Origin of the sequence: Saccharothrix mutabilis subsp. mutabilis, from assembly GCF_039521145.1 — a bacterium.
Classification (GTDB): Bacteria; Actinomycetota; Actinomycetes; order Mycobacteriales; family Pseudonocardiaceae; genus Actinosynnema; species Actinosynnema mutabilis.
In genome coordinates, this window is sequence record NZ_BAAABU010000022.1 from 55,860 (window position 1) to 112,979 (window position 57,120).

At 70.9% G+C, this 57,120-nt stretch carries 54 protein-coding genes, 3 tRNA genes and 1 other RNA gene (1 of these 58 cut by a window edge); 22 read left to right on the forward strand and 36 right to left on the reverse strand.

Annotation, left to right across the window (positions count from 1 at the left end; translation table 11 throughout):
• On the reverse strand, positions 1–43 hold the 5' portion of the coding sequence (locus ABD126_RS31640) for an XRE family transcriptional regulator (protein ID WP_343937921.1). 1,046 nt of this gene lie to the left of the window's left edge; the window shows 43 of its 1,089 coding nt (coding positions 1–43); its start codon is at positions 41–43; its stop codon lies beyond the left edge, outside the window.
• A gap of 222 nt (positions 44–265) precedes the next feature.
• On the opposite strand from ABD126_RS31640, the gene ABD126_RS31645 reads away from it, so the two are divergent.
• Positions 266–502 (forward strand): hypothetical protein, encoded by a 237-nt coding sequence (locus tag ABD126_RS31645; protein WP_343937923.1) that lies wholly within the window; start codon positions 266–268, stop codon positions 500–502.
• 67 nt (positions 503–569) lie between these two features.
• Positions 570–1,385 carry a hypothetical protein gene (locus tag ABD126_RS31650; RefSeq protein ID WP_343937925.1) on the forward strand — a complete coding sequence of 272 codons (816 nt, stop codon included), beginning with the start codon at positions 570–572 and terminating at the stop codon, positions 1,383–1,385.
• Here ABD126_RS31650 and ABD126_RS31655 read toward each other — a convergent pair.
• Genes ABD126_RS31655 through ABD126_RS31670 form a run of 4 tightly spaced genes read right to left on the reverse strand, consistent with a single transcriptional unit; the run spans position 1,340 to position 5,288 of the window.
• Positions 1,340–2,749 (reverse strand): nitrilase-related carbon-nitrogen hydrolase, encoded by a 1,410-nt coding sequence (locus ABD126_RS31655; protein WP_343937927.1) that lies wholly within the window; start codon positions 2,747–2,749, stop codon positions 1,340–1,342. The two genes, ABD126_RS31650 and ABD126_RS31655, sit on opposite strands and share 46 nt — an antisense overlap.
• Positions 2,733–3,002 (reverse strand): hypothetical protein, encoded by a 270-nt coding sequence (locus ABD126_RS31660; RefSeq protein WP_343937929.1) that lies wholly within the window; start codon positions 3,000–3,002, stop codon positions 2,733–2,735. The genes ABD126_RS31655 and ABD126_RS31660 overlap by 17 nt, the downstream gene beginning before the upstream one ends.
• Positions 3,003–3,025: 23 nt before the next feature.
• Positions 3,026–4,363, reverse strand: coding sequence for an RICIN domain-containing protein (locus tag ABD126_RS31665; RefSeq protein WP_343937931.1), 1,338 nt, complete (start codon positions 4,361–4,363; stop codon positions 3,026–3,028).
• A gap of 28 nt (positions 4,364–4,391) precedes the next feature.
• Positions 4,392–5,288, reverse strand: a complete 897-nt coding sequence (locus ABD126_RS31670) for a LysR family transcriptional regulator (protein ID WP_343937933.1) — start codon at positions 5,286–5,288, stop codon at positions 4,392–4,394.
• Positions 5,289–5,379: 91 nt separating this feature from the next.
• Between ABD126_RS31670 and ABD126_RS31675 the strand changes: the two genes are divergently transcribed.
• A complete protein-coding gene (locus ABD126_RS31675) occupies positions 5,380–5,826 on the forward strand; it encodes a nuclear transport factor 2 family protein (RefSeq protein WP_343937935.1) in 447 nt (148 codons plus the stop codon).
• A 10-nt stretch (positions 5,827–5,836) separates the two neighbouring features.
• On the opposite strand, the gene ABD126_RS31680 is transcribed toward ABD126_RS31675, so the two are convergent.
• Complete coding sequence (locus ABD126_RS31680) at positions 5,837–6,643, reverse strand: GNAT family N-acetyltransferase (RefSeq protein WP_343937937.1); 807 nt, start codon at positions 6,641–6,643, stop codon at positions 5,837–5,839.
• 310 nt (positions 6,644–6,953) lie between these two features.
• Between ABD126_RS31680 and ABD126_RS31685 the strand changes: the two genes are divergently transcribed.
• Both ABD126_RS31685 and ABD126_RS31690 read left to right on the forward strand, forming a co-directional pair.
• Entirely contained in the window at positions 6,954–9,584 is a 2,631-nt protein-coding gene (locus tag ABD126_RS31685; protein ID WP_343937939.1) for a M4 family metallopeptidase, read from the forward strand.
• 102 nt (positions 9,585–9,686) lie between these two features.
• Entirely contained in the window at positions 9,687–10,247 is a 561-nt protein-coding gene (locus ABD126_RS31690) for a 3'-5' exonuclease (RefSeq protein WP_343937941.1), read from the forward strand.
• On the opposite strand, the gene ABD126_RS31695 is transcribed toward ABD126_RS31690, so the two are convergent.
• The 8 genes from ABD126_RS31695 to queC form a co-directional block, all read right to left on the reverse strand.
• Positions 10,228–11,694 carry a serine hydrolase gene (locus ABD126_RS31695; protein ID WP_343937943.1) on the reverse strand — a complete coding sequence of 489 codons (1,467 nt, stop codon included), beginning with the start codon at positions 11,692–11,694 and terminating at the stop codon, positions 10,228–10,230. The genes ABD126_RS31690 and ABD126_RS31695 overlap by 20 nt on opposite strands.
• A 66-nt stretch (positions 11,695–11,760) precedes the next feature.
• Positions 11,761–12,843: a family 2 encapsulin nanocompartment cargo protein terpene cyclase gene (locus ABD126_RS31700; protein WP_343937945.1), complete on the reverse strand. Its 1,083-nt coding sequence runs from the start codon at positions 12,841–12,843 to the stop codon at positions 11,761–11,763.
• 62 nt (positions 12,844–12,905) lie between these two features.
• Positions 12,906–13,778 carry a geranyl diphosphate 2-C-methyltransferase gene (locus tag ABD126_RS31705; RefSeq protein WP_343937947.1) on the reverse strand — a complete coding sequence of 291 codons (873 nt, stop codon included), beginning with the start codon at positions 13,776–13,778 and terminating at the stop codon, positions 12,906–12,908.
• A gap of 973 nt (positions 13,779–14,751) precedes the next feature.
• Entirely contained in the window at positions 14,752–15,300 is a 549-nt protein-coding gene (locus ABD126_RS31710; RefSeq protein ID WP_343937949.1) for a VUT family protein, read from the reverse strand.
• The gene (locus tag ABD126_RS31715) at positions 15,300–16,166 is read right to left on the reverse strand and encodes a GTP cyclohydrolase I FolE2 (protein WP_343937951.1); all 867 of its coding nucleotides are present in this window, start codon (positions 16,164–16,166) and stop codon (positions 15,300–15,302) included. Before ABD126_RS31715 ends, ABD126_RS31710 begins: the two co-directional genes overlap by 1 nt.
• Entirely contained in the window at positions 16,070–16,426 is a 357-nt protein-coding gene (gene queD / locus ABD126_RS31720; RefSeq protein ID WP_343937954.1) for a 6-carboxytetrahydropterin synthase QueD, read from the reverse strand. The genes ABD126_RS31715 and queD overlap by 97 nt, the downstream gene beginning before the upstream one ends.
• A complete protein-coding gene (gene queE / locus ABD126_RS31725; protein WP_343937956.1) occupies positions 16,426–17,061 on the reverse strand; it encodes a 7-carboxy-7-deazaguanine synthase in 636 nt (211 codons plus the stop codon). The genes queD and queE overlap by 1 nt, the downstream gene beginning before the upstream one ends.
• A complete protein-coding gene (gene queC, locus ABD126_RS31730) occupies positions 17,058–17,759 on the reverse strand; it encodes a 7-cyano-7-deazaguanine synthase QueC (RefSeq protein ID WP_343937958.1) in 702 nt (233 codons plus the stop codon). Before queC ends, queE begins: the two co-directional genes overlap by 4 nt.
• Before the next feature lie 152 nt (positions 17,760–17,911).
• On the opposite strand from queC, the gene ABD126_RS31735 reads away from it, so the two are divergent.
• Genes ABD126_RS31735 through dbpB (ABD126_RS31750) form a run of 4 tightly spaced genes read left to right on the forward strand, consistent with a single transcriptional unit; the run spans position 17,912 to position 22,263 of the window.
• Positions 17,912–18,769, forward strand: a complete 858-nt coding sequence (locus tag ABD126_RS31735; protein WP_343937960.1) for a hypothetical protein — start codon at positions 17,912–17,914, stop codon at positions 18,767–18,769.
• Entirely contained in the window at positions 18,766–19,887 is a 1,122-nt protein-coding gene (gene dbpB, locus ABD126_RS31740; protein ID WP_343937962.1) for a DGQHR domain-containing protein DpdB, read from the forward strand. Before ABD126_RS31735 ends, dbpB (ABD126_RS31740) begins: the two co-directional genes overlap by 4 nt.
• Entirely contained in the window at positions 19,884–21,107 is a 1,224-nt protein-coding gene (gene dpdA, locus ABD126_RS31745) for a tRNA-guanine transglycosylase DpdA (protein WP_343937964.1), read from the forward strand. Before dbpB (ABD126_RS31740) ends, dpdA begins: the two co-directional genes overlap by 4 nt.
• Positions 21,108–21,147: 40 nt before the next feature.
• Complete coding sequence (dbpB, locus tag ABD126_RS31750) at positions 21,148–22,263, forward strand: DGQHR domain-containing protein DpdB (protein WP_343937966.1); 1,116 nt, start codon at positions 21,148–21,150, stop codon at positions 22,261–22,263.
• A gap of 529 nt (positions 22,264–22,792) precedes the next feature.
• Here dbpB (ABD126_RS31750) and ABD126_RS31755 read toward each other — a convergent pair.
• A tRNA-Ala gene (locus tag ABD126_RS31755) sits at positions 22,793–22,865 on the reverse strand.
• 382 nt (positions 22,866–23,247) lie between these two features.
• Here ABD126_RS31755 and ABD126_RS31760 point away from each other — a divergent pair.
• A complete protein-coding gene (locus ABD126_RS31760; protein ID WP_343938073.1) occupies positions 23,248–24,288 on the forward strand; it encodes a phenylacetate--CoA ligase family protein in 1,041 nt (346 codons plus the stop codon).
• On the opposite strand, the gene ABD126_RS31765 is transcribed toward ABD126_RS31760, so the two are convergent.
• From ABD126_RS31765 to ABD126_RS31780, 4 genes are all read right to left on the reverse strand, one after another.
• Positions 24,269–25,024 carry a DsbA family protein gene (locus tag ABD126_RS31765; protein WP_343937968.1) on the reverse strand — a complete coding sequence of 252 codons (756 nt, stop codon included), beginning with the start codon at positions 25,022–25,024 and terminating at the stop codon, positions 24,269–24,271. The genes ABD126_RS31760 and ABD126_RS31765 overlap by 20 nt on opposite strands.
• Positions 25,025–25,090: 66 nt before the next feature.
• A complete protein-coding gene (locus ABD126_RS31770) occupies positions 25,091–26,395 on the reverse strand; it encodes an MFS transporter (RefSeq protein ID WP_343937970.1) in 1,305 nt (434 codons plus the stop codon).
• A 60-nt stretch (positions 26,396–26,455) separates the two neighbouring features.
• Positions 26,456–27,268, reverse strand: a complete 813-nt coding sequence (locus ABD126_RS31775) for a GNAT family N-acetyltransferase (protein ID WP_343937972.1) — start codon at positions 27,266–27,268, stop codon at positions 26,456–26,458.
• Between the two features lie 24 nt (positions 27,269–27,292).
• Positions 27,293–28,387 carry a glycosyltransferase gene (locus ABD126_RS31780; protein WP_343937974.1) on the reverse strand — a complete coding sequence of 365 codons (1,095 nt, stop codon included), beginning with the start codon at positions 28,385–28,387 and terminating at the stop codon, positions 27,293–27,295.
• Positions 28,388–28,414: 27 nt separating this feature from the next.
• Between ABD126_RS31780 and hrpB the strand changes: the two genes are divergently transcribed.
• Together hrpB and ABD126_RS31790 are read left to right on the forward strand one after the other, a co-directional pair.
• Positions 28,415–30,757 carry an ATP-dependent helicase HrpB gene (hrpB, locus tag ABD126_RS31785; RefSeq protein WP_343937976.1) on the forward strand — a complete coding sequence of 781 codons (2,343 nt, stop codon included), beginning with the start codon at positions 28,415–28,417 and terminating at the stop codon, positions 30,755–30,757.
• A gap of 228 nt (positions 30,758–30,985) precedes the next feature.
• The gene (locus ABD126_RS31790; RefSeq protein WP_343937978.1) at positions 30,986–32,533 is read left to right on the forward strand and encodes a GMC oxidoreductase; all 1,548 of its coding nucleotides are present in this window, start codon (positions 30,986–30,988) and stop codon (positions 32,531–32,533) included.
• A 152-nt stretch (positions 32,534–32,685) separates the two neighbouring features.
• Here ABD126_RS31790 and ssrA read toward each other — a convergent pair.
• Positions 32,686–33,060: a transfer-messenger RNA gene (gene ssrA / locus ABD126_RS31795) on the reverse strand.
• Positions 33,061–33,228: 168 nt separating this feature from the next.
• Between ssrA and ABD126_RS31800 the strand changes: the two genes are divergently transcribed.
• Positions 33,229–34,476, forward strand: coding sequence for a sensor histidine kinase (locus tag ABD126_RS31800; protein ID WP_343937980.1), 1,248 nt, complete (start codon positions 33,229–33,231; stop codon positions 34,474–34,476).
• Positions 34,464–35,111, forward strand: a complete 648-nt coding sequence (locus ABD126_RS31805) for a response regulator transcription factor (protein ID WP_343937981.1) — start codon at positions 34,464–34,466, stop codon at positions 35,109–35,111. The genes ABD126_RS31800 and ABD126_RS31805 overlap by 13 nt, the downstream gene beginning before the upstream one ends.
• 133 nt (positions 35,112–35,244) lie before the next feature.
• On the opposite strand, the gene ABD126_RS31810 is transcribed toward ABD126_RS31805, so the two are convergent.
• The 6 genes from ABD126_RS31810 to ABD126_RS31835 form a co-directional block, all read right to left on the reverse strand.
• Positions 35,245–36,084 carry an amidohydrolase family protein gene (locus tag ABD126_RS31810; protein WP_343937982.1) on the reverse strand — a complete coding sequence of 280 codons (840 nt, stop codon included), beginning with the start codon at positions 36,082–36,084 and terminating at the stop codon, positions 35,245–35,247.
• The gene (gene smpB, locus ABD126_RS31815; protein WP_121222654.1) at positions 36,081–36,557 is read right to left on the reverse strand and encodes an SsrA-binding protein SmpB; all 477 of its coding nucleotides are present in this window, start codon (positions 36,555–36,557) and stop codon (positions 36,081–36,083) included. The genes ABD126_RS31810 and smpB overlap by 4 nt, the downstream gene beginning before the upstream one ends.
• Positions 36,558–36,586: 29 nt before the next feature.
• Positions 36,587–37,486: a permease-like cell division protein FtsX gene (gene ftsX / locus ABD126_RS31820; protein ID WP_343937983.1), complete on the reverse strand. Its 900-nt coding sequence runs from the start codon at positions 37,484–37,486 to the stop codon at positions 36,587–36,589.
• Between the two features lie 36 nt (positions 37,487–37,522).
• Positions 37,523–38,212, reverse strand: coding sequence for a cell division ATP-binding protein FtsE (ftsE, locus tag ABD126_RS31825; protein ID WP_121222658.1), 690 nt, complete (start codon positions 38,210–38,212; stop codon positions 37,523–37,525).
• Between the two features lie 107 nt (positions 38,213–38,319).
• Positions 38,320–39,423: a peptide chain release factor 2 gene (gene prfB, locus ABD126_RS31830; RefSeq protein ID WP_343937986.1), complete on the reverse strand. Its 1,104-nt coding sequence runs from the start codon at positions 39,421–39,423 to the stop codon at positions 38,320–38,322.
• 73 nt (positions 39,424–39,496) lie between these two features.
• Complete coding sequence (locus ABD126_RS31835; RefSeq protein ID WP_309116518.1) at positions 39,497–39,997, reverse strand: PadR family transcriptional regulator; 501 nt, start codon at positions 39,995–39,997, stop codon at positions 39,497–39,499.
• 380 nt (positions 39,998–40,377) lie between these two features.
• Between ABD126_RS31835 and ABD126_RS31840 the strand changes: the two genes are divergently transcribed.
• Positions 40,378–40,572 (forward strand): hypothetical protein, encoded by a 195-nt coding sequence (locus ABD126_RS31840; protein ID WP_121222664.1) that lies wholly within the window; start codon positions 40,378–40,380, stop codon positions 40,570–40,572.
• 61 nt (positions 40,573–40,633) lie between these two features.
• On the opposite strand, the gene ABD126_RS31845 is transcribed toward ABD126_RS31840, so the two are convergent.
• The 3 genes from ABD126_RS31845 to ABD126_RS31855 all read right to left on the reverse strand — a co-directional run bounded on the left by ABD126_RS31845 (position 40,634) and on the right by ABD126_RS31855 (position 43,976).
• Positions 40,634–40,707: transfer RNA gene (locus tag ABD126_RS31845), tRNA-Met, on the reverse strand.
• Between the two features lie 127 nt (positions 40,708–40,834).
• Positions 40,835–40,911: transfer RNA gene (locus tag ABD126_RS31850), tRNA-Met, on the reverse strand.
• A gap of 80 nt (positions 40,912–40,991) precedes the next feature.
• Positions 40,992–43,976, reverse strand: a complete 2,985-nt coding sequence (locus ABD126_RS31855; protein ID WP_343937989.1) for a UPF0182 family protein — start codon at positions 43,974–43,976, stop codon at positions 40,992–40,994.
• Between the two features lie 106 nt (positions 43,977–44,082).
• On the opposite strand from ABD126_RS31855, the gene ABD126_RS31860 reads away from it, so the two are divergent.
• Positions 44,083–44,625 (forward strand): PPA1309 family protein, encoded by a 543-nt coding sequence (locus tag ABD126_RS31860; protein WP_343937991.1) that lies wholly within the window; start codon positions 44,083–44,085, stop codon positions 44,623–44,625.
• A 1-nt stretch (position 44,626) separates the two neighbouring features.
• Here ABD126_RS31860 and ABD126_RS31865 read toward each other — a convergent pair whose 3' ends face one another.
• Complete coding sequence (locus ABD126_RS31865) at positions 44,627–45,712, reverse strand: YlbL family protein (RefSeq protein ID WP_343937993.1); 1,086 nt, start codon at positions 45,710–45,712, stop codon at positions 44,627–44,629.
• A gap of 82 nt (positions 45,713–45,794) precedes the next feature.
• On the opposite strand from ABD126_RS31865, the gene ABD126_RS31870 reads away from it, so the two are divergent.
• Entirely contained in the window at positions 45,795–47,153 is a 1,359-nt protein-coding gene (locus ABD126_RS31870; protein ID WP_343937995.1) for a zinc-dependent metalloprotease, read from the forward strand.
• A gap of 66 nt (positions 47,154–47,219) precedes the next feature.
• Here ABD126_RS31870 and ABD126_RS31875 read toward each other — a convergent pair whose 3' ends face one another.
• Positions 47,220–47,747: a M48 metallopeptidase family protein gene (locus tag ABD126_RS31875; protein ID WP_343937997.1), complete on the reverse strand. Its 528-nt coding sequence runs from the start codon at positions 47,745–47,747 to the stop codon at positions 47,220–47,222.
• 203 nt (positions 47,748–47,950) lie between these two features.
• On the opposite strand from ABD126_RS31875, the gene ABD126_RS31880 reads away from it, so the two are divergent.
• The 4 genes from ABD126_RS31880 (at position 47,951) to ABD126_RS31895 (ending at position 51,386) form a co-directional block, all read left to right on the forward strand.
• A complete protein-coding gene (locus ABD126_RS31880; RefSeq protein ID WP_015098458.1) occupies positions 47,951–48,106 on the forward strand; it encodes a DUF5679 domain-containing protein in 156 nt (51 codons plus the stop codon).
• A gap of 125 nt (positions 48,107–48,231) precedes the next feature.
• Positions 48,232–49,242, forward strand: a complete 1,011-nt coding sequence (locus ABD126_RS31885; RefSeq protein ID WP_343938000.1) for a thiamine biosynthesis protein ThiF — start codon at positions 48,232–48,234, stop codon at positions 49,240–49,242.
• Between the two features lie 84 nt (positions 49,243–49,326).
• A complete protein-coding gene (locus tag ABD126_RS31890) occupies positions 49,327–50,637 on the forward strand; it encodes an ABC1 kinase family protein (protein ID WP_343938002.1) in 1,311 nt (436 codons plus the stop codon).
• Positions 50,638–50,825: 188 nt separating this feature from the next.
• Positions 50,826–51,386 carry a hypothetical protein gene (locus ABD126_RS31895; protein ID WP_343938003.1) on the forward strand — a complete coding sequence of 187 codons (561 nt, stop codon included), beginning with the start codon at positions 50,826–50,828 and terminating at the stop codon, positions 51,384–51,386.
• A 20-nt stretch (positions 51,387–51,406) separates the two neighbouring features.
• Here the strand turns inward: ABD126_RS31895 and ABD126_RS31900 are convergent, their stop codons facing one another.
• The 5 genes from ABD126_RS31900 to ABD126_RS31920 form a co-directional block, all read right to left on the reverse strand.
• Positions 51,407–51,595: a hypothetical protein gene (locus ABD126_RS31900; protein ID WP_343938005.1), complete on the reverse strand. Its 189-nt coding sequence runs from the start codon at positions 51,593–51,595 to the stop codon at positions 51,407–51,409.
• The gene (locus ABD126_RS31905; RefSeq protein WP_343938007.1) at positions 51,592–52,485 is read right to left on the reverse strand and encodes a class I SAM-dependent methyltransferase; all 894 of its coding nucleotides are present in this window, start codon (positions 52,483–52,485) and stop codon (positions 51,592–51,594) included. The genes ABD126_RS31900 and ABD126_RS31905 overlap by 4 nt, the downstream gene beginning before the upstream one ends.
• A gap of 201 nt (positions 52,486–52,686) precedes the next feature.
• On the reverse strand, positions 52,687–52,911 hold the full coding sequence (locus tag ABD126_RS31910; RefSeq protein ID WP_343938009.1) for a hypothetical protein: 225 nt from the start codon (positions 52,909–52,911) through the stop codon (positions 52,687–52,689).
• Positions 52,908–53,306 carry a WhiB family transcriptional regulator gene (locus ABD126_RS31915; RefSeq protein ID WP_343938011.1) on the reverse strand — a complete coding sequence of 133 codons (399 nt, stop codon included), beginning with the start codon at positions 53,304–53,306 and terminating at the stop codon, positions 52,908–52,910. Before ABD126_RS31915 ends, ABD126_RS31910 begins: the two co-directional genes overlap by 4 nt.
• A gap of 498 nt (positions 53,307–53,804) precedes the next feature.
• A complete protein-coding gene (locus tag ABD126_RS31920) occupies positions 53,805–55,871 on the reverse strand; it encodes an ATP-dependent DNA helicase UvrD2 (RefSeq protein ID WP_425542909.1) in 2,067 nt (688 codons plus the stop codon).
• Between the two features lie 62 nt (positions 55,872–55,933).
• On the opposite strand from ABD126_RS31920, the gene ABD126_RS31925 reads away from it, so the two are divergent.
• Complete coding sequence (locus ABD126_RS31925; protein WP_343938016.1) at positions 55,934–56,659, forward strand: DUF4191 domain-containing protein; 726 nt, start codon at positions 55,934–55,936, stop codon at positions 56,657–56,659.
• Positions 56,660–57,120 lie beyond the last annotated feature (461 nt).

Genomic DNA, 57,120 nt, shown 5'->3' on the forward strand with positions numbered 1-57,120 from the left:
GGAGGCGGTGCGCCAGCGCCAAGGTGTCACCCGAACCGACCACGTCACCCGCGCCCTTCAGTTAACTTCAGCATACAAGCTGAAGAGCGCAACATACACGACGATCCACTCTTAGCTGAAGATGGAACACCCCTTGGTGAACCCCGGTACGCCCATTACGCCTCTTGCCAGGCACAAAGGCCACCCCTACCCTGAATCTCGCTGAGGTTCAGTCAACTTCAGTGAGCTAAGTGAAGTTCACCCAGGAAGCCATCCGGGGGTAGCCATGAACACGCTCACCGCTTTAGCTCAGTCGACCGAGACCACCGAGTGGACCCCGCTGGTCCTCATCCTCCTCATGGGCGCGATGACGCTGGTCCTGGGCCTGGCCCGGCTGCTGCGCCGCCTGCTCGGGATGCTCACCCGCGTGCTGCTGTCGGCCGGCGCGGCCATGACCGGGATCGCCACCATGCTCGTCATGTGCACCGCACTGACCACTCTCCTCCTGGTGTACGCCCGCTGAACCGACGGGTGCGGACCGATCCCTTCGACTACGGTGTGCGGGCCCGTATCGAAGGGGGAGTCGCACGATGGACCTGTCCCGCAGATCGTTCTCCGGGGCGACCGCCGTCGCGGTGGGTGTCACCGCGGCTCCGGGGACGAGCGCGCGCCGTGAGCCGCGTCCACACCGGACGTCCACACCGCACCTGCTGGAGGCCGAGCAGCTCGTCGGCTACCTGTCGCTGCCGACATGCCCGCTGTCCAACAACCGGTACAAGACCCCCGACCAGCCCAACATCGTCACCTGGGGCTCGCCCGGCGACGCGTCCAGCTGGGTCAACCAGAGCCAGTGCGCCTCCTTCCAGACCGCCGTCCTCAAGCGCACCTACAAGTGGGCCACCTCGAAGTTCTTCGCCAACCACTTCGGGCTGGCCAGCCCGTTCGCCCGCGACTACCAGGCCGCGTTCGCCCGCGACGACGTGCCGCACTTCCAGCGCGTCACCCGGGTCGCCGACCTGCGCCCCGGCGACCTGGTCGCCATCGACTACGCCAACGACCAGGACACCAACACCGGCCACATCGTCATGGTCCGCTCGCTGCGCGGCACCTACGTGGCCCCGTCCGGCGGGTTGAACTTCCCCGGCGAGACGCAGTACGCGGTCGAGGTCGTGGACTGCACCGCCGAACCGCACGGCCTGCACGGCGTGGGCGGCTACTTCGCGTTCCCGGACAGCCGCATCTTCAACGCCACGGCGGCCACGGACGGCGCGGGCTTCGGCCACATGATGTTCTACGCCTCCGACGAGACCGGCGAGTTCACCCGGTACCGGTGGAGCGTGAACACCAACTCGGCCGGCACCTACTCGCTGGCCGAACGCCCGGTCTCGGCCGCCCGCATCGTCTGACGGCCGAGGGGCAGCCGGCCCGCGAGCAGGCCGCCGAGGGTCAGGACCAGGCAGAGCCAGGCGAACCAGTCGCCCAGCCGCGTGTACGGCGTCGCGCCCGGCCCCACGGGCACGTCGGCCACGATCGTGGTGACCGGGCCAGGGCCGCCGGTGTTCGCGTCCGCCGTCACCCGGCCATGGCCGTCGGCGATCATCAACGTCCCGGTGCGCGCCGACCACACCGTGGCCTGGCCGTGCTCCACGCCCCGGATCAGCAGGGTCCGGCTGTGCTGCCACCCGTTCTCCGTCTCGTCGGACGCCGGGACCAGCAGCAGCGTCGTCCCGGCCGCCGCGTAGTCCCGGATCGGGTCGGGCTGGTTGACGTCCGCGCAGATCGCGACGCCGTCGGTGGCGCGGACGAGCAGGTCACGGCCGGGCGGGCTGGTGGAGTCGTGGTGCTTCAGGTAGGTCAGGGGTTGGCCGCCGTCGCTCGGGAAGACCAGGGCGTAGTTGTACTTCGCCCGCTCGGCGCGGTGGACGTAGCCGACCACGATGTCCAGCTCGCGCTCACCCGCGACCCGGCGCAGCGGTTCGACCAACGCGCTGGGGTTGGCTTCGGCGGAGCCCACGGTGCCCTCGGGCAGCACGACGGTGTCCACGCCGGCGGGCAGGCCCTCGATCTCCCGGACGTAGGTGGCCACCAGGTCCCGCGCCTCCGACGTCGCCACGTCGGGTGCCCAGTGCTTCTGGTTGGTGGCGATGGCCGCGACCTTCCGCACGGGCCCGTCGTCCCCCGACAACCGGACCACCCCGCCACCCAGCGCCACCCCCACGAGAACCAACGCCACGACCGCGGTGCTCCTCCCGGGGGCGCTCACCAAGGCCGCGATGGCAGCGGGAACGTAGAGGACCAGGAACTCCACGCCCCACATGCCGGCCACCGCCACCGTCTGCATCACCACCGGGACGTCGGCCACGTCGTTCGCGAACGTCCCCGACACCCCCATCGGGTTGACCAGCGAGACGAGGTAGAGCAGCCCGGTCCACAACGCGGGCGCGGCGAGCGAGGCGAGCACCGGCCGGCCGCGCGTGAGGTGGTGCCGGAACACCCACACCACCAGGGCGAACGTGATCGAGCCGCCGATGTTGATGATCAACCCGGCCGGCACCATCGGCACGTCGTGCGACCGGAGCTGGAACGCCCAACTGTTGGCCGTGCCCAGCAGGTAGGCCACGAACCCCAGCGCCGGCGCCCACCTTGTCCGCGCCGCGAGGAGCAGCACGGGTAACGGGGCCAACCACGTCAACGCGGGTAACGCGGACATCCCCGTGCCGAAGAAGAACAACACCGCCGAAGCCAGTACGGCGCTAAGTCGCAACACCATCGAGCACTCTCCCCACCGTGCGCTTGCACAGCGCCCTGAAGTCCTTTTCGGACAGTTCGATGCGTCCGCCGTGGCGCAACTGCACCAGTCCCAGCACCGGAGTGGTCAACGCCAACGTGATCTCCAGCGGGTCCCCGTCCCGCAGCACGCCGTCCCGGACGCCTTGCCGGACAACGTCGAGCACCGGCGCGAACGCGGGCGAACCGGCGAACTCGTCGAGCCGACGCGCGCCCTCCCACCGCTCGGCCATCACGGTGTACGGCGTAGACCTCGGGCTCAGCCGAGCTGGAAGACCTGGTGAGCGCCGCCGTCGCAGGGGTCCTGGATGAGCTGGACGCCCTCCTCGCGACTCCCGCCGTACACGCCCACGCAGTAGCGCGCGCCCGGGACGGAGTGCAGCCGGTAGCCCGCGTTGACGGGTTCGAGCGTGAACCGCTGGTCGGCGCGGTCACCGCAGTTCGTGCCCGCGATGAGCACGCCGGTGTCCTTGCCGCCGTAGTCGACGGTCGCGCAGCCGACGCCGTACTGGGCGTTGTGCAGCTTGATGCGGTAGGAGCCGTCGGGCAGGCGTTCGAGTTCGGTGGGCGGGGTGGCGGTGGCGCAGTCGTGCTGGCCGAGGACGATGCGCGGCTCGGCGCTGAACCGTTCCTGGCCTTCGCCGACGCACAGGCCCGTGTGGCCGAGGCGGATGCGCTGGATGCCGTCCCTCGGACTGCCGGCGGGCGGCGGTTGGGGGCGGTCGACCGTGGTGGTGGTCGTGACGGGGGTGGGTTGGGGTTGCGGGTTCTGCGGTGCGGGGGCTTGGGCTTCGGCGGGGGCCGTGGTGCCGGCGGTCGTGGCGGCCGTCGTCTCGGCGGCGGTGGTCGTGGTGGTCGAGGTGGTGATCGAGGTGGAGGCGGCGTTCGGGCCGGCGGACGGCGGCGGACTGGTCAGCACGGCGACCAGCACCAAGGCCAACACGACCGCCGCGATCCCGGCCACGACCGCCACCACCCGACTCCGCCGCACCGCCGCCGACGGGTGGGCCGCAGCCGGGACCGACACGGCCGGGGCGGGCGCGGTCTCAGCGGGCGCGGGCGGGGTCTCGGCGGGCGGGGTCTCGGCGGGCGGGATCTCGGCGGGCGGGGCTTCGGCAAGCGGGGCTTCGGGAGCCGGGGTCTCGGCGCGCGGAGTCTCGGCGCGCGGGGCTTCGGCAAGCGGGGTTTCGGGAGCCGGGGTCTCGGCGCGCGGAGCGGGGATGGCTTCGGTCGGCGTGGCGGGCTCGGCGACCGGGGCCGGATCGGGTTCCGGCGCGGCCTCCGCTGCTCCAGGCTCACCAGCGGCCGGTTCCAGGTCGGCGGTCGCCAGGTCGGCTCGTACCCGGGCCCAGGCCGCCGCCGTCTCCTCGTCCCCACCGCAAGCCCGCACGAACGCCACGACGATCTGCTCCCGCGGCAGCGTCGAGCGCGACAACGCCGAGTTCAGCGTGGACGTCGGCAGGACCTCACCCAGGTTCGCGGCACGTCGTTCCAGCACCCGGAAGCTGTAGCCGGACCGCACGCGCAGCGCCCTCATCGCCGCCACGAACTCCGCCGCGTCCTTCGCCTCCGGCGGCCTCAAGTGGTGTGCCTCCACTGATCCCTCCCCCAAGGTGCGCCGCAGATCATGGCACAGCGCCGGCACCTCCCGTCCGCGCCACCTCCCGGACGACTTCCGCGAACGCCATCACCAGCGGGTTGGCGCAGTCGGCCGGCCGGGCCAGGGCGATGCGCAGCGGCGCGATGTCGGTGATCGGCCGCCACGCCAGGTCCGGGCGGGCGTGGTAGGCGGCCATCGAACCCGGGCCGATGCACACCGCAACGCCGGCGGCCACGTGGTCCAACATCTCCTCCACGTTGTCGTTCTCCGGACCCCACACCGGTTCCGAGCCGTCCGGCCGCGGGTTCACCGCCCACCAGTCCACCCAGTGCCGCGGCGCCCTGCGCGTCCACACCAGCGGTTCCTCGCGCAGGTCCGCGATGGTCACCGACGTCCGCGCCGCCAACCGGTGCGACGCCGCCACCCCGACCAGCCTCGGCTCCACCGCGACGACCTCGGCGCGCAAACCGGTCGTGTCGGCCGGCAACCACACGAAAGCCGTGTCCACCAGGCCTTCCCGCAACGCCTCCACCTCGCCACCCCAGTCGAACCGCTTGGGCTCGACGGTCACCTCCGGGTGCCGCGCGCTGAACGTCGTGCGGGCCCTGGTGCCCAACGCTCCCGCGCCGGTCGCCTCGAACCCGATGCGCAGCACCGCCGACACCCCACGCGCGGCCCGTTGCGCGGCCTGCCAGTCCGCGATGATGCGCCGCGCCGCCGGCAGCAGGGCCGCGCCGGCGGCCGTCAGCCGGACCTCGCGGCTGGTCCGCTCGAACAGCGTCAGCCGCAGGTCCTCCTCCAACCGCCGGATCTGCCTGCTCAGCGACGGCTGCGACACGAACAGGCTCTCGGCGGCCCGGGTGAAGCTCAGGTGCTCCGCCACGGCCACGAAGTAGCGCAGGACGCGCGTGTCGACGTCCACCGGTGCTCCCGCCCCTCGGTGTGATCTATGCGCACAGGGTATGACCGGAGGTCTTGGACGTGGAGGGCGTTCCGCCGGTCTCCTGGAACCCATGCGGACCCATCAGCGCGTCACCGCCGCCGCACTGCTCCTGCTCGCCACCGCGTGCGGGACCACCGAACCGGCGGCCACCCCCACGACGACCACCGCTGCACTGTCGGAAGCCGACCGCACCGCCGCGCCCGAACTCGCCCAGCGGTTCGTCGACGCGGCCAACGCGGGCGACTCGGCCGCCGTCGCCGCCACCTTCGCCGAGGACGCCCGGTTCGACAGCGTCGGCCGGATCTACCCGTCCCGCCGCGACATCATGGACCGCTTCCTCGACCCGGAGGTGATCGACGCGGGCGGCCGGTACGAGGTCACCGGCACCCGGTGGAACGGCGACCGCTACCGCGTCGACTACACCTTCACCACGCGCGGCGGCGCGCGGGAGGTCTTCCACTACGAGTTCCTGGTCCGCGACGGCCTCATCCGGGACGTGATCGGCCGCTACAACTGACCCGCCGCGGTCACAGCCCGTCCACCGCCCTACGAAGGAACAGCCACGTCCGCACGTCCCGGTAGCCCAACGCGTGGTTGACGCGGATCATGGCGTGGTTGCCGGTGCCGGTGCCGGTGAGCACCGCCTCGACGGCCGGCAGCTCGGCCGCGACCCAGCGCAGCATGTGCGCCTTCAGCACCAGTCCCAGCCGCCGGCCCCGGTGCGCCGCCACCACGGCGGTGTCGCCCTGCGTCAGCCACTCCGGCGAGGCCGGGCGGGTCTCGACCTCCGTCAGCCCCACGACCCGACCGGCGTGCAGCGCCACGACGACCCGCTGCTCGACGCCCTGCCGCCGCCGCGCGGCCTCCTCGGCCCGCACCCGGTCCACCGTCCAGTCCGGGTGCTCGTAGTCCGCCTCCCCCAACGGCGAGTCGCTGATCGCGTTGCGGGCGCGGGCGTAGGAGGCGACCACGTCCTCCGGCGCGGCCCCGACCCAGGACCGCAGCTCGTAGCCGGGCGGCACCGGCACGTCCGTGCGCGCGGCCGGCAGGTCCAGCCGCTGGAGCACCATCCGCCGCAGCTCGCGGAACCCGAGCGACAACGCCCACCGCTCGCCGGCACCGCCCTCGTCGACCTGCCACGCCTCCACCGCCGTCCGCCCGCGCCGCGCGACCTCGGCCACGACCGCGCGCAGCACCGCCGTCCCGACGCCGCGCCGGCGGTGGTCGGGGTGCACGGTCACCGTGATCAACGCGGTGTCCGCGTTCTCCTCCTCCGGGAAGTACGCCACCGCGCCCCCGACGACCCCCGCACCCGACCGCGCCAGCCAGTGCACAACCCCACCAGGTCGTCGTGGTCGGCGCGGTCCGGATCGAACCGTTCCACGTCCATGCCAAAAGCCCCCCTTCGACACCACCATTCTGCCAAGCATTCGGCGGCATATCGAAACGACATAACTTTTCGCGATGAGACCAGCGTTTCAGCTGGTCATAGGCCTTTTGCGGCATTTCGCACACTGGCAAGTGTTAAGGCTCGATGGGCCTACCCGGGGGCGTTACACAAGAGTGGTCTAGTCCACATCGCCGGACCCGGCGAGGCCGCCGCTTCCGAGTTCTCGGTATTCCCTGCATGCCCGAGGAGCTGGCATGAAACGCAGAACAGGCACAGTACTGGCCGCCTGCCTGACCGCCCTGTCGATCCAGGTGGTCGGAGGTCCGTCCCAGGCCGCGCCCGCCCCCGCCGACCCGGTGGCGCTCGCGGTGGCCGCGGCCGACAAGGCCGCCGCGTCCGGCTTGGACGCCCTGGCCAAGGGCCCGGACGAGCAGTTCCGCCGCCAGGCCGTCCACAAGGGCGGCGTGCCCGGTCGCAGAGACCTGTACTACGTGGCCTACGAGCGCACCTACAAGGGGCTGCCGGTCGTCGGCGGCGACGCGGTCGTGGCCACCGACGCGGCGGGCAAGGTGCTGGAGACCGTCGCCGCCAACGAGGGCGGGCTCGCCGTCGACACGCGGCCCCGCATCGACAAGGCGCGGGCCGAGCGGATCGCCCGCGCCCAACTGTCCCGTGTGGACGGTGTCGAGGGTTCGACGCTGTCCGTGCTGGCCCAGGGCCACGGCAAGCTGGTCTACGAGACCGTGGTCACAGGCGTCCGCAACGGCGAGCCCAGCCGGCTGCACGTCTTCGTCAACGCCCGCACCGGCGTGGTCGAGGACCTGGTGGACGACGTCCGGGCCGGGACCGGCACCAGCGAGTGGAACGGCCCGAACCCGCTGACCATCGACACCAGCAACAACAGCACGGTCGACGACACGCGGCCCGGCTTGCGGTGCGTGGACTACGCGACCAACCAGCCGTTCACCAAGGCGTCCAACAGCTTCGGCAACGGCCAGGCCACCAGCAAGGAGACCGGCTGCGTCGACGTGCTGTGGTCCACCCAGAAGCAGTGGAACATGCTGCGCGAGTGGTTGGGGCGCAACGGCATCGACGGCAACGGCCGCGGCGTCACGGTCAAGGTCGGCCTGGACCGGGTCAACGCCTACTGGACCGGCCAGCACATCGAGATCGGGCGCAACAACGCCAACCAGTGGATCGCCTCGATGGACGTCGTCGGCCACGAGCACGGCCACGCCCTCGACCAGTACACCCCCGGCGGCGCGGCGCGCGAGGCCGGGCTCGGCGAGGCCACCGGCGACATCTTCGGCGCGCTGACCGAGGCCTACGCCAACGAGCCGACGCCGTGGGACACCCCGGACTACCTGGTCGGCGAGACCGTCAACCTGGTCGGCCGCGGGCCGATCCGCAACATGGCCAACCCGCAGGCGGTCTCCAACCACCCGAACTGCTGGTCCAGCGCCATCCCCGGCACGGAGGTGCACGCGGCGGCGGGCCCGTTCAACCACTGGTTCTACCTGCTGGCCGAAGGCTCGAAGAACAGCCCGACCTGCGACGGCTCGACGATCCCCAGCGGCATCGGCATCCAGGCCGCCGGCCGGATCTTCTACAACGCGATGCTGCTCAAGACGTCCGGGATGACGCACTTCAAGTACCGCATCGCCACCCTCACCGCGGCGAAGAACCTCGACCCGACCTGCAAGCAGTACAACGCGGTCAAGGCGGCGTGGAACGCGGTGAGCGTGCCGGCGCAGTCCGGTGAGCCGACGTGCCAGTCGGTGCCGGTGGACGACTTCAGCCTGGCGCTGACCCCGGCGTCGGGCACCGTCCAGGCGGGCGGGTCCACGACCAGCACGGTCAACACCACCACGGTCGCGGGCAACCCGCACACCGTCACCCTGACCGCGTCCGGCGCGCCGGCCGGTGTGTCGGTGTCCGTGACGCCGTCGTCGGTGACCTCCGGCCAGTCGGCGACGTTGAACGTGTCCACCACGGCGTCCGCTGTCCCGGGCACGTACCCGATCACCGTGCAGGGCGTCGGCGGCGGCAACACGCACAGCGTCACCTACTCGCTGACCGTCAGCGGCCAGCAACCGGTGAACGACTTCGCGATCGCCGTCAGCCCGGACGCGGGCACCGTCGAACCGGGCGGCGCCGCGACCACGACGGTCGGCACCACGGTCACGTCCGGCCAGTCGCAGAAGGTCGCGCTGTCGGCCACCGGGCTGCCCGCGGGCGCGACGGCCGCGTTCGACCCGGCCACCGTCGCCGCCGGCGAATCGGCCCGGCTGACCATCGCCACCAGCGCGTCGACGCCGGCGGGCGAGCACCGGATCACCGTCACCGGCACGGGCCCGGACGCGACCCGCTCGACCACCTACACACTGACCGTCGGCGGTGAGCCCCCGGCGAACGACTTCTCGGTGGCGCTGAACCCGACCAGCGGCACGGTCCGGGCGGGCGGTTCGGCGACGAGCACGGTCGGCACCACCACGACCGCCGGCTCGCCGCAGAAGGTCCACTTCACGGCGACGGGCCTGCCGACCGGCGCGACGGCGACGTTCACGCCGCTGTCGGTGGAGTCCGGCGAGTCGTCCACCCTGACGATCGCGACGACTTCGGCGACCCCCCAGGGCACCTACACGATCACCGTGACGGCGAACGGCGCGGACGCCACGCACACCGCCACCTACACGCTGACCGTGGAGGGTGACGGCGGCGGTGGCTGCGGCGACCTGCCGGCGTGGAACGCGAGCACCGCGTACGTCCCGAACGACGAGGTCTCGCACAACAGCAAGAAGTGGCGGTCGACCTGGTACTCGACCGGCGCGGAGCCGGGCGCTCCCGGCTCCTGGGCGGTCTGGCAGGACCTCGGCCCCTGCTGATGTCCTCCTGAGGTCCGCCGCCGGGCGCGTTGCCCGGCGGCGGACCGCTTCGCGGCGGAAATCCGCGTGGAGTCCGGTGGCGGGCCGCACTAGCGTGCCGCCGTGAGCATCATCAACGTCGTGGACGTCGAGGCGACCTGCTGGGAGGGCAACCCGCCGCCCGGTCAGCCCAACGAGATCATCGAGATCGGCCTCACCGTCGTGGACCTCGCCGCCGGCGTCCGCACCGCCCGGCACGGCATCCTGGTGCGGCCCCAGCGCAGCCGGGTCAGCCCGTTCTGCACCGAGCTGACCGGTCTCACCCAGGCCGAGGTGGACACCGGGCTGACGTTCGCCCAGGCGTGCAAGGCGCTCGCCGCCGAGCACGACGCCGGTCGGCGGCCGTGGGTGAGCTGGGGCGACTACGACCGCAACCAGTTCATGCGCCAGTGCGGGGCGGCGGGCGTCGAGTACCCGTTCAGCCAGGACCACACCAACGCCAAGGTGGTCTTCACCGAGTCCCACGGGCTGCGCAAGCGGCCGGGCATGGCGCAGGCGCTGGAAATCGCCGGGCTGCCGCTGGAAGGGCGGCACCACAGGGGCGAGGACGACGCGTGGAACATCGCCGCCCTCGTCCTGCACCTGCGGGACCGGGGCGACTGGGTCAGCGCCGGCCGGTCATGATCCCGTCGATCGCCTTGCCCAGCTTGGCGTACTTCTCGGTGTAGAGCACCGGGAACAGGCCGGGCTGGTCGGCGGGCCGGTGCGGGTCCACGTAGTCCGTGCCCAGGTTGCCGAACACGACCACGATGTAGTTGCGCTTGTCCTTGCCACGCAACGATTTCACGATGCCGGCGTCACTGCCGGTGGTGTCCACCCAGCCGTTCTTGTGGGCGTAGGCGACCTCCGCCCGCGCGTCGCACGGCCGCACGTCCTGCCCGTACACGGCGTCGCCGACGGTCACCGTGCCGTCCGGCTGCACCCAGCGCTGGGGCGTGACCTGCGGGATGCCCTGCGCCGGGTAGTCGCGCCCGCACCAGTTGGTGGTGGACAGCATCTCGTTGTGCCCCTGGTCGCCCAGCGTCCTGAGGAAGAACGCCCGCGACGACCGGCTGAGCGCCTCCCGCGTGACGGGCTTGCCGTCCGTCGTCCGCCACAGCACGCCCGGACCACCGTTGACCAGCAGCAACAGCTTCGCGGTGTCGATGCCGCTCATGTTCGAGCCGATCCACCGGCCGCCGTTCTCCGGCAGCGTGCCGGTGATCATCAGCGTCGGCATGCCCAGGTCCGCGAACGACGCGTTCAGCTCGTCCATGGCCTTGAGGTCGTGGATCATCTTGATCAGCGCGCAGGTGGACTCGTTCTGCGACTTGGTGATCATCTCGTCGAAGAACTGCCGCACGGTCTTGGTCTGCTTGCCGCCGCACGCCGGTCGCGGCACGGTCGGGTCGTAGGCGTAGTCGCCGTCCAGCGCGACCCGGCCCTGGTCGACCAGCCGCAGCACGCCGAACCCGACCATCAGCTTGAGCACCGACGCCGGGTAGGGCGAGGAGAAGTCGATCGGGGCGTTCTCCCGGCCCGCGAGCACGTCCCGCGTGCCGCGCCCGCCGTTGACGTCCCACTCGGTGTCGTCCCACCAGCGGTAGCGGACCTGGTCGGTGGACAGCGTCCGCCGGTCCACCGGCACCACGACGCCCTGCGGGTGCTGCGGGCTGAGCAGCACGTCGGCCATGGCGCGCGGGCGGCCGGCGTCGTCCAGCTCGATCACCGCGACGTCCAGGTTCGGCGTCTGGTGCAGGGGTTTCCCGGCGGCGGCGGCCAGTCGGGCGGTCCGCTGGGCCGGGTAGCCGTCGTACTTCTCCACCGGCTCGGCCGACCGCGCGGTCAGGCCCGGCTCGGGCGGCGTCAGGTCGATGACGTCCTTGAAGTCCTGCGCCACCACGGCCTGCCGGATCGCCTCGGCGAGCCGCGCGGCCCGGTCGCCGGCGTCGGCGACGGCCGCCGGGTTGCCTGCATCAGCCTCGGCGAGCCGCGCGGCCGGGTTGCCGGCGTCGGCCGCGGCGACCGGGGTGACCGTCGCCGCGGCCAGCGCCACCAGCGCCGGGACGGCCGCGAACCTTCGTAGTCTCATGCGCTTTCCCCCATCAGCGAGCAACACACTGAGAGCGAAGTTAGTGCATAAGTGACCGATGCGTCGCTACCGGTAGCGGGGGTTGGTGTTGTGCCACTCGAAACCGCCGCCCATCCAGGACTTCAAGCCGCGCAGGAACCTCTGGAGCTCCGGCGACGGCAGCGGCAGCAGCGAGCGGTGCAGTTCCTCGAAGTCGCGGACGACCTTGTTGTGCAGGTCCACGACGACCTCGGTGGCCTCCTCGACCGGGATGCCCCGGTCGGCGGCGACCTGGAGGACCATGTTGACCACGGGCTTCTCGTCGGCCGCGTCCTTCTTCACCGACAGCAGGTCGTTGACCAGCACGGACGCCGTGCCGGCCTGGAACGCGGCACGGCGCACGTCCGGCTCGTAGTACAGGTTCGCGGGCACCTCGTAGCCGCCGACGGCGTCGATCAGCGTCATCGACGTGTAGAAGGTGTCGTGCTGGCGGGTGGCCAGGTACTTCCACGCGGGCGGGTACTCGCCGGTGTGCCGCCAGGCCGCGTAGCTGGTCCAGCTCACGAACATGGCGAAGGTCGAGTAGTTCACCCGCTGCACGATCGACGGGGTCCCGTACCGGGTCAGGTGGTCGATGCCGGTGCGCAGCGCGCGCAGCACGACGTCCGAGGCGAGGGTTTCCGCCAGCGGCACGGAGAACTCGCCCGCGTCGGGCAGCGGGTCCATGGCCGCCATCGCGATCGCCAGGCGAGGCGGGAGCTGCGTGGGTTCCGCGCCCATGTCGCTGTCGTCGGCGTACAGGTCGTCGGCGGCCCACCAGGCGGCGTTGAGCTTGGCGGCGATGAGCAGCCGGTCCGGGTCCTCGGTGTCGACGTGGGTCAGCACGGCGAGCCGCCCGAACCCGGCCTTGCGCATGTGGTCGAGGTCGTCGCCCTCGAACCCGACCTCCTCCGCCCACGCGGCGAGGCCGTCCTCGACGACCTCGGTGAGCGCGTCGTCGATCCGCTCGGCGACCGGGACGTACAGCGGCGGCGCGGTCCCGTCGCCCCACGGCCGTTCCAGGTAGCCCGGCTGCGGCGGCTCGACCTTCGTCAGCTCCGCCACGACCCGCGCGGCGGACGTGCCCAGCCCGCTCGGCACGGTCCAGTCCGCGGCAACGGTCTCCGTCATCGTGTTGCGCCCCTTGGGTTCGGGCGCGGGGGCGGGTGCACTCCGCCCCCGCGCCACGGCGGTCAGATGCGGTCGGCGGCGATCAGCAGGTAGTGGAAGCTGCCCTCGCGGTAGGCGGTCAGGAAGGGGTCCTCGATGCCGGTCGCGACCGAGGACTTGGCGCGCAGCTCCCAGTACGGGATGGTGGCGGCGGTCAGGTCCACCACGTTGATCGGCACGAAACCGTTGTCCGCCAACGCCTTGAAGTACTCGCTGCGCGGGTGGATGTTGCAGATGTAGTGCTGGTCGATCTGGCTGACCGCGCGTGACCGGCCGCCGGTGACGTCGTTGTAGCAGCCGGTGATGCACACGTACCGGCCGCCGGGGGCGATCAGCCGCGCGAACTCGCCGTAGAGCTGCTGGAGGTCCACGTACATCGTGGTCTCGTTGGTCCAGATGCCGCGCATCGAGCCGGTCTCGAACCCGGTGTCGAGCATGTTCTTGAAGTGGAACCGGACCTGGTCGGCGACGCCGCGCTTGCGGGCCTGGTCGTTGGCGAACTCGACCTGGGCCTCGGAGATGCTGACGCCGTCGACGCGCGCGCCGAACCGCTGGTTGGCCATGAAGCTGGTGCCGCCGCGGCCGGAGCCGCCGTCCATCATGCGGTCACCCGGCTGCACGACGGAGCCGAAGTGGTCGAGCAGGACGTCGGCCTGCGCGGTCTCCAGCCGGTGCAGCTCGGCGATGATCGCCTGGTCACGCTGACCCGCCGGCGCCTCCAGCACGGCCGGGTCGTAGGCCCCGATGCCGTAGTGGTGGTGGTACAGCCCGTCGACCTCGCCGAGCTTGATGTTGACCGGGTCCTTCTCCTGGTTCCAGTACTCGGCGACCGAGCGCTGGTAGGCGCTGCGCAGCACCGGCTTCACATCGGTGGTCGGGGATTGTGCCGTGGCCATGGTCCGAGGCGCTCCTCACGGGTCGTCGTCTGGCGGTCCCGGGCGCCAGGGCGGCGTCCGGGACCGTTGACGAGCCTGGCAGCGGGCCGCACCACGGGGCCATCCACCGGGCGGGGACGGGACCTGCACCAACGAGTGGTTCGCCGGTCGCCGCCGAATGCGCCGGGTGAGCTATCGGCGCGGCGTTCGGCGGCACACCCCCGGCCACACGGGTGCTGCGGTCAGCGTCCGACCGGCGGCGACAGCGGTGACCGGCGGGTACACCGACTGGCCCGACCCGGTGTCGCCCTGTCGGGCGAACCGTCCAGCCGGTCAGGCTGGCGCCGTGGGCGAAGATGGCGAGCTGGACCCGGTTGGCGACGCCGAGGCGCTGGAGGATCGCGGTCATGCGGCCGGAGGCCGCCGTCCTTCCGCGCCGAAGCCAGCCGGAGGCCTGCCACCAGCGCGTTCACCACCCGCACCTCCACCTCCCCCGCCGTGCGCACGACCCGCACATCGACCTCACTCCCAGGCGCGTGCCGAGCCGCGTTGGTCAGCCCTTCCTGCACCACCCGGTGCACCGCCCGCCCGACCAGGTCCGGCAACTCCTTACCGCCGTCGTCCAGCCGCACCACCATCCCGGCCGCGACCGCCCGCGCGACGAGGTCAGCCACCCCCTCCCCCACCGGCGCCACCGAGGTTCCCCGCAGCAACCCGACCGTCCGCCGCAACCGATCGGTCGCCACCACCGCCGACTCCGACAACCCGGCCGCCGCCCGCCGGTTCTCCTCACTCAGGTCCGGCGCCACTCCAACCCGCCGGCCCGGAACGCGATCAACCGCTGACTCTCTGACCTGAGCGAACAGCGGCGGCGTCGACGAAGATCCAGGCGCCGAACGGAGTGAGCAGGCGATCCGCCGAACCGGTCGGGCAACGACACGCCCGGCGACCCGATCCGTCTGCCGCGACCTCCGATCAGGCGGTCATACCGTGCTCAGCTCGCCCCCATGCGAACTGTCGTACGTCCCAACAGAGCCAGCACGGCAACGGCCGCGACAGTCATCCACGCCTTGCCGATGATCTGACCGGGCAAGTACTCGAACGAGTTGAACGCCAATTTGAGGAAGAGCAGGCTGTCCGCGAGCAGGCCCACGACGTTGGAGCCCACGACGGCGATGATGAGTCCACGCTTGCGCAACGGCTCGTAGACCGCGAAGTCCAGGCACTCGGCCAGCGCGAAGGCCGCCGCGGAAGCGGTCGCGAGTGCTGGGTCCGCCAACAAGTAGGACAACACCGTGCCGATGACGATCGCGACCAGCACCGCGCCTCGGCCCGCGCTCTCCCGGGCCAGGTCGCGGAGCACCAAGGCGAGCCCGGCGAAGTACACCGCAGCGGGCGCGAGGTAGCCGAACCCCACCGGGACGACGCCGAAGCGGCTGACCACGAAGTTCGCCAACGGAATGGTGGCGATGTAGGCGACGAGCAGCACGGCCCCACCGGGCGTGATCTTCCTCAACATGTCCTTGCCTTCGAGGTTCGGCATCAGCCGACGATGAGCGCCACGGCGTCGTGGCTGTGGATGCTCTCGAGGTTGCGCACGTGCACCTGGTGCGCTAGTCCACGAGCCCGGCAGGCCAGTGAGATGCCCCGGGCCATGTCTTCAACGAACACTGGGTGGTCATACGCCTGCATCGTCAACGTCCGCTCGTCCACCCGCTTCACCAGCGGAACGACTGGAGCGGAGCCGCTGCCGCGGATGATTTCGACCGCGTCCACCACGGTCAACGGGTACAGGTCGTCCCCGTCACCGGTGACCGAGAGGGTCACCTTGCTGCGCTGGTTGTGCGCGCCGTAGTCGGAGATGCTCTTCGAGCAGGGGCAAAGGCTGGTCACCTCGGACGTCACGGAGGTCGTGACGCGGCAGCCGCCGTCCTCCCAGGTGCCGGTCACGATGATGTCGTGCACCGTCATCGATTCGAGTTCGCTCGTCGGAGCCGCGGTCACGGTGGCGATCGGCATGCCGAGAGTGACCGCGATCTGCGGCGCGTCCAGGTCGGCGGCTCCCGCCTTCAGCGTCTGCGCCAGGTCACGCGGGTCGAAGACCCGCAGCCGGTCGTGCACGAGCGCGACCATCCTGCTCATGTGCGTGCCGCGGCGATCCGCTTGGAGGCGGACGGTGACCGACACGTCGGCCACGCCGCGCTCGGTGATGACGCCGTCCTCGAACAGCACGGGGTACCGCAACCCGGCGATACCCACCTGGTCGACCTCGACCTCGCGGGGGTCGTACTCCCCCTGGATGTCGTGCACGGTCACCGACCCCGGTAGGTGCACCCGGAGGTGCAGGTTTCGCGAACGGTAACGCTGGACAGCCCGGGCAGTCCAGGCGCCAAACGATCCCAGATCCACACCGCGAGGTTTTCGCTCGTGGGGTTCTCCAACCCGGGTACCTCGTTCAGGTAATGGTGGTCGAGTTGCTCCTCCAGGGGCTTGAAGGCCGCCTTCACGTCACCGAAATCCATCACCCAGCCCGCGGTCGGGTCGACCGGCCCTTCGACATGCACCGTCACGCGGTAGGAGTGACCGTGCAAGCGGGCGCACTTGTGCCCTTCCGGCACCTCGGGGAGGCGGTGCGCCGCTTCGAAGGTGAACTCACGGAAGATCTCCATCAACGAATCCCCAGGTACTTGTGGGTCTGCAAGGACAACGACCAGCGCGGGTTCTTCATGCAGTACTCCACCGCCGCGCGCGTGTGGCTGTCCCGTTCCGCGTCATCGAGGGGTTGGAGCCGGAACGTCTGGAAGTCGAGGTGTTCGAACTGCGCGGGGTCGCCACCAACCTGGGGGTAGACCAGCTTCAACTCGTCGCCCGCGGTCACCACCAACTCCGCTCCGATCTTCGGGCTGACGCAGAGCCAGTCCACGCCGACCGGCGGCACGCGAGTGCCGTTTGTTTCCACGGCAACCTCGAAACCCCGGTCGTGCAGGGCGGCGACCGCGGCATCGTCCAACTGGAGAAGCGGCTCTCCGCCGGTGCACACCACGAACCGGTGGTCCCGCGCCTCCGACGGCCACGAGCGCTCAACCGCTTCCGCAAGTTCATCGGCAGTACCGAACCGTCCACCGCCTGTGCCGTCGGTGCCGACGAAGTCGGTGTCGCAGAACTTGCAGATCGCCCGGTAGCGGTCCTTCTCCAGACCGGTCCAGAGGTTGCAGCGCGAGAAGCGGCAGAACACTGCGGGTCGCCCGGCGTGTGTGCCTTCGCCCTGGAGCGTGTAGAAGATCTCCTTGATCAGGTAGGTCATGCGGTCGTGGTCCGGTACACGACGGGATCGCTGACGCCCGCTTCGGAAAAGCCCTTCAACCGGAGGAGGCAGGTGTCGCAGCGGCCACACGCCCGCCCCCGCTCGTCGGGGTCGTAGCAACTCGACGTGATCGAGTAGTCCACGCCCAACCGGAGCCCTTCCCTGATGATGTCGGCCTTGGACATCTCGATCAGGGGGGAGTGCAGGCGGAGCCGGTTCGTGCCCTCGATCCCCGCACGAGTCGCGAGGTTGGCCATCTCCTCGTAAGCCGCCATGTACTCGGGACGGCAGTCCGGGTAACCGCTGTAGTCGACGGCCGTGACACCGGCGAAGATGTCGGTGGCCCCGCTGACCTCGGCGTAGGCGAGGGCGAACGAGAGGAAGATGGTGTTGCGCGCCGGCACGTAGGTGATCGGCACGTTGTCGGCAGCGACCTCCCCCACGTGGTCGTGCTTGGGAACCTCGATGTCGGAGGTGAGCGCCGAGCCGCCGAAGACCCGGAGGTCGATGTCGACGATCACGTGCCCCGCGGCGCCGAGGCTCTTGGCGACGCGCTCGGCGGCTTCGAGTTCCACGCTGTGCCGTTGGCCGTAGCGGAAACTCAGCGCGTACGGCTCGAAGCCCTGGTCCTTCGCGATTGCGAGCACCGTGGTGGAGTCGAGACCGCCGCTCAGCAGTACGATCGCCGGTTGTGCCATCGACGTATCCCTTCAATTGACGGTTCGCCACCGAAGATCCTAGCCCAGTAACTGGACAGACGAGTAAACCGCACTGCGGTCGAGTTAGCTCTCGAGGGAGCCCGCGAGGCGTGAGACAACTATCCGTGGTTGTGACCTGCACGGACCGTAAGATGTTCGATCCGTTGCCCGCCCTCCGCGCTGGTTCCCTTCCCGACGGCGCGGTCGCCGATCGACTGGAAGCGTGGGGTGAGCGCCTGCGCGCCGCTGAAGAGCGAGTTCCGCTCATCAAGCTGTACAAGGGCGAACAGTGGGTGCAGGCTGCCGCTGTGCTCCGGGCAGCCGAGAACGCCGGGTTCGAACCCGATCTGTGGGTGGCTTCAGCCGGACTCGGCCTCCAACCGGCGAAGAAGAGATTCCCCGCGTACGCGGCGACGTTCAGTCCCGGCAGCCCGGACACGGTCGCGGCCGCCCCTGTCGATCGACGACGGTGGTGGAAAGGGCTCCGGAAGCACGTGCGCGGGTCGCGCGTCGAAGCGCTGGGTCGCGACCGGCCGGTCCTGCTCATCCTCTCCGAGGTCTACGGGAGCGTGCTCAAGCCCGAACTCGGGGAGCTGGGCGCGAACGGCCACGGGGTGCTCCTCATCGGAGGTTCGGCCGACGACGGTGCGATCGATGGTGTGCACCACGTCCCGGCGAACGGTGCTCTGCGCAAAGCTCTGGGAGGTACCCTCACGGGGCTGAACGCGCGGATGGCCGCCACCTGGCTCGCCCAGTGCGAGAACGGGGACCTGATGTCCCCACGCACGAGCGGCTCCTGGGAACGTTGGGCGAAACGGTCGGCGCAACCGGAACGGTTCAACCGCACGCCGATGACCGACGCGGACGTCAAGGAGTACATCCGCACGTCGGTGGCCGAGCAACCCGACGTCTCCCGAACGAGGTTGCACCGGCAGCTTCGGGAGAGCGGCAGGGCGTGTGAGCAGGGGAGGTTCGCCAACCTCTACGCCGAAACGATGGGAGAGCGGTGAACCTCAAGCGCCGGGCCTTGAAGGTCCACCAGCACCCGACCATCCCGCTCTACATCTTCACCCTCGCCGCCGAGGAGGTCGCGCAGATCGCCGATGTGGCGCGCATCTCCAGGGACGAGGCCGGTCGCCTGCTTGGCTACCAGCGTCCGGAGAAGAAGCAACACGTGCAGCAGATCCTGGAGTACCTCGACAGCGACGAGGTACTGTTCCCCAACGGGTTGATCATGGCCCTGCCGAACTCGGTGCGCTTCCGCTCCAGCCCGGGACCGAGCGCCTCTGACGGCCTCGCCACCAGCGGAACGCTCGAGATCCCGATGGCGCAGCACGAAGACGAACCGCGACCCGCGTGGATCGTCGACGGTCAGCAGCGCAGCCTGGCCCTGGCGCGCACAAAGAAGAACCGACTCCCGGTCACCGTGGCGGGGTTCGTGGCGGAGGACATCGCCACCCAGCGCGACCAGTTTCTCCGGGTCAACACTGTTTCCCCGCTGCCGGCGAACCTCGTGTCTGAACTGCTGCCCGAAGTGGGCACCCCGCTGCCGGCGAAGTTGTCGGCGAGGAAACTGCCCTCAGCCCTGGTCACCATGCTGAACCAGGACAGCGACTCACCGTTCCGCGGTCTGATCAAGCGTCCGTCGACCAGCCCCGAGCACCGGGGTACGGCGGTCGTGACGGACAACAGCCTGGCTTCCGCCGTGGAAGAGTCGCTCAACTCGTCAGCCGGTGTGCTGTTCCTCTACCGCAACCTGTCCAACAGCACGATCGACACCGCCGCCATCCGCAAGATCCTGATCTCCTATTGGACCGCCGTCCAGCAGACCTTCCCCGACGCGTGGGGACTCCCGCCGACGAAAAGCAGGCTGATGCACGGCGTCGGGATCAGGGCGATGGGCCGGCTCATGGACAAGATCGTCCCGAACGTCAACATCGAGGCTTCGGACGTCGTCGACCAGATGCGTCGGGAGTTGGCACACGTGGCGGACCAGTGCCACTGGACCAAGGGCCGTTGGAGCGATCTGAACATCGCGTGGAACGAACTCCAGAACACACCGCGGCACATCAGCGTGCTGTCGAACTTCATCATCCGCGTGTACGTCAGGTCGAGGAACGCGTCGTGAAATTCTACTTCCCGGACAGCCAGGACCTGGTGAGTCCCACTTACGACTTCATCAACGACGAGTACCTGCCCACGCGGGTCCGTCAACGCGACGACGTCTACGCGCACGAAGTGGCGAAGCCCTCGCCGTACGACGGCATCCTCGTCAGCAAGGCGATCGTGGACGGCTCGATGAAGGGTTCGGGCAAGTACGCCGCACCTCAACGAGCCCGGCTCTACCGCCTCGGTGTCCGCGAGTTCTTCAGGTTGCCTGCCAAGATGTCGAGCCTCGGTGACTGCGGCGCTTTCAACTACGTCGATGAGGAGCACCCTCCTTACACCGTCGACGAAGTGCTCGACTTCTACGAGGAGTGCGAGTTCGACGCAGGTGTGAGCATCGACCACGTCATCTTCGGCTACATGCCCGGTGCGGGTGAGTCCGACGTGGATACCGCCTGGGTGAAGCGGCGGCACATCTCACTGGAGTTGGCCGAGAAGTTCTACGCCGCGGTGCAGGAACGTGACAGTCCGGTCGAGCCGGTTGGTGCGGCACAGGGCTGGAGCCCCGCCAGCTACGCGGACAGCGTGGCGCGCTTGCAAAACATCGGTTACCGGCGAATCGCTCTCGGTGGCATGGTGCCCTTGAAGACCCATGAAATTCTTGCCTGCCTCGAGGAGATCGCCCCGCTCCTGTTGCCCGACACCCAACTCCACCTGCTCGGCATCACCCGGGTGGACAGCATGGAGCGCTTTGCGGAGCACGGTGTGACGAGCTTCGACAGCACGTCCGCGTTCCGACAGGCCTTCATGGACGACCGGAACAACTACCACACGGCGGACGGCGCTTACACCGCGGTGCGCGTGCCCCAGGTCGACGGAAACCCGGCGCTGAAGAGGGCCATCCTGTCCGGGGCGATCTCCCAACGGGACGCCATCGCCGCCGAACGGGCTTGCCTGGCTGCTTTGCGCGGTTACGACAAGGGCACCGTCGAACTGGACGAGGTCATGACCGCCCTGGCGACCTACGAGGAACTCGTCATCGGCAGCACGCCCACCAAGAAGAGCTACCTCACCCACTACCGCAGGACACTGGAGGCCCGCCCCTGGAAGTCCTGCCCGTGCGCGCTGTGCAAGGAGCACGGCATCGAGATCGCGATCTTCCGCGGCACAGAGCGCAACAAACGGCGTGGGTTCCACAACCTGACCGTGCTGGAGGCGAAAATGCGCACACTGGCCACCTGAGCGGCTCCCGACGAGATGGTCCCCTGAACTAGGAGAGAAAGTGGCTGATAGGTACACCCTGCGACTCCCTGCCCTGGAGGTCCGGCAGGGGCGTCGGCGGATCTACTGCTTCGCCGTCGACGGGAAGAAGCTGCACAGCTTCGCAGCGGTGTCGCGCATCCGCCGTGACGACGGCGAGCAGCTGCACGGCTACCAGCGTCCGGAAGTGCTCAGCCACATCCGCGGCATCCGCAAGTACCTCGAGTCCGACGGCGCGATGCTGCCCAACGCGATCGTCATCGCCTTCAACGACCGGGTCGAGTTCGTCCCGTCGCTCATGGTCCCGAGCGACACCGTCGAGTACTCGGTGCCGGGCGAACTGGTCATCGAGGTGGACGAAAGCCTCTCTGAGGCAGAGAAGCCCGCTTGGCTGGTCGACGGCCAGCAGCGCACCGCGGCGATCCGCGACGCGGACCTCGCGGAGTTCCCCGTGGCGGTGGTCGGGTTCATGGCGGATTCAGAGGAGGAGCAACGCTCGCAGTTCATCCTGGTCAACTCCACGAAGGCGCTGCCCAAGGGGTTGATCCACGAACTGCTCCCCGACACGACCGGTCACCTTCCCGACTCGTACGTGCGACGTCGGTTGCCGGCGCAGTTGATGACCCGGTTGAACGGCAGCAAGCGCAGCCCGTTCTACCGCATCATCGCGTCGCCGACCGCTCCCAACGGCTACATCAAGGACAACAGCGTCCTGAAGATGGTCGAGCACAGCCTGTTCGAAGGCGCTCTCTACCAGTACCGCAACCCCGTCGACGGCTCCGGCGACGTCGAGCGGATGTTGACGCACCTGATCGGCTTCTGGTCGGTCGTGCGCGATGTGTTCCCCGAGGAGTGGAGCAAGCCTCCACGCAACTCGCGTCTGACGCACGGCGTCGGCATCCAATCGCTCGGCTTCGTCATGGACACCCTTACCGAAGGCGTGCCCGCCGAGGGCGTCAAGTCCTCAGAGCTGCGGGCAGCACTGGAAAGCCTGCGTCCCCACGTGGCCTGGACGTCCGGTACGTGGAAGTTCTCCGACGGCGAGGACCGACGTTGGAACAACCTCCAGAACACCCCCAACGACGTTCGCCAACTGACGTCGCACCTTTTGAAGCTGCTGCGCAAGCGCAAGCGGTGACCTGACGACGCTGCTCCTCCCGTGTGCGGCGAAGCTTCATCGGGAGGAGCGGCGAGTCCGCCGACCTCGTAGCGAACGGCCAGGTCAAGCCGAAGACCTCTCTCCGGTGCCGGCGACGATCAACGCCAGATAAGCCGTAGAAGACCTGGCCTCCACGCGCGTGCCACGCTGCGGTCGTCGCCTCGTCGGGAACCCGACCCGGCCGGGTCGTACAAGGCTTGGAACGCTCAACCCAGGTGCCGACGTCCGCAGCGAGGTCGCTGGGCACTCCGGATCGCTCGCCAACCGTTCGGTCGAGCAGTTCGCCGGCACAGGCTCTCTGTCCTCGACCACCCACAGCGGGTCCGTGCCCCGCACAGGTTCCAGCCGCACCGACATCACTTCGGCCATCGCCCCACACCCTGTCGTCCGGATCCGTGTCACGGGCGGCCGGTGAGCTTGACCGTCGATCACTGCCAGCAGAAGAGGAAGGGGCGGAGTCCGGCTTACCGGAACCCGCCCCGAATGGAGTTCTTGCATTCAATTCTTGTGGAGCTGAGGGGACTCGAACCCCTGACCCTCACACTGCCAGTGTGATGCGCTACCAGCTGCGCCACAGCCCCGTGTTGCTCACGTTCGCGGCGGTTTGAGGCCTGCCGTTCTCGTGTGGCAATACCGTACAACATGTGCCCTCCTGGATGGAAATCGGGGGTACCCCTGGCGCGTTTTGGCTGCTAAACCGGGGTGCATGGGTGCTGTGGCGTTGGTGGAGCCGGACGCTGAGGGTGTGCGGCCGGAGGTTCGGCGTGGGGTGCAGGAGCGGCGGTTGCGGGGGCTTGTCGGGCGGTTGTTGCGGGCTGGTGGGTGCAAGGGGCTCGGTTGCGGGACGTTGGGGTGGGGGGTGTGGGGGATGTCTCGTTGGATGAGCTTTGGCGGTTGCCCTTTGTGACCAAGCAGGATCTTTGGGATCACTACCCGGACGGGTTGAGGGCTGACGAGCCGATTGTGTGCATTCATGGATCGTCCGGGACCGGTGGGCGGCCGACCCTGGTGCCTTACTCCGCGCACGACGTGGATGTGTGGGCCTCGGTGATGGCTCGGGCGTTGGGGGGCGCCGGAGCTACGCGAGGCAGTCTTGTTCACAACGCCTATGGGTACGGGTTGTTCACCGGCGGGCTTGGGGTGCATCACGGGGCGATGCGGCTTGGGGCCACTGTGTTGCCGTTGTCCGGTGGGATGACCGAGCGGCAGGTGCGGATGGTCGCCGACTTGCGGCCGGATGTGTTGTGTTGCACGCCCTCCTACGCGATCCACCTCGGGGAGGCGTTGCGGCGGAGCGGGGTGCAAGCCTCGTTCACGGTCGGGGTGTTCGGGGCGGAGCCTTGGACTGAGGGGATGCGGGGGCAGATCGAGGAGTTGCTCGGGATCAGGGCGCTCGACATCTACGGGTTGAGCGAGATCATCGGGCCCGGGGTGGCGTGTGAGTCCCTTGATTCAGAAGGGATGTTGAACGTCGCCGAGGACCACTTCCTCGTCGAGGCCATCGACGGGGAAGGGCGGCCGGTGCCGGACGGCACGCCGGGCGAGCTGGTGTTCACCACGCTGACCAAGACCGGGATGCCGTTGCTGCGCTACCGGACCGGTGACATCGCCACTCTCGCGCCGCCGGTCCCGGACAGCCCGCGCACGCTGCGTCGGATGAGCAAGGTGTTGGGACGCCGGGACGACATGCTCGTCATCCGCGGTGTCAACGTGTTCCCCACCGAGATCGAGGCCGTGCTGCTGGCCGACGAACGGGTCAGCCCGCACTACCTCATCGTCGAGGATCGCCGTGCCCGGCCCGAACTCTGGGTCGTCGTGGAGGCGGACGAGGAGGTGCGGGAGGACCTGACCAAGGCGCTCAGGCAACGGCTTGGGCTCACGTGCCGAGTGGTGGCGACGCGGGAAGGCACGGTGCCGCGCACGGAGACGGGCAAGGCCCGGCGGCTCGTCCGCTGGACGGAAGGTGAGCCGCCGGTCCCCGGTCTCACCCCACCAGCTTCTTGATCCAGTTCTCGTCGCCCACGTCCACGCCCTGGCCGTTGTGCGCCACGCTCGGCGTGCCCTTGAAGAACGGCTGCGCGCGGGCCGCGTCCAACTCCGCCTGGGCGTCCTTCTCGAACGCGCCGCCGTCGACGCACGGCTTGAACTTGTCCGCGGCCAGCCCCAGGTCGGTCCCGATCTTCACCAACTCCTCCTTGGTGTAGCCGGGGCCGCCCTCCTCGGGCTGCGCCGCGAACAGGGCCTCGTGGAACTCCCAGAACTTGCCCTGGTCGGCCGCGCACAGCGACGCGTTGGCCGAGTCGCGCGAGTAGCCCTCCGGCTTGGACAGGCGCACCAGGAACGGCAGCGCGTGGTAGCGCACCCGCAGGGTGCCCGCCTCGATCGCCTGCTTGATCTCGGCGCCGTAGATCTTCTTGAACTGCCCGCACGCCGGGCACAGGTAGTCCTCGTACACGTCGATGGTGGCCTTCGCGGTGTCCTTGCCCACCACGACGACGCCGCCTTCGCGCGCGATCGGCGCGTTGACGCCCGCCACGTCGGTGGGTGGCTTCAGGGAGTCGGAGGAGGACTTGGAGGTCCAGATCACCCCGCCGATGACCGCCACCGCGAGCACCACGACCACCACGACGCCGATGACGACCTTGTTCCGGTCGCCGCTCGACCCGCGGGCCGAGGCCACCGCCTTGGCCGCCCGCTGCTCCTGCTTCTTCTTCCGAGCGTTGCGCTCAGCGCCACCCACGTCACTACCCTCCCGGTCAACCGCGCCATGCAGGCTACCGAGACATGCTGAGTGGAACCTGAGTGCTCACGCGTCCGGTTGACGCGGCCGGCCCGCCAGGCGCTCGCCGGTGGGCACCTCGGGACCCTCGTCGATGCGCCCGCACTCACTGGCCACGACCTCCGCGACGTGCTCGGACGGCTCGCGCGGCAGGGTCTCCGGCGCGAACAGCCAGAAGACCAGCGCCACGATCATGGTCGCCCCGGTCAGGGTGAACGCCGCGCTGTAGGACACGTGGTCGACCAGGAGACCGGCCAGCAGCGGGCCGATGATCGCGCCGCAGTCGCCGACCATCTGGAACGCGGCCAGCACCGGCCCGCCCTTGGCCTTCGCGCCGATGACGTCCGCCACCACCGCGTTCTGCGGCGGGTTGAGCAGGCCCGCGCCGACGCCGGACAACAGGGACGCGGCCATGAACATCGGCACGTCCGTGGTGAACCCGAGCCAGATCGTGCCCGCGGCGGACACCGCCAGGCCGACGATCGCGACCGGCTTGCGCCCGATGCTGTCCGACAGCTTCCCGGACACCATGAGCACGGCCGCGTTGCCGGCGGCGAACACCGACAGGGAGATGCCCGCCACCGCCGGGCTGCCGTACAGCGCCTCCACCACGAACAGCGGCACCAGCGAGATCCGCACGCCGAACACCGCCCAGGCGTTGGCGAACCCGGACGCGAGCGTCGCGCGGTAGGCCGGCGAGCCGAGGGCCTGGCCGACGGTCATCGTGGCCTGCGGCGCGGAGTCGAGCGCGGCCAGCGTGGACCGGCGCAGGAACCACCACACGACCAGCGCCGCGAGGATCAGCGCGACCGCGTAGACCACGAACGGGACGCGGATGGAGATCTCCGCCAGGCCCGCGCCGACGATCGGCCCGGCGATGTTGCCCAGCAGGAACCCGGTCGCCCACAGCCCGGACGCGCGCCCGCGCAGCGGGGCCGGCGTGATGCGGATGAGCAGGCCGACGGCGGCCACGGTGAACATGGTCGAGCCGACGCCCGCGAAGGACCGGAACACCAGCAGCTGCCAGTACGCGGTGGCGAAGCCGCAGGCGGCCGTGCCGAGGGCCACGATGAGGATGCCCCACACGTAGATCTTCGTCTCGCCGAACCGGGTCACCAGCCGGCCGCTCAGCGGCGCGAACAGCAGCCGGACCAGGGCGAACGCGCTGACGATCGCGGAGACCGCGGTGGTGCCGACGTCGAAGCCCTTGGCGTAGGCGGGCAGGACGGGCGCGACGATGCCGAAGCCGATCGCGATGATGAAGCTCGCCGCGACGAGCACCCACACCTCGCTGGGCAGCCGGGGCTTGGACTTGATCTCGATCCCCGGCACTGGGCACCCTCCCGATCTCCGTTAGCTGTGCTAAGGATATGCGAAGGGTCAAACAAATACTCAATCCAACAATTCGTCGACTCTGCGTGCATAGGCGGTTACGGGATAGCCACCGCCGAACCCGCACGCCTCCGCGAACCGCTCCCCCGCGCCGCCCTCCGCCACGTGCGCGGCGACCAGCAACGCACCCAGCTCGCGCAACGCCGCCACGGACGCGCCGACCAGCGCGGACCCGACGCCGCGCCGCCGCCGCGCGGGCCGCACCACGACGTGCTCGACCAGCCCGACCCCGCGGTCGGCGAACCCGCTCGCGAACCCGGCCAGCCGGTCGCCGTCGTCCACCGCGAGGAACACGCACCGCGGGTCGTCCTGGCGCTGCGCGAGGTGCTTGGCCAGCCGCACGGGTTCCGCGCCCAGGTCGTCGGCGAGCAGCGCGGCCATGCCGTCGAGGTCCGCGTCGACGGCCCGCCGCACCGAGGGCGCGAAGTCCGCCGGCCCCCGGTGCACGACCGCCAGCGCCTCCTCGACCGCGTACCAGCCGGCGTCGTCGGCGATGCCCTCGATCTCGGCGACCGTGGTCGGCGACGCGTACACGACCGCCTCCGCCCGACCCACGTCCGCAAACGTTTGCTCCAGGCGCATCAACGTGCCCGCGACCTCGGCGGACGACCCGTCCAGCGCGCACGCGTGGTTGCCCAGCGGCAGCGGGTTGTCCGGGTTGACCACGACCTGCGCGCAGCCCACGCGGCCGACCCGGCCGTACCGGACGGCGCCGGACGCGAGCCGCGCCGCCTCCACCAGACCGGCCAGCTCGCGGGCGCGGTACGGGTCGAGCAGTTCGGGGTCGTCGGGATCTCTCAGCGGGTCGACCACGATCTCCAGCCTGGCACGGACCGGTCAGTCGCGTACGTCTCGGCCCTTCCAGGTCGCGCCGCCGCGCAGCGACCGCCACGCCGCGTCCAGCGCCAACACACCCAGCGCGACCGCCCCGAAGGGCGCGAGAACGGCCGCCGACCGGGGCTGGCCGACGCGCCGGAAGTACGCCCAGTGCGCCAACGCCTGCGCCAGCCACGCCACCGCGCCGGGCTTCGAGCCGCGCGACGTCGTGACGATCGGCGCCACCCCGTACGCGATGTGCGCCACGCCCATCGCGCCGAGCACCAGGAACGCCGTGGCGGGTCCCCGCTCGGCCACGCCGGCGGCGAGGCTCTTGCGCATCGACCGGTAGGTGGCCCCGAAGGTCGCCAGCCCGGACGTGGTCAGGGTGCCGCCACCGTCCACGTACCGCGTCCGCCCGCCGGCGTCGCGCACGAGCGTGGCGAAGTCGATGTCCTCGCTGCGCGACCCGGCCACGGCCCGCCACCCGCCGGCCCGTTCGCACGCCTCGCGCCGGACCAGGACGCAGTGGCCGATGGCCAGCGCCTTGCCGCGCGTGCCGTCCACCGAGGCGGACTCGAACAGCAGCGCGTTCACCGGCGGGAGCAGCAGCCACCAGCCCGCGTTCGCGGTGGTGGACCGGCCGGCCGTGGACACCAGGTCCACGCCGGCGGTCGTGGCCGCCGCGACCAGCCGGCCCACGAGGTCGGGGGTGGCCTCGGTGTCCGCGTCCACGAACAACAGCCAGTCGGACCGGGCGTCGGCGGTGCCCACGTGCAGCGCGTGCACCTTGCCCGCCCACCCGGACGGCGGCCCGGCGCTGCGCACCAGCTCCACGCGCGGGTCGTCCTCGGCGTGCCGGCGCACGATGTCGGCGGTGCCGTCGGTGGACGCGTCGTCCACCACCACGATCCGCAGGTCGCCGTAGTCCTGCTTGCGCAACCCGGTGAGGCACCGGTCGATGGTCGCCGCCTCGTCGCGCGCGGGCACGACCACGGTGACCGAGCCGTCCTCGACGGCCTCGCGCGGCAACTCCCGCACCTGCCGCCACGTGCTGATCGTCCGCACCGCGCGGGCCAGGGTCACCGTCGCGCCGAGGACACCCCATTTCGACATGGGCCCACATTGGCACACTGGCACACCGTGGAGCTGCCGATCACCGGGGTTTTGGACGAGCTGGTGCGCACTTTGGACGCGCACGGCACCGCGGTGCTGGTCGCGCCACCGGGCACGGGCAAGACGACCCTGGTGCCGCTCGCGCTCAAGGGACGCGTGGTCGTCGCCGAACCCCGCCGCATCGCCGCCCGCGCCGCCGCCGCCCGGATGGCGAGCCTGCTCGGCGAACCCGTCGGCCGGACCGTGGGCTACTCGGTGCGCGGCGACCGCAAGACCTCCCGCGACACGCGGATCGAGGTGGTGACGTCGGGGTTGCTGGTGCGGCGGTTGCAGCACGACCCCGAGCTGGCCGGCGTGGACACCGTGCTGCTGGACGAGTGCCACGAGCGGCACCTGGACGCGGACCTGCTGCTGGCGCTGCTGCTCGACGCGCGGGCCGGGCTGCGGCCGGACCTGAAGCTGCTCGCGACGTCGGCGACGGTGGCGGCGGACCGGTTGGCCGGGCTGCTCGGGGACGCGCCCGTGCTCCGCGTGACGGCCGCGACCCACCCGGTGGAGACGGCGTACGTGCCGCCGCTGCGGGGTGAGCGCGTCGAAGCGTGCGTGGCGCGGGCGGTCCGGCGTGCACTGTCTGAAGTGGACGGTGACGTGCTGGCGTTCCTGCCGGGTGTGGCGGAGATCCGGCGGTGCGCGGCGTTGTTGGACGGCGTGAACGTGGTCCCGCTGCACGGCCGGCTCGGGTCGGCGGTGCAGGACGCGGCGCTGCGGCCCGGCGCGCGGCGGCGGGTGGTGCTGGCGACGGCGATCGCGGAGTCGAGCCTGACCGTGCCGGGCGTGCGGGCGGTGGTGGACTCGGGGCTGTCGCGCGTGCCGCGGGTGGACCACCGGCGGGGCCTGGCGGGGTTGGCGACCGTGCGGGTGAGCGCGGCCGTGGCCGACCAGCGCGCGGGCCGGGCGGGGCGCGAGGCCGCGGGCCGGGTCTACCGGTGCTGGCCGGAGCACGAGCACAGCACGCTGCCGCGGTACCCGGAGCCGGAGATCCGCACCGCCGACCTGACCCGGTTGGCGCTGGAACTGGCGTGCTGGGGCGTGCCGTCCGGCGAGGGTCTGGCCTGGTGGGACGCCCCGCCGCCGGGCGCCCTGGACGCCGGCCGCGCGGTCCTGCGCGCCCTGGGGGCCCTCGAACCGCCGCCCGCCGACCGGATCACCGAGCGGGGTCGGCGGATGGCGGACCTGGGCCTGCACCCCCGGCTGACCCGCGCCCTGCTCGACGGCGCGGCCCTGGTCGGCGCGCGGACAGCGGCCGAGGTGGTGGCCGTGCTGGACGACGACCGCACCGCCGCGAGCGTCGAACTGTCCACCCGCGACGCCGACCCGCGCGAAGCCCGCCGCCTCGCCGCCCGGGTCGAGGGCGTGCGATCCGACCACCGGCCACCGTCGACCGCACACGACGCGACCGCGCTGGTGGTCGCGCTCGCCTACCCGGAGCGGTTGGCGCGCAGGCGGTCCCCCGGTTCGCCGGTCTACCTGATGGCGGGCGGGACCGCGGCGGAACTGCCGGAAGGCACGTTGAGCGGTGCGGAGTGGCTCGCCGTGGCGGTCGCCGACCGGGAGCCGGGGCGCAGCCACGGGCGGATCCGGCTCGCCGCGCGGGCGTCCGAGGAGCTGGCCCGCCGCGCCGCGCCGACGCTGCTGGTCGAGGAGGACGACGTCCGCTGGGACGGTGACGTCGTCGCCGAACGGGTCACGAGGCTGGGCGCGATCACGTTGTCCGGCAAGCCCTTGAACGACCCGGAGGCCACCCGCAGGGCACTCCTCGCGGGCCTGCGCGCGGAAGGGCTGGGGCTGCTGCGCTGGTCCGCCGACGCGACCCGGACCCGGGAGCGGTTGGCGTTCCTGCACCGCGTCCTGGGCGAGCCGTGGCCGGACCCGACCGACGACGCCGTGCTCGCCGTGCTGGACCTGGGCGCCGCCCGCCGCCGCGCGGACCTGGCGAAGATCGACGCGGAGCACGCGGTCCGGGCGTTGCTGCCGTGGCCGGCGGCGGCGCGGTTCGACGAACTGGCGCCGGACCGGCTCGAAGTCCCGTCCGGGTCGAGGATCCGGGTGGACTACTCGGGTCCCGAGCCGGTGCTGCCGGTCAAGGTGCAGGAGGTGTTCGGCTGGACCGACACCCCGCGGCTGGCGGACGGCCGGGCCCCGGTCGTGCTGCACCTGCTGTCCCCGGCGGGCCGGCCCACGGCGGTGACCGGCGACCTGGCGTCGTTCTGGCGCACCGGCTACCCCCGGGTCCGTTCCGAGCTGCGGGGCCGCTACCCCAAGCACCGCTGGCCCGAGGACCCCTTCACCGCCACTCCCGCCCGCCGCTGACTCCTTGACGCCGACCGGGCGGACGGCCTGGCCCGGCGGCTCGCCGCGGTCGTCGAGGGTGACGACCACCAGGCGGCGGTGCACGCGCTCGGCGCGTCCCTGGGCGGCATGGTCGCCCAACACCACCGTCGAGCGGTACGACGACACGCACGCCGTGCTGGCGACGAACCACCGGCTCGTCGCGACCCTTGTGAAGAAGTTTCTCGTTAGCCGCTAACCTCGGGTGACATGACGATCACCCGCCGTGCTCTCCTGGGCGCTTCCGCCCTCACCCTCCTCGGCCCGAAAGCCCACGCCACCACCTCGCACGCGCCCGCCGTCGTCGTCGGCAGCGGGTACGGGGCGTCGGTCGCCGCGTTGCGCCTGGGGCAGGCCGGGATCCGGACGCTGGTGCTGGAGATGGGGCAGCGGTGGGACACGCCGGGCCCGGACGGCAAGGTGTTCTGCGGGATGCTCAACCCCGACCACCGCTCCATGTGGTTCAAGGACCGCACCGAAGCCCCGGTCAAGGGGATCCTCTTCCTGGACCTCGCCAACCGGCCGATCCGGCGGCACGCGGGCGTCCTCGACCGGGTGAACTTCGCGGGCATGGGGGTGTACGTCGGCCGGGGTGTCGGCGGCGGGTCGCTGGTCAACGGCGGCATGGCCGTCACCCCGGACCGCGAGTACTTCGCGCGGCGGTTCCCCACCGTGGACGTGGCCGAGATGTACGACCGGTTCTTCCCGCTGGCCAACAAGATGCTGCGGGTCAACCACATCCCCGGCCACTTCTTCGAGGCGAGCGAGCACTACCGGTTCTCCCGGCTGTCCCGGACGCACGCGGCCCGCGCGGGCTTCGACACCGGGTTCGTGCCCAACGTCTACTCGTTCGACCACATGGCGCGCGAGGAGCGGGGCGAGGCGCCCAAGTCCGCGCTGGGCGCCGAGGTCATCTACGGCAACAACCACGGCAAGTTCACCCTCGACCAGGGCTACCTCGCCGACGCCGTCGCCACCGGCAACGTCACCATCGCGCCGCTGCACCAGGTGACCCGCGTCGCGCGCGAGGGCGGCGGCTACGCGCTGTCGGTCCGCGAGATCGACGCCGACGGCCGGACGGTGGCCGAGAAGCACGTGACGTGCGACCGGCTGTTCCTCGGCGCGGGCAGCCTGGGCACCACCGAACTGCTCCTCCGCGCCCGCGACACCGGCGACCTGCCGGACCTGCCCGCCGAGGTCGGCGAGGGCTGGGGCCCCAACGGCAACGTCATGGTCGCCCGCAACAACCACCTGTGGGACCCGACGGGCTTCCTCCAGTCCGCGATCCCGACGCTGGCCATCACCGACCCGTCCCGCGAGGTGTTCGCCGAGATCGCGCCGGTGCCGGCGGGCGTCGAGACGTACGTGAGCCTGTACCTGGCCATCAACCGCAACGAGGAGCGCGGGCGGTTCGTCTACGACCCGGCCACCGACCGGGCGGTGCTGCGCTGGCAGGGCTCGGCCGCCGCCACGGCCGCCACCGGGACGTTCGACCGGATCAACGACGCCAACGGCACCGGGTACCGCCACGACGTCTTCGGCGGCGGCCGGGCCTTCGCGGACGACTTCTGCTACCACCCGCTGGGCGGCGCGGTCCTGGGCCGGGCGACCGACGACCACGGCCGGGTGAAGGGCTACCGGAACCTGTACGTCACCGATGGAGCCCTGGTGCCCGGTTCCATCGGCGTCAACCCGTTCGTCACCATCACGGCCCTGGCCGAGCGCAACCTGGCGACGATCCTGCGCGAGGACCGCTGACCCGCCGCCACCACCTCGATCTCCACCATCCAGTCGGGCGTCAGAGTGCGGCGCACCACCGGTTTCGCCGACGTCAGCGCGATGGCGCACGAACACGCCCGTGCGCACGAAAACGGCGGACGCCCCGAGTCGGGACGTCCGCCGTCTGGTTCCGGTGGAGGTGCCGGGAATCGAACCCGGGTCCTCTGCCGCCTCACCAAGGCTTCTCCGTGCGCAGTCCGCTACGCCTCTGCTCGGCCCCGACGATCACGCGGACAAGTCGTCGTGACGGGCCCAGTCACTGTTTGGTGTCCCTACCGCTCCCCGTGACCGGGAACGGAGGTGAAGCCCCCTAGCTGATGCCGGCGACCGGAGCGGAGGCACCTCCGGGCCGACAGCGTCGCTCCTAGCCTCAGGCGGCGAGGGCGAACGCGCGCTGGTCGTTAGACTCGGCGCTTATTGGTTTGCGATGACGCTTGCGGTGGTCTCTCGCCTGCACCGGCACGCTTCCCTTGGATCAACGCACAAAGTCGAAACCGTTCACCCCCTGGTCCTGAAGGTCGTCACTCATCATAACGCCCCGGACCCCCGGGTTCATTCCAATACCCTGGGTAGGGCTGTCCCCACCTCCCGAACGCCGGCCGACCTGATGGTCCCCGCCACACGCACGGGTGATGCTGGTCGGGCACATCAGGGGCGTGAAGGTGGGGAGCACAATGACGGAGCGGGCCAACCCCGACATCGCACGGATCAGCGGGTACTTCCTGCTCAACCTGGTCACGGGGATCTTCTGGTTCTGCCTGCTGGTGCCGCTGCTGGCGGTGAGCGTCGGCACGATGGTGATCTGGGTCGGGTTCCCGCTGCTGGCGCTGACGCTGGTGCTGGCGCGCGCCGCGGCGACCGCCGAACGGGCCTGGCTGCGGGTCACGCTGGGGGTGGACATCCCCCGGCCCTACCGCCCGCTGCCCGACGGCAACGCCTACGAAAGGGCGAAGGCGCTGGCGACCGACCCGGCGACCTGGCGCGACTTCGCCTACTGGCTGATCATGCTGCCGCTGGGCGTCATCGAGTTCGCGCTGGTCGTGGCGTTGTGGCCGACGGTGCTCAGCGCCGTGTTCTTCCCGGTCTACTTCAACCTCCTGCCGGCGACGTTCGAGGTCACCATCGGCGACTCGGTGTGGCTGCTCGACTCCCTGCCCGAGGCGGTCGTGGTCACCGTGCTGGGCATCGGGCTCGCGATCGTGGTGATGCCGCTGGTCAAGGGCCTGGGCCGGGCGCACGCGGCGCTGGCGAGCGGGCTGCTCGGGCCGTCGCGGACGGCGTTGCTGGAGGCCAAGGCCGACCACCTGTCGGCCAGCCGGGCGCGCGGCGTCGAGGCGGCCGAGGCGGAGCGGCGGCGCATCGAGCGCGACCTGCACGACGGCGCGCAGCAGCGCCTGGTCGCGGTGGCGATGGGGCTGGGCCGGGCGCGCAACAAGATGGAGACCGACCCGCGGGCGGCGGCCGAGCTGATCGCCGAGGCGCACGCCGACGCCAAGCTCGCCATCTCCGAGCTGCGCGACCTGGCCCGCGGCATCTACCCGTCGGTGCTCGGCGACCGCGGCCTGGACGCCGCCCTGTCGTCGCTGGCCGCGAAGTGCCCGATCCCGGTCGAGGTGTCGGTGGACGTCGACCCGCGCCCGCCGACGGCGGTGGAGAGCACGGCCTACTTCACCGTCGCCGAGGCGCTGACCAACATCGCCAAGCACTCGAGCGCCACGCAGGCCCGCGTGCAGGTGACCCGCACCGAAAACTCCGTGGTGGTGGAGATCACCGACGACGGCCGTGGCGGCGCGGAGGTGCGCCCCGGCGGAGGGCTGGCGGGCCTGGCGGACCGGGCTGCGACCATTGACGGCGTGGTCGTGGTGGTCAGCCCCGTCGGGGGGCCGACCGTGATACGGACGGAGCTGCCGTGCGCGTGGTGATCGCCGAGGACTCGGTGCTGCTCAGGTCGGGCGTGGAGCGCCTGCTGGCGGACGAGGGCATCGAGACCGTGGCGGCGGTGGAGGACGGCGACGCCCTGCTGGCCGCCGTCGAGCGGCACCGGCCCGACCTGGCGCTGGTCGACGTGCGGATGCCGCCGACGTTCACCGACGAGGGCCTGCGGGCCGCGATCGAGGCGCGCAAGCGGGTGCCGAACCTGCCGGTGCTCGTGCTGTCGCAGTACGTGGAGGAGCGCTACGCGGTCGAACTGCTGGCCGGCGGCGCGAGCGGCGTCGGGTACCTGCTCAAGGAGCGGGTGTCCGACGTCGCCGAGTTCGTGGCGGCGGTGCGCCGGGTCGCCGAGGGCGGCACCAGCATCGACCACGAGGTCATCACCCAGCTCATGGTCCGCAGCCGCCGCAAGCCGGTGGACTCGCTCACCCAGCGCGAACGCGAGGTCCTGGGCCTGATGGCGGAGGGCCTGTCGAACACGGCCATCGCCAAGTCGCTCGTGGTGTCCGACGGCGCGGTGGAGAAGCACGTGGGCAACATCTTCGCCAAGCTCGGCCTGGAGCCCAGCACGTCCGAGCACCGGCGCGTGCGCGCGGTCCTGGCCTACCTGGACATCACCGGCTAGAGGTCGCGCGACCCCACCGGCGGCCGGTAGACGCCAGCCGCGCCACCTCTGGGGGACCACGCGGTCCCACTCCCCCGCGACTCACCGGCGGACGCGAGCACGCCCGCGTGCTGCACCGTCCACAGGCGCATGGTCAGAGCTTCAGCAGGCGGGCCGGGTTGTCGTGCAGCACGGCCCGCAGGAAGGGCTCGCCGAGCCGGTCGTCGGCCGCCGCCCACGACTCGATCGCCGCGAGCTGCACCCCGTACTCGTAGGGGATGTTCGGGAAGTCCGAGCCCAGCACCACCCGCTCGGACACGTCGACCAGCCGCGACGCCCAGTCCCGCGGCAGCGCCGCCTGCGCCTCGGTGAACGGCACGCCCACCATCGTGGTGTCCAGGTGCACGCCGTCGTACCGGTGCACGAGGTCCAGCGCGTCTAGGTAGTCCGGCATCCCCGCGTGCGCCAGCACCGCCACCAGCGCCGGGTGCCGTTCCAGGACCTCTTCGAACACGTCCAACCCGGTGTGCGAACCGGGGATCGGCCCGTGTCCACAGTGCACCACCACCGGGACCCCGGCCTCGGCCAACAGGCCCCAGGCCCCGTCCAGCAACCGGTCGCGCGGGTCGTACGAGCCGACCTGCACGTGCGCTTTCACGATCCGCGCCCCGCGCTCCACGGCCCGCCCCAGGTACCGCTCGACGCCCGGCTCGGGGAACAGCGTCGCGGTGGGCACCGCCTCCGGCACCGAAGCGCCGAAGTCCAGCGCCCACTCCGTCAGCCACTCCGCCATGCCGGGCTTGTGCGCGTACACCAACGGGGCGAACCCGACCACGCCGAACGACCGCAGGGCGTCCAGGCGCTCCCGTTCGGGCAACCGGTAGTGGATCGGCCACGACACGCCGTAGTGCTCGGACGCCGCGTCGAAGAACGCCCAGACCTTGTCCAGCACGCGCTCGGGCATGAAGTGCACGTGCACGTCGACCAGGTTCAATAGCGGCCCTTCAGGGCACGGCCGTGCGCCTTCTGGATCTCCCGCTGCGCGTCCCGCTTGGCCAGGTCCTGCCGCTTGTCGTAGGCCTTCTTGCCGCGCGCGAGCGCCAGTTCGACCTTGACGTAGCCGTCCTTGAAGTACATCTGGAGCGGGATGAGCGACAGGCCGCTCTCCTTGGTCTTGCCGATCAGCCGCTCGATCTCCTTGCGGTGCAGCAGGAGCTTGCGCTTGCGGCGGACCTCGTGGTTGGTCCAGGTGCCGGCCACGTACTCCGGGATGTGCAACGCGTGCAGCCAGATCTCGCCGTCGTCGACCTGCGCGAAGGCGTCCACCAGGGACGCCCGGCCCATGCGCAGGCTCTTCACCTCGGTGCCGACGAGCACGACACCCGCTTCGTAGGTGTCGAGGATGGTGTAGTCGTGCCGAGCCTTGCGGTTCGACGCGATCACCTTCTGACCGCGTTCCTTGACCATGCCGAAACCTTACGTGACCACGCCAGGCATTAAATGCGCACGTACAACCGCAGGGTGACGTAACCCGTCAGCGCCGAGATGAGCACGGCGACGCCGAGCAGGATGGGCGACACCACCACCACGTCCAACATGCCCATAGACGGCAGGATCTGCGAATCCATCAGGTTGCCGGACACCCTGGTCGCGCCGAACGCGAGCGCCAACAGCAGCCCGATGCCCACCACGGCGCCGATGACACCCGCCACCACCGCCTCGATGAGGAACGGCAGCTGCGTGTACCACCGCGTCGCGCCCACCAGGCGCATGATGCCGACCTCGGTGCGTCTGGTGAACGCCGACACCTGGATGGTGTTGGAGATCAGCAACAGCGCCGCGACGGTCTGGATGAGCGCGAACCCGAGCACGATGTTGCGCCCGCCGTTGAACAGGTCGATCAGCCGGCCCAGGAACTCGCCCTGGTCGTTGACCGCCTTCACGCCCGCCTTGCCGCTGAACGCCTGCACGATCACGTCCGCGCGCTCGGGGTCCTCCAGCTTGACCCGGAACGTCGCGGGGATCGCCTCCGGCCGGGCCAGCTTCACCAGCTCCGGCTGCGCCTCGAAGATCTGCTTGAACCGCTCGTAGCCCTTCTCGCGGTTCTCGTAGACCACCGTCTCCACCCCGGACGTGGTCTCCAACGCGCTGCGCAGGCCCGCGCACGGCTGTTGCGCGCAGTCCTTGTCGCTCGCGCTGACGTCGTTGGTGAGCAGGACCGACACTTCGAGCTTGCTCTGGTAGTTGTCCTGCACCTTGTCGACCATGCGGACGATGAGCAGGCCGACGCCGAGCATGAAGAGCGAGATCGCGGTCGTCAGGATCATCGCGATGGTCATCGTCACGTTCCGGCGCAGACCGGTGACGACCTCGCTGAAGACGAAGCTGGTACGCATCGGGGGGTTACGGTCCTCGCTGGTCGGGGGTAGGGGTTAGCGGCCCACGCCGTAAACACCCCGCGCGTCGTCGCGGATGATGCGGCCGTGGTCCAGCTCGACCACGCGGCGGCGCATGGAGTCGACGATGGAGTGGTCGTGGGTGGCCATCAGCACCGTCGTGCCGGTGCGGTTGATCCGCTCCAGCAGCAGCATGATGTCCTGGCTCGTGTCCGGGTCCAGGTTGCCGGTGGGCTCGTCGGCCAGCAGCACCAGCGGCCGGTTGACGAACGCCCGCGCGATCGCGACCCGTTGCTGCTCGCCGCCGGACAGCTCGTGCGGCATGCGGTCGGCCTTGCCGTCCAGGCCGACCAGCTGGAGCACCTCGGGCACCACCTTGACGATGGTGTTGCGCGGCTTGCCGATGACCTCCAGCGCGAACGCGACGTTCTCCGCCACGGTCTTGTTGGTCAGCAGCCGGAAGTCCTGGAACACGCAGCCGATGGACTGGCGCAGGCGGGGGACCCTGCGCCGGGACATCTTGGCCACGTCGAAGTTCGACACGTACACGCGACCCTTGCTCGGCACTTCCTCGCGGAGCAGCAGGCGCAGGAACGTGGATTTGCCGGACCCCGAAGGCCCGATCAGGAACACGAACTCACCCTTGTCGACCTCGACGGAGACGTTGTCGAGCGCGGGGCGCGTGGAGGTCTTGTAGACCTTGGACACGTGTTCGAGGCGAATCACGACGGGGGAGTCTACCCGTGGCCTGGGTAAAGCCTCCGTCTCGCCCGTCCTAGTGCGGCGAGACGGAGGACTTGAACGATCACGAACCGATCACGAACGGGTCAACCTCAGGCGCTCTGACGCTGCTTGCGCCAGCGGATGCCAGCCTCCAGGAAGTCGTCGATCTCGCCGTCGAGCACGGCCGAGGGGTTGCCCACCTCGTGCTCGGTGCGCAGGTCCTTGACCATCTGGTACGGGTGCAGCACGTAGGAGCGCATCTGGTTGCCCCAGCTCGACCCGGTGTCCTTGAGGGCGTCCATCTTGGCCTGCTCCTCCTGCCGCTGCCGTTCCAGCAGCTTGGCCTGGAGGACGGCCATGGCGGTGGCCTTGTTCTGCAGCTGGCTGCGCTCGTTCTGGCAGGACACGACGATGCCGGTCGGGATGTGCGTGATGCGCACCGCGGAGTCGGTGGTGTTCACGCCCTGGCCGCCGGGGCCCGACGAGCGGTAGACGTCGACCCGCAGGTCCTTCTCGTCGATGTCGACGTGGTCGGACTGCTCGACCACGGGCACCACCTCGACGCCCGCGAACGACGTCTGCCGGCGGCCCTGGTTGTCGAACGGCGAGATGCGCACGAGCCGGTGGGTGCCCTGCTCGACGCTGAGCGTGCCGTAGGCGTAGGGCGCGGTGACGCGGAAGGTGGCGGACTTGATGCCCGCCTCTTCGGCGTAGGAGGTGTCGAACACGTCGACGGCGTAGCCGTGGCGCTCCGCCCACCGCGAGTACATGCGCAGGAGCATCTCGGCGAAGTCCGCCGCGTCCACGCCGCCCGCCTCGGCACGGATCGTGACCAGGGCGTTGCGCTCGTCGTACTCGCCGGACAGCAGGGTCCGGACCTCCAGCGACGAGATCTCCTCGCGCAGCTTGCCGCGCTCGGCGTCGGCCTCGGCGAGGCTGCCCGCGTCGTCCTCGTCCTCGGCCAGCTCGTAGAGCACGCCGAGGTCGTCGAGGCGGTCCCGCAGGCCGGTGACGCGGCGCAGTTCGCCCTGCTTGTGGGAGAGCTGGCTGGTGACGCGCTGCGCCTTCTCCTGGTCGTCCCACAGGTCGGGGCGGGCCGCCTGCTCCTCCAGCTCCGCGACCTGGGCGCGCAGCGAGTCGAGGTCCATCACCGCCTCGATGCTCGCGAGCGTGGCGGAGAGGTCCTTGATGTCTGCTTCGACGTCCGGGTTCACGGCAGAAGATTACGCCAGGACCGGTCGCGGAGTGCGACCGGTCGGCGCGCTTCGGCCCGCCGGACCCGCCGGTTCAGCCGGTCGGGATGGCGTCGAGCAGCTTGAGGACGGCCTTGGCGTGGGCGAGGCCGAACTCGGCGACCGCCTTCGCGTAGGCGTCCTCCGCGGTCTTCACCGCGGTCTTGGCGGCCTCCTGGGCGGCGCCGTAGCTCGCGCGGGCCGCGTCGACCAGCGCCTGGCGCTGCTTGGCCGTCAGCGAGCCCGCGTGCACCAGCCGCAGGATGAGCGGGCTGCGCAGGTGGTCCGGGCCGGGCTCGGAGAGCAGCCAGTTCTTGAAGGCCTTCTTGCCCGCTGCGGTCAGCACGTACTGCTGACTGGAGCGCGGGCCCTGCTTGCCGAGGCGCAGGAGACCGGCGTCGGCAAGTGCGGGCAGCTCGCGGTAGACCTGGCTCCGGGTGACGCTGAAGAAGGCGCCGAAGCGCTCTCCGGCCTCAGCCACGAGCTGGCCACCGGTCTTGGGTCCGTCGTGCAGCAGCCCGAGCAGGGCGGCGGCAGTCGCGTTCAGGTCCGACACGACGTCAACGGTGCCACTTTCGAGTGCGGCTGTCCACAATGGTCAGCCGTTCTGTCCACTGTGGCTGATCACGGGCTAGTGGTGTTGGGCCATGCGGAGCAACGAGAAGCTCCGGTGCGTGACGACGTCCCGATCAAGCGCCACGCTTTCGGCCGCTTGACCGCCGGTGTCCAGCCCGCGTGGAAAATGGTTGCCGCACAAGGGAAACCGCACTATTGCGTTCACCCGAACGGCAACTCAAACATCACTGGGCGCTCTGTTGGTCTTGGTTCGGGGCCTCACCCTTAGCACGACCCGGTGATGTCGCGCTCCTGGTCTGGCGGATACGTCCAGTGCTGGGATCATCACTCCACGTAGGCGTTAGTTCCTGGGAGGTACCGGTGGGCATCAAGTGGATGGAAGCCAAGGTCGTCAAGAGCGCCCGCGCCTGGGCCAGCGGGTCGATCCCGGAACAGGCGGGCAAGGACGAGTGCATGGTCTGCGGCAAGCAGATCCGGCGGCACCGGACGGTGAGCGGCGAGGGTCGCGTCTGCTCGCTGGTGTGCGCGCAGTACTGGGCGGAGAACATGACCTGAGCCCAGGGGAAGCGAAAGGCCCCCTCTCCGGTTTTCGCCGGAGAGGGGGCCTTCGTTTTAGTAGCGGGGACAGGATTTGAACCTGCGACCTCTGGGTTATGAGCCCAGCGAGCTACCGAGCTGCTCCACCCCGCGTTGGGTAAAACCCACTCTACACCACCGCGCGAACCCCTTTTCACGGGGGGTCGTTTTCGCCGCGCGGCACCCCTGACCATGCAAAAGGCCCCCTCTCCGGTTTTCGCCGGAGAGGGGGCCTTCGCTTTGGTAGCGGGGACAGGATTTGAACCTGCGACCTCTGGGTTATGAGCCCAGCGAGCTACCGAGCTGCTCCACCCCGCGTTGGTAATACGAACTCTACGCGGGATTAACCGAGGATGCAAATCGGGTGGCCCGGACGTGTCCCAGGCCACCCGATCCGCTCAGCCGGTCGGCGTGGGCGAGGGCTGGACCGACGACGGCGGCGGCTGGTTGGCGGCGGCGCTGGCCGTCTCGAACCGCTTGGTCGCCTCGTCCAGGGCCTTGTACGCGTTGCCCAGGGCGGCGAAGTCGCCGCTGCTCTGCGCGGACTTGATGGCCGCCAGGGCGCTCTGGATGTCGCGCACCGCCTGCTGCAGCTCCGACGACTGCCCGTTGCCGTTGGTGGGCGGCGTGGTGGTCGTCGGCGGCGTGGTGCCCGGCGGCTGGGTGCCCGGCTGGTCGGGCAGGTTCGCCGAGGCGCCCGTGAGCACCTTCTCCAGCGCCTCCTTCAGCGTGGAGGCGTAGCCGACCTTGTCGCCGAAGCTCACCAGGACCTTGAACAGCTGCGGGAACTGGGTGTTCTGGCTGGCCCGTTCGATGTAGATGGGCTCCACGTAGAGCAGGCCGCCGCCGACCGGGAGGGTCAGCAGGTTGCCGTAGACCACCTTGGTCTGGCGCTGGGTGAGCAGGTTCAGCTCGCCCGACACCTCGCCGGAGGTGAGGAACTGGGTCTGGATCTGCTGCGGGCCCTTGGCCTCGTTGTTGAGCGTGAGCACGCTCATCTTCCCGTAGTTGTCCGGGTCGGACCGCACGCTGACGTAGGACGCCATGAACTCGCGGTTCTGCCGGACCAGGGCGCTGGTGAGCTGGAAGCTCACCTTGTTCGGGTCACCGGTCGGGTCGCCCGCCAGGACGTAGAACGGCGGCTGCTGGTCGCGCTGCTGCTGGCTGCCCTGTTGCTGCTGCTCGACCGTCGTCGCGTTGTCCACGGTCGGGTCGGACGGCACGCCCCAGAACGACACACCCGAGTAGAAGTCGCGCGGCGCGTCGACGTGGTAGCGGGCCAGCGTGTCGCGCTGCACCTTGAACAGGTCCTCGGGGTAGCGCAGGTGCTCGCGCAGCGACTGGGACATCTCGCTGCCCGGCTTCACCGTGCCCGGGAAGACGCCCATCCACGCCTTGAGCACCGGGTCCTTGTCGTCCATCTGGTACAGGGTCACCGTGCCGTCGTAGGCGTCCACGGTGGCCTTGACCGAGTTGCGGATGTAGCTGACCTGCTTGTTCGGCTGCTGGATGCTGCCGGGCAGCGAGTCGTTCGTGGCCGCCGCCAGGGACGTGCGGCGCGCGTACGGGTAGTTCTCCAGCGTGGTGTAGCCGTCGACGATCCACGTGATGCGGCCGTCCACGACCGCCGGGTACGGGTCGGCGTCCACGGTCAGCCACGGCGCCACGGCCTCGACGCGGTCGCGCGGGTGGCGGTTGAAGATGATGCGCGAGTCGTCGCCGATGGCCGAGTTGAACAGGATGTTGCGCTCGCCGTAGGCGGCGGCGAAGACCAGCTTGTTGAAGATGCCGCCGATCCGGACGCCGCCCTTGCCGTCGTAGGTGTAGGAGGCGCGGTCGGTGTCGTACTCGCCCGGCGAGCCCTCGCCGCGACCGCCGACGATGGCGTAGTCGGCCGCGCCGCCCAGCTCACCGAAGTACGTGCGCGGCTGCTGCACGCCGAACGGGCCCGGCTTGACCTTGCCCTCCGGGTCCACCTCGGCCACCTCGAACACCGGGTAGCCGCCGTTGCCGCCCTGGTCCGCCGGCGAGTTGATCTTGCTGGCCTCGGCGAACACCATGCCGTTGCCGTGGGTGTAGATCAGGTGCTGGTTGATCCAGTCGCGCTGGCCCTCCGGGATGCCGGAGGTCTGCAGCTCGCGCACGGCCACGATGTAGTCCTGGAGCTGGCCGTCCACTTTGTACCGGTCGACGTCGAGCTTCTCCGGGAACGCGTAGAACGGGCGCAGCTGCTGGAACTGGGTGAAGGTCTTGGAGATCACGGCCGGGTCGAGCAGGCGGATGTTGCCCAGCGTCGCCTGGTCGTTCTTCAGCTCGTCCAGCGAGACGTTCTGCTTGCCCTCGTAGGGTTTGGTCTCCACCTTGTCGTCGGTGAGCCCGAACGCGTCCTTGGTCGCCGCGATGTTGCGGCTGATCGATTCCGCTTCCTTCTCGATGGCGTTGGGCCGCACCGAGAACTGCTCCAGCACCGCGGGCCACGCCGCGCCGACCAGGATGCTCGACAGCACCAGCAGCACCGTCGCGATCGCCGGGAGCTGGAGGTTGCGCAGGATGGCGCCGGCGAAGAACGCCAGGGCGCAGAACACCGCGATGCACAGCAGGATCAGCTTGGCCGGCAGCACCGCGTTCAGGTCGGTGTAGGTGGCGCCGATGAACTTGTCGTTGCGGTCGCTGAACAGCAGCTGGTACCGGTCGAAGAAGTACGCCACCGCCTTGAGCAGCACGAACACGCCCGCCACGATGGACAGGTGGGTGCGCGCCGGGCCGGAGAGCTGGCCGCCGCGACCCGCGAGCCGGATGCCGCCGAACAGGTAGTGCGCCACCACCGCGCCCACGAACGACACCGCGGTCGCGATGAACAGCCACGACAGCAGCCAGGAGTAGAAGGGCAGCTCGAAGGCGTAGAAGCTGATGTCGTGCTTGAACTCGGCGTCCTCCGCGCCGAACGGCACCGAGTTGAGGAACAGCTGGAAGTGCTGCCAGTCGCCCTGCGCCGATGTGCCCGCGATCAGGCCGACCAGCAGCGGCAGGCCGATGGCGAACAGCCGCATCCGCCGGGTCACGACCGCGCGGTAGCGGGCCACCGGGTCGTCGGGCCCGGACACCGGCACGAACACCGGCCGGGTCCGGTAGGCGAGGACGAGGTTGAGCGCGACGAGCCCGCCGACCAGCGCCCCGACCGCGAAGAACAACCCGAAGCGGGTCGCCAGCACGGTTCCGTAGACGCTGCGGAAGCCGACCTCGCCGAACCACAGCCAGTTGACGTAGGTGCCGAGCAACCTGGAGCCGGTGATCAGACCGACCAGGACCACCGCACCGACGATGAGCAGAATCCGGCTTCGACGGGACAGCCTGGGCAGTCCGACCGGGGGCCGAGTGGCCACTGGGCACGCTCCTGGATCGCGGTAATGGCTTTCGTACGTTCTGTCCAACTGTACGGAGGCCGCCGAGGGTTCCCCGTTCGGTCGGTCGATTCGGGTGGATGGGACCATGGCGGGCGTGCCAGCCAGTGAGAAGCCGACCGTCGCGCTGCCCGCCGTGGCCCGAGAGGTCGAACAGTTCGTGTCCGCCGCCGGGTGGAACCAGCCGCCGCAGCTGTTCGCGCTGGTCCCGACCACCGACCTGCTCGCGCAGCAGCCGGAGCTGGCCGGTCAGCTCGACCCGCTGTCCTCGCCGCTGACCCCGATCGCGCAGGACGCGCTGCCCTCCGACCAGCTCGACCGGGCGCTGGCCGGCATCGTGTGGCCGGAGGTCGTGCGCGGCTGCGCGCTGGCCCAGGAGATCGTCGTCCTGCCGCCGGAGGCCGAGGAGGCCCTGTCGGAGGAGGAGCTGGACGACGAGGCGGCGCGGCGGTTCGCGGCCGAGCACCCCCAGCGGCGGGAGGCGCGCCTGGTGGCGGCCGTGCTGCGGGACGGGTCGGCGGCGTGCGTGCTGCGGCTGCGCGGCAGCGTGGAGGTCCCCGAGGAGGTCGTGGAGCACCCGGAGCTGGCGCCCAACCTCACCCACGCCCTGCTGGAGACGCTGAAGCCGTGAGCTAGCAGGTCGGGAAGTCGCGGCCGGCGTTGATCGCCTCCAGCGAGGAGACGGCGTCGGCGAGCTTCTCCACCTTGACCAGCTTCATGCCCTCGGGGGCGTGCTGCTTGGCCTCGTCGCAGTTGCCGGCCGGCACGAGGAAGGTCTTCGCGCCGGCCTCGTGCGCGGCGACCATCTTGAAGTTGATGCCGCCGATGCGGCCGACGTTGCCCTTGTCGTCGATCTCGCCGGTGCCCGCGACGGACTGGCCGCCGTTGAGCTCGCCCGGCGTCAGCTTGTCGACGATGGACAGCGCGAACAGCAGGCCCGCGGACGGGCCGCCGACGTCGGACAGGCTGATCTTGATGTCGAAGTCCACGTCCGCCCGGTCCACCGGGAGCACGCCGAGGAACCCGTTCTGCCGGTCGTCCTGCTTGCCCAGGGTCACCCGGGCGGTCTGGCGGGCGGACTCGCGCTGGAAGGTGATGTCCACCTGGTCGCCGGGCTTGGTGCCCTCCAGCGCCGTGCGGACGTCCTCGTACTGCGCGACCTCCTTGCCGTTGACCGCGAGCAGGCGGTCGTTGGGCTGGATCACGTTGTCGGCGGCGCTGCCCTTGGTGACCTCGGCGGCGACGACCTTCATCGGGTACCGCAGGTAGCGCAGCGCGGCGACCTCGGCGCTGGTCTGCGAGTCCTGGAAGGCCTTCACGTTCTGGTCGCGGACCTCCTGCTCGGACTCGCCGGGCCGGAAGAACTCCTCGCGCGGCGCGAGCGCGTACCGGCCGCTGACCCACAGGCCCAGCGCGCCGAACAGGGACACGTCGTCGGTGAGCGACACCGTGGTCATGGTGAGCGTGCCGTTGGTCGGGAAGGTCTGCTGGCGCTCGATGTGCACCACGTCCGCGCCGTTGACCTGGCTGAGCGTGTCGTAGGTCGGGCCGGGCCCGAGCGCCACGTACGGCACCCGCGCGAACCCGCCGAGCAGGCCGAGGCCGAGCACCACCGCCAGGCTGACCACCAGCGTCCACGTCCGCCGGGTCAGGCCGCGCCGCGCCGGGGCGGGCGGAGGGGTCGGCTGTTCCACGACGGTGTCGGTGCCTTCGCTCACGCCCGACAGGGTACGCACCACCCCCTCACGCCGTGGGCGAACCGGTCCCGCGCACCACCTGTGTCCCGCGTACCGTGGTGGCATGAGTGACGTGCCCTTCGGGTTCAGCCCGCAGGACCCCGACGACCGCGACCGCAAGCCCCAGGAGCCGGGCGGCAACCCGTTCGACTTCTCGCAGCTCGGCGCGATGCTGAGCCAGCTCGGTGCGATGTTCAGCGGCGCGGGCACGTCGTCCGGTCCGGTCAACTACGACCTGGCGAAGCAGATCGCCCTGCAGCAGTTGGCGGGCAAGGGCGGCATGGGGTTCGCCCCGGACCAGAGCGGCGCGGTGGCCGACGCCGTGCACCTGGCGGAGATGTGGCTCGACCCGGTCACGGCGCTGCCCGCGGGCACCACCAAGGCCGAGGGCTGGAGCGCGCGCGACTGGGTGGAGCGCACGCTGCCGACGTGGCAGCGGCTGTGCGACCCGGTGGCGCGGCGGATGTCCGGCGCGTGGGTCGAGGCCATGCCCGCGGAGGCCAAGGAGGCCGCCGGCCCGTTGCTGTCGATGCTGGGGCAGATGGGCGGCATGGCGTTCGGGTCGCAGCTGGGCGGCGCGCTGGCGCAGCTGGGGTCCGAGGTGCTGACCTCCACCGAGGTCGGTCTGCCGCTGGGTCCCGAGGGGACCGCGGCGCTGCTGCCCGCGAACATCGAGAAGTTCACCGAGGGCCTGGAGCGGCCGGCCAGCGAGGTGCTGGTGTTCCTGGCCGCGCGCGAGGCCGCCCACCAGCGGCTGTTCAGCCACGTGCCGTGGCTGCGGCAGCGGCTGCTGGACACGGTGGAGGAGTTCGCGCGGGGCATCACCGTGGACACCTCGGCGCTGGAGCAGCTCGCGGGCCAGGTGGACCCGGCGAACCCGGCCTCGATCGAGGAGGCCATGAAGTCCGGCGTGCTGGAACCGCAGACCACGCCCGAGCAGAAGGCCGCGCTGACCCGCCTGGAGACGCTGCTCGCGCTGGTCGAGGGCTGGGTGGACGTGGTGGTGGCCGAGGCGGTCACCGAGCGGCTGCCGGGCGCGGAGGCGCTGCGGGAGACGCTGCGGCGGCGGCGCGCCTCGGGCGGTCCGGCGGAGCAGACCTTCGCCACGCTGGTCGGGCTGGAGCTGCGGCCCCGGCGGCACCGGTCGGCGGCGGCGCTGTGGAAGCTGCTCGGCGACCAGCAGGGCGTCGAGCAGCGGGACAGCGTGTGGGAGCACCCCGACCTGGTGCCCACCGCCGAGGACCTGGACGACCCGATGGAGTTCGTGGAGCGGTTCGGCCAGACCCGCAAGGCCCTCGAAGACCCGATCGCGGAGCTGGAGCGCACCCTGCGCGACACCTCCGCCGACTCCCCGGACTCGGACTCCCCGGACTCGGACGGTCCGGACTCCGACGGTCCCGAGGCCGGCAAGCGCGAGGACTGACCTCCCCCGATCGTGTGAACAACGCCGACCCACCCCTCCCGGGCGGGTCGGCGTTCGCGTTCGCGCTCAGTCCTCCTCGGTGATGCCCAGGCCGGCGGCGGCCGACAGGCCCTCCAGGTAGCCGATGGCCCGCTCGGACTTCGGGTAGCGGTGGACCAGGTCCCAGAAGTCCTTCCCGTGCCCCGGCACGCGCAGGTGCGCCAGTTCGTGGACCAGGACGTAGTCCAGCACCCACGCGGGGACGTCGCGCAGCCGCTCGCTGATCCGGATCGTGCCCTCGCTCGGTGTGCAGGACGCCCACCTGGTGCGCATCGGCGGCACCCACCGCACGCTGCTCGGCTGCACCCCGTCCAGGTAGCGGTCGGCCAGCTCCTCGCAGCGCGCGAGCAGGGCCGCGTCGGACGTGCGCGTGGGCGAACGCCGGCGGGTCTCGCTGCGCTGGAGGCGGCTGAGCATCTCCGCCACCCAGTGCTTCTCCTCGCTCTTGCTCATGCGCGCCGGCAGCAGGACGACGACGGTGTCCCCCTCGCGGTACGCGCTCACCATCCGACGGCGCCGAGCGCTGCGCCGTACCTCCACCTGCGGTTCGGGCATGGGCATCACGGTAAGGCCCGGCACCGACAATCCGCGGCGGCCAAGCGGCGGTCTGTGGATGGTCGGCGGAACAGATTCGCCCGAACGACGGCTGGACACGCGGGAGGCGGCGTGCAGCGGCGACGCGTCCGCACAGGTAGCGTGCTGCGCAGCCCCCGAGTGTGGCGCAGATCGCTCCGCACTCACGAAGCGAGGAGGAAGCCGTGGCCGAGACCTACAACGGCTACTGCGTCAAGTGCCGTGAGAAGCGTGACTTCACGGGCGAGGTGCACGAGAGCAACAACCGCAGGATGGCCAAGGGCAAGTGCCCCGTCTGCGGGACCACGGTGACCCGGATCCTGGGCAAGGCGAAGGTCTGACCGCGTGGTGGCCGGGCCACGCGTCCGGCCACCCGTCAAGGCCGCCCACGCCGGCTGTGGACAGCCCCAAGACCTGTGGACAACCGATTCGCCGCAGGTCACGGGGTCGCGGCAGGCTGCCGGCCGTGACGCCACCCCACCGCCCCCGGGTCCTGCCCGGCCTGCCCGTGCTGCGCCGCCGCCACGACGCCGTGCAGCTGGGCGCCGACGACCGCCACGCCGTCCTGGTCGAGGACCTGACGGCGCAGATGGCGGCGGCCCTGCTCGGCCTCTCCGGCCGGCACACCCACGCCGAGCTGCTCGACCAGTTGCCCGCCGACCAGGTGGAGGACTGGGTGCGGTTGCTGCGCGCCCTGGTCGCGACCGGTCTGGTCGAGGAGACCGTGCCCGTGCCGCACCCGCGCCTGGCCGCCGAGGCCACCGCGTGGGCGCTGCGCACCGGCCGCCCCGCGCCCGGACTCGCCGCCGCGCGGGCCGCCAAGTCCGTCGTCGTGCACGGCGACGGCCGCCTGACCAGCGCGGTCGCCGGCCTGCTCGCCGCCGCGGGCGTCGGCCACGTCCGGGTCGGCACGCGGGGCCGCGTCGGCCCGGAGGACACCGGCGCCGGGTACACCGAGGACGACGTCGGCCGGTGCCGCTCCGACGCCGTCCTGGACGTCCTGCAACGCGCTTGCGGCTCGGTCCGGACGGGTCCGCGGACGAAAGCACCCGATCTGGTGGTGCTCGCCGACGCGCCGGTCCCCCGCCCGGAACTGCCGCACGGCCTGCTCCTGGCGGGCACGCCGCACCTGGCGGTCCGGGTCCGGGAAGGGCTGGGCGTGGTCGGGCCGCTGGTGGTGCCGGGTCGCAGCAGCTGCCTGCGGTGCGCCGACCTGCACCGGACCGACGCCGACCGGGACTGGCCGGTGCTCGCCGCCCAGCTGGTCGACCGGCCGCAGCACGGCGACCTGGCCACCGTCACGGCCACGGCCGGTCTCGCGGCGGCCCAGGTGCTGCTCGCGCTGGACCACGGGACGACCGCCCGCACCCGTCCGCCCACGTGGGACGCCACGCTGGAGGTGAACGCGTTCGCCGGGCTCGTGGAGCACCGGATCGCGCCGGTGCACCCACGCTGTGAGTGCCGCTCTCTTGTGTGAGTCGGTCCTCAGGGTGCGCTGTGTAGGTTCTGATGTGGACAAGGTCGTTCGTTCCGTTCGTCGGGGCGGGGGGAGAATCTTCGGGTGAGCGAGATCCCGCGCAAGGCCGTGCAGCGCACCGCGAAGCTGGCCAGCCTGCCCATCGGGGTGGCCGGCCGGGTCGTGGGCGGCTGGGGCAAGCGGCTGGCAGGCCGCAGTTCCGAGGAGGTCAACGCCGAGGTGTCGGCGAAGACCGCCGAACAGGTCTTCGCGGTGTTGGGGCAGCTCAAGGGCGGTGCCATGAAGTTCGGGCAGGCCTTGAGCGTGTTCGAGGCCGCGGTGCCGGACGAGCTGGCCGAGCCGTACCGGGAGGCGCTGACCAAGCTCCAGACGGCCGCGCCGCCGATGCCCGCGCGCACCACGCACCGGGTGCTGGCCGAGCAGCTCGGGTCGGGGTGGGCGAAGCGGTTCGCGTCGTTCGACGACGAGCCGGCGGCGTCCGCGTCGATCGGCCAGGTGCACCGCGCGGTGTGGCACGACGGCCGCGACGTGGCGGTGAAGGTGCAGTACCCGGGCGCCGACGAGGCGTTGCAGGCGGACCTGAAGCAGTTGCTGCGGTTCTCGCGGCTGTTGCAGGCGATCATGCCGGGCGCCGAGGTGAAACCGCTGTTGGAGGAGCTGCGGGACCGGTACCTGGAGGAGTTGGACTACCGGACCGAGGCCGCGAGCCAGCGCGTGTTCGCGAAGGCGTTCGAGGGCGACGACCACGTGCTGGTGCCCAAGGTCGTCGCGAGTTCGCCCAAGGTGATGGTCACCGAGTGGACCGACGGCGTGCCGCTGTCGAAGATCATTCGATCAGGTGAGCGCGAGGAACGCGACCTGGCCGGGCGGCTGCTCTCGGAGTTCCACTTCTCCGCACCGAGCCGCTCGGGCCTGCTCCACGCCGACCCGCACCCCGGCAACTTCATGCTCGGCGCCGACGGCCGCCTGCGGGTCCTGGACTTCGGCGCCGTGGCCCGCCTGCCCGACGGCCTGCCCAAGACCCTGGGCCTGATGACCAGGCTGGCCCTGGACGGCCGCTCGAAGGACCTCCTGGACCTGCTCAAGTCGGAACGCTTCATCCGGCCGGGCACCGAACTGGACGAGGAAGACGTCCAGGCGTACCTCGGCCCCTTCGTGGAGCCGCTGCGCACGGAGACCTTCCACTTCACCCGGAAGTGGCTCCAGAAGCAGGCGGAACGCGTGGGCGACCTCCGCAGCCCCGATTCCCAGACGGGCCGCTCCCTGAACCTGCCGCCGCAGTACCTCCTGATCCACCGCGTGACCCTGGGCGCGACCGGCATCCTCTGCCAGCTCGACGCCCACGTGCCCGCGCGCGCGATCGTGGAACGCTGGCAACCGGGCTTCGCCGACTGACACCCCTCACGCGCCGCTTCCGGCCGTCCTCCCACGCCGCTTTCCGGCCGTCCTCGCGCGCCGCTTCCGGCCGTCCTCCCGCGCCACTTCCGGCCGTCCGGGTGGGCGAGTTGTCCACAGGCCCGGAGTTGTCCACAGTTCCCGATCCGGTCCTGGCGACGACCGGCTCCCCGGCCGATCCTCGACTCATGGACGTGATCAAGACCTCGGACCTGAAGGCCGCGGGCATGCCCCGCTACAAGATCGACCTGCGCTGCCGTCCCGGCGGCCCGTGGCAGCGCGTCATGCCCGGCGTGCTGCTGCTCGGCGCGGCGCCGCCCACCCGGGCCGACCGGGTCCGGGCGGCGCTCGCCTACGCCGGCCCGGAGGCGGTGCTGACCGGAGTGGACGCCCTCCACGCCCAGGGCTTCCCCGAGCTACCGCTGCCACCGCGCGTGCACGTGCTCCAACCGGCCGGCCGCCGAAGATCGGGCGACCACCACGTGCTGCTGGAGCGCACCACCCGCCTCCCCCGGCCGGTGGTGGAGGACGGCTTACCGCTGGCGCCGCCGGTGCGGGCCGTCCTCGACGCGGCACGCGCCGAACCGCACCCCGCCCGAACACACGCCTTGCTGGTGGCCGTGCTCAGGTCGGGCGTGTGCACCACAAGGGCGCTGCTCGCCGAACTCGACGCCGGCAGCACCCGCGGCACCGCCGCCCCCAGGGCGGTTCTCCACGCCCTGTCCCGTCCGTCCACGCCCACCCGCTGAGCAGCCGGAAGGAGTCGCCATCACCAGTAGTCGGCAGGCAGCTTGCCCTCGATGTCGCGGACGTGGTTCCGCGCGCACACGTGGCACAACCACCGGTCGTGCCCGCGGTCCCGCTCGCGGACCCACGCCAGCAGTTCGGCCGGGTTCGTGACGGACTCGCGGGTCCGCCCGCAGCGCGCGCACGTCCCGTCCCCGGCCGCGGTGCTCACGGCTTGCGACCCAGGTGCACGGTGTTCGCGATGAGCAGGAACACGTCGTCGCGCAGACCGAGGTACGCGGGGTCCCGCGGGTCGAGGAGCTGTTCGACCGCGCGCCGGTCCGCGGGGTGCAGGAAGTCGCCGCCGACGTCCGCCAACCACTGGAGCCGCTCGACGGCCCACTCCCGCACCGCCTGCTTAGCGGGGGCCGGGTGGTCGACGAGGTAGCTGAACGCGGTCACGTCGAGCAGGCCGGCCTCGGCCAGCACGGTGTTCCAGCCGACGGTCAGCCGCACCCGGTCGGCCATGGACTCGCGCATGCGCACGAACCACTCGGCCCGCGCGGCGGACAGGCGTTCCGGCAACCCCGGTTCGCCGACGCCGAGGTCCCACGGCAGGAACCGGCCCTCCAGGCCGCCCTCGCCGAGGGCGAGCACGCCTCCGGGCGCGAGCGCGTCGACCAGGTTCGCCACGCCCTGCCGCTGGTCGGGCAGGTGGTGGACGACGCGCGAGGCCCACACGAGGTGCGCGGGGTCGGTGAGGTCGGCCGGGCGTTCGACGGCGACGTCGGCCAACACCGGCCGCACCTTGACCGTGGGCGTGGTGTTGTCGTGCCCGTAACTCGCGGCGGCGCGGGCGGCGGTCGTCGCGGCGTCGAGCAGTTCCGGCACGGCGTCGACAAGCACCACCGTGCCACCACCGCGCGCGTTCAGTGCCTCGACCAGGGCGACGCTCATGCCACCCGCGCCACTGCCGACGTCGACCACCGTCGGGTCGTCGGGCAACGAGCGAACCAGCCTGCGCGCGACCACGCGCACGGCCTCGGCATCGAGTTCGTCCGCCCGCCGCAAGGTGGTCAGGCGCGATGCCCAGTCGATTCCGTCATGAGTGTGAGCGGCCACACCCAGACCGTACCGACGACAAGGCCCGCCCTCCCCTCGAAACCGGGGAGGACGGGCCAAGTCGAACGGCATCAGTCACGCACGAGACGTTCACCCGCGCCGGCGATCACGTGTCTGCCCGGGGTGCGGTGTCGGTCGCGTCGACCGGCACCGGACCCCGCGGCCCCGGATCACCGGGACCGCTCGGACCACACCGATCGCTCAGATCGCGCGGGCCTTCAGCAGGGCCCTGCGCTGGGCCCAGCCGGCCAGTCGCCGCCACCGGCGGGCGACGACGAGGCGGTGGGCCACGCGTTGCCGTTGGGCGAATACCTCGGCGTCATGCATTCGGGATCTGGCCAGGTTTTCTTCGAGCAACATGGGGTTACCTCGCGGGTTGAGTTCGATGATCACTGCTTCGTCTGCGGTGGTGCGGTAGCCGTTCACGCGGCGGCCTCCTGGTCGGTAGCCCCCCGGACGGTGGTGGTTGCGGCGGGCGCCGCGGGCACAACGGGAGCGGCGTCCTTGCGCGGACGGCCACGGGGCCGCTTCCGCGCGATGACGGCGCCGCGCTCGAAGATCTCGCCGCCCCAGACCCCCCAGGGCTCGTGCCGGGCGAGCGCGCCCGCCAGGCACTCGGCGATCACCGGGCACGTGGCGCAGAACGCCTTCGCCTGCTCCAGCTCGGCGGGAGCGTCGGCGAACCACAGGTCCGGGTTGTTCGTGCGGCACGGAAGGTCGAGGCCGGCGTCCGGCGCGGTGTCGATCAAGTTGGCGACACCGGCGGTGGTCAGGTCCTCAGCGGACAGCGTCCCGGCTATCGGGACGGTCGCGGTCAACATCAGGTGGACTCCTGTCACAGGTCTTGCGATGGGGTTTGTCCTGCTAAAACGGGTCGAACAAACACGAAGGCCGCGGATCCGGTTACGGGTCCGCGGCCTTCGTGGGCTTCAGGTGGCCTGATGCTGGTGGGCTCAGGTCCTTCGCCTGTGCGCGGACGGCGCAACGTTCTGAGTCGGGACAACGGTCGGCGTGTACTGCGCCGGCACCTGGATCACGTGAACTCGCTCGCCGCCCCGCTCGAAGGCGCGGCGATCGCGGGCAGACTTCTCCCCCGCGACGCGAGCGTTGCCGGACACAGCGCAGACACCGGTCATGAGGAGACCGGGCATCCCGACAGTCATCGGAGTGTTCACAACCGGTCACCTCCTCGGGTGGCTAGTCTCGAAGCAACGCTCTTCATCCCCAGCGGGCGCTCCGCGCCCGGCTTCAGCAGGTTATGACCCTGCCCCGGACCGGTGCAACCGGTTTTTCCTAATACCTGTCGATCGTGTGAAGTTTCAGCGTTTGCCCTGCACAAGGGCGAGGACGTCGGCGCCGTAGCGATCGAGCTTGGCCGCGCCGATGCCGGCGATCGCGACGAGCCCGGCGATGTCCTCGGGGCGTTGCTCGGCGATCGCGACGAGCGTCGAGTCGGTGAAGACGACGTACGCCGGCACCTTCAACTCCTTCGCCCGGCCCGCACGCCACGCCCGCAAACGGCCCAGCAGCTCTTCGTCCAGATCGGACGGGCACGTGCCGCACCGGCTGAGCTTGACCGCCTGCGCGTCCACCAACTGCGACCCGCACACCCGGCACTGCGGCTTGGGCCGCTTCTGCAACGGCTCCCGCTTGGCCGCCGTGCGCGACGCGGGGTGGTCCTCGGGGATCAGCCCGTACAGGAACCGACTGCGCCGCCGGAACCGCCGCCCACCCGCCGCGCGCGCCAACGCCCACGACAGCCACAGGTGCTCGCGCGCCCGCGTCACCCCGACGTACAGCAGCCGGCGCTCCTCCTCGACCGCGGCATCGTCGCCGTCGGCGTGCAGGATCGGCAGCGTCCCCTCGACCAGGCCGACGAGGAACACCGCGTCCCACTCCAGGCCCTTCGCGGCGTGCAGCGACGCCAGCGTGACGCCCTCGACGGTCGGCGGGTGCTGCGCCTCGGCCCGCACCTCCAGCTCGGTGACGAACTTCGGCAGGTCCGCCCCGTCCACGGTGGCCGCCAACTCCTCGGCCAGCTCCACCAGCGCGAGCAGCGACTCCCACTTCTCCCGCGCCGCGCCGCCCGCGGGCGGGTCGTCGGTCAGGCCGATCCCGGCCAGCACCTCGCGCACCACCTTGGGCAGCTCGCCCGGCGGGTCCTGCGCCGCCGCCTGCCGCAGCGCCACCATCGCCTGCCGCACCTCGGCGCGTTGGAAGAACCGCTCCCCGCCGCGCACCTGGTAGGGGATGCCCAGCTCGGCCAGCGCCTGCTCGAAGACCTCGGACTGCGCGTTGACCCGGTACAGGATCGCGATCTCGCTGGCCGACACGCCCTCGTCCAGCAGCGCCTTCACCCGGCGCGCGACGGCGGCGGCCTCGGCGGGCTCGTCGTCGAACTCGGTGAACTTCGGCGCGGGACCGTCCGGGCGCTGCCCGATCAGCCGCAGCCGCGCGCCCGCGGGACGTCCGCGCGCCCACTTGATGACCTCGTTGGCCAGGGCGACGACCTGGGGCGTGGACCGGTAGTCGCGCTCCAGCCGGACCACGGTCGCCTCGGGGAAGCGGCGGTTGAAGTTCAGCAGCGGCATCGGCGACGCGCCGGCGAACGAGTAGATGGTCTGGTTGGCGTCGCCGACGACGGTCAGGTCGTCGCGCGCGCCCAGCCACGCGTCCAGCACGCGTTGCTGCAGCGGGGTCACGTCCTGGTACTCGTCGACCACGAAGCAGCGGTAGCGGTCGCGGAACTCCTCGGCGACGTCGCCGTGCTCCTCCAGCGCGGCGGCGGTGTGCAGGAGGAGGTCGTCGAAGTCGAGCAGCTGGGCGTCGTTCTTGAGCTGCTCGTAGGTGCGGTAGACCTGCACGACCTGCTCGGCGGGGGCCGGGGTGTCGCGGTGCGCCTTGCCGGCGGCGACCGGGTAGTCGTCGGGCGTGACCAGCGAGGCCTTGGCCCACTCGATCTCACCCGCGAGGTCGCGCAGCGAGTCCGACTCGGTGGACAGCCCCGCCCGGTTGGCCGCCTGCGCGACCAGGCGCAGCTTGTTGCGGTCGATCAGCTCCCAGTGCGGCCCGCCGACCACGCGCGGCCAGAAGTAGCGCAACTGCCGAAGCGCCGCGGCGTGGAACGTGCGGGCCTGCGCGCCGTGCACGCCGAGCGCCCGCAACCGGGTCCGCATCTCGCCCGCGGCCCGTGCGGTGAACGTGACGGCGAGCACCTGCCCGGGGGCGACGTGACCGCGTTGCACCAGGTAGGCGATGCGGTGGGTGATCGTCCGGGTTTTACCGGTGCCCGCCCCCGCGAGCACGCACACGGGACCACGCGGCGCCTCGACCGCGGCCCGCTGTTCCGGATCGAGTCCCGCCAGCAGCCGCTCCATGCCCCGCATCCTCGCATTGGACACCCACCGCGCGGTGATGGGGCGAGGCGGCGCGCCGTATCCTGGTGGGTATGGCTGGTAAGGACAAGGCGGCGGCGAAGGCAGCGGCCAAGGAGCGCCGCGCGGCGGCGAAGGCCCGACGGGGCCAGATCTTCGAGGCGTTCAAGATGCAGCGCCGCGAGGACAAGGCGCTCGTGCCGCTGATGCTGCTGTGCCTGCTGGGCGCGACGGCGGCGGCGTTCCTCATCGGCCTGATCTGGGACATGCAGTGGGTGCTGCTGCCCCTGGGCATCGCGGTGGGCGCGCTGCTGGCGGTGATCGTCTTCGGCCGGCGGGTGCAGCGCACCGTGTACGCGAAGGCCGACGGCCAGCCCGGCGCCGCCGGCTGGGCCTTGGACAACCTCCGGGGCCGCTGGCGCGTGACCCAGGGCGTGGCCGGCACGACCAGCGCCGACATGGTCCACCGCGTAATCGGCCGCCCCGGCGTGGTTTTGGTGGCCGAAGGCGCCCCGCACCGAGTGAAGGGCCTTCTCGCCCAGGAAAAGAAGCGCGTAGCCCGCGTTATCGGCGAAACCCCGATCTATGACGTGATCGTGGGCAGCGAAGAGGGCCAGGTCCCCCTCCGCAAACTGCAAAGCCACCTCATGAAGCTGCCCCGCAACATCTCCGCGGCCCAGGTGGACACCCTGGAGAACCGCCTCCAGGCCCTGGCCAGCCGAGGCACAGCCCTCCCGAAGGGCCCCCTCCCCCAGGGCGCAAAGATGCGCAACATCCAACGAGCCATGCGCCGCCGCTAACCGACCGTACCCGAACACCACTCGTTCATTTGGTTGCATCCCGCAGCAAGATTCACTCAATGCTGCGAATTAACGACGAGCCGGGCACGATCCAGCCACAAAATTCGTTGCCGTAAAGAATATGGAGGCGGCACGGCAGCAAGGCACGACTCCCGCAGCCCGCATACCTGTGAGCGGCAGGCCTACGATCGCCCCGGACGCAGCCGTGCAGCCATGGTCCACTCGCCACCCCGCAGCGTGGGCCGCCCACCGCTCCCCAGCCATAGGCATCGCGCACGCGAGCCCACCGCCCGCTAACCCCGGTCCAGTGTTGGGGTCGGCTGGCCAAGGCTGGGCGGGTTCAGTCAGCGGAGCGTGGCCGGTTCAGGTTCGGCAGGGCATCGCGGCGGCACCGGCCGAGCGGGCTTGGCCGCTCTATCCGGCCAGGGCGGCGCGTTGCCAGCTCGCACGGCGCACGGCGT

Bases quoted from the DNA above. Each gene is read 5' to 3' on its own strand.
- queE (WP_343937956.1), bottom strand. From the start codon at position 17,061: ATGACCTACCTGATCAAGGAGATCTTCTACACGCTCCAGGGCGAAGGC.
- ABD126_RS31800 (WP_343937980.1), top strand. From the start codon at position 33,229: ATGACGGAGCGGGCCAACCCCGACATCGCACGGATCAGCGGGTACTTC.
- ABD126_RS31875 (WP_343937997.1), bottom strand. From the start codon at position 47,747: ATGCCCGAACCGCAGGTGGAGGTACGGCGCAGCGCTCGGCGCCGTCGG.
- ftsX (WP_343937983.1), bottom strand. From the start codon at position 37,486: ATGCGTACCAGCTTCGTCTTCAGCGAGGTCGTCACCGGTCTGCGCCGG.
- ABD126_RS31780 (WP_343937974.1), bottom strand. From the start codon at position 28,387: ATGTCGAAATGGGGTGTCCTCGGCGCGACGGTGACCCTGGCCCGCGCG.
- queC (WP_343937958.1), bottom strand. From the start codon at position 17,759: ATGGCACAACCGGCGATCGTACTGCTGAGCGGCGGTCTCGACTCCACC.
- ABD126_RS31790 (WP_343937978.1), top strand. From the start codon at position 30,986: ATGACGATCACCCGCCGTGCTCTCCTGGGCGCTTCCGCCCTCACCCTC.
- ABD126_RS31685 (WP_343937939.1), top strand. From the start codon at position 6,954: ATGAAACGCAGAACAGGCACAGTACTGGCCGCCTGCCTGACCGCCCTG.
- smpB (WP_121222654.1), bottom strand. From the start codon at position 36,557: ATGGTCAAGGAACGCGGTCAGAAGGTGATCGCGTCGAACCGCAAGGCT.
- ABD126_RS31915 (WP_343938011.1), bottom strand. From the start codon at position 53,306: ATGTTGACCGCGACCGTCCCGATAGCCGGGACGCTGTCCGCTGAGGAC.
- ABD126_RS31650 (WP_343937925.1), top strand. From the start codon at position 570: ATGGACCTGTCCCGCAGATCGTTCTCCGGGGCGACCGCCGTCGCGGTG.
- ABD126_RS31735 (WP_343937960.1), top strand. From the start codon at position 17,912: ATGTTCGATCCGTTGCCCGCCCTCCGCGCTGGTTCCCTTCCCGACGGC.
- ABD126_RS31700 (WP_343937945.1), bottom strand. From the start codon at position 12,843: ATGACGGAGACCGTTGCCGCGGACTGGACCGTGCCGAGCGGGCTGGGC.
- ABD126_RS31925 (WP_343938016.1), top strand. From the start codon at position 55,934: ATGGCTGGTAAGGACAAGGCGGCGGCGAAGGCAGCGGCCAAGGAGCGC.
- ABD126_RS31860 (WP_343937991.1), top strand. From the start codon at position 44,083: ATGGCGGGCGTGCCAGCCAGTGAGAAGCCGACCGTCGCGCTGCCCGCC.
- ABD126_RS31705 (WP_343937947.1), bottom strand. From the start codon at position 13,778: ATGGCCACGGCACAATCCCCGACCACCGATGTGAAGCCGGTGCTGCGC.
- ABD126_RS31870 (WP_343937995.1), top strand. From the start codon at position 45,795: ATGAGTGACGTGCCCTTCGGGTTCAGCCCGCAGGACCCCGACGACCGC.
- ABD126_RS31895 (WP_343938003.1), top strand. From the start codon at position 50,826: ATGGACGTGATCAAGACCTCGGACCTGAAGGCCGCGGGCATGCCCCGC.
- ABD126_RS31655 (WP_343937927.1), bottom strand. From the start codon at position 2,749: ATGGTGTTGCGACTTAGCGCCGTACTGGCTTCGGCGGTGTTGTTCTTC.
- ABD126_RS31645 (WP_343937923.1), top strand. From the start codon at position 266: ATGAACACGCTCACCGCTTTAGCTCAGTCGACCGAGACCACCGAGTGG.
- ABD126_RS31695 (WP_343937943.1), bottom strand. From the start codon at position 11,694: ATGAGACTACGAAGGTTCGCGGCCGTCCCGGCGCTGGTGGCGCTGGCC.
- ABD126_RS31920 (WP_425542909.1), bottom strand. From the start codon at position 55,871: ATGCGGGGCATGGAGCGGCTGCTGGCGGGACTCGATCCGGAACAGCGG.
- ABD126_RS31675 (WP_343937935.1), top strand. From the start codon at position 5,380: ATGCGGACCCATCAGCGCGTCACCGCCGCCGCACTGCTCCTGCTCGCC.
- queD (WP_343937954.1), bottom strand. From the start codon at position 16,426: ATGGAGATCTTCCGTGAGTTCACCTTCGAAGCGGCGCACCGCCTCCCC.
- ABD126_RS31710 (WP_343937949.1), bottom strand. From the start codon at position 15,300: ATGCCGAACCTCGAAGGCAAGGACATGTTGAGGAAGATCACGCCCGGT.